Annotated in this window: 40 protein-coding genes, 4 tRNA genes, 2 rRNA genes and 1 pseudogene; 42 read left to right on the top strand and 5 right to left on the bottom strand. The window is 40.0% G+C overall.

Features of this window, described 5'->3' with window-relative positions:
* The 7 genes from K6V48_RS07640 to recG form a co-directional block, all read left to right on the top strand.
* Nucleotides 1-225: ribosomal RNA gene (locus K6V48_RS07640) — 23S ribosomal RNA — on the top strand; the annotation flags it as partial.
* Between the two features lie 208 nt (nt 226-433).
* A 5S ribosomal RNA gene (gene rrf, locus K6V48_RS07645) occupies nt 434-549 on the top strand.
* A gap of 129 nt (nt 550-678) precedes the next feature.
* Nucleotides 679-751: transfer RNA gene (locus K6V48_RS07650), tRNA-Val, on the top strand.
* A 5-nt stretch (nt 752-756) separates the two neighbouring features.
* Nucleotides 757-827 (top strand) — tRNA-Gly (locus tag K6V48_RS07655).
* A gap of 41 nt (nt 828-868) precedes the next feature.
* A tRNA-Ile gene (locus K6V48_RS07660) sits at nt 869-942 on the top strand.
* A gap of 8 nt (nt 943-950) precedes the next feature.
* Nucleotides 951-1,022: transfer RNA gene (locus K6V48_RS07665), tRNA-Glu, on the top strand.
* A 77-nt stretch (nt 1,023-1,099) separates the two neighbouring features.
* Nucleotides 1,100-3,112 (top strand): ATP-dependent DNA helicase RecG, encoded by a 2,013-nt coding sequence (gene recG / locus K6V48_RS07670; protein ID WP_404830143.1) that lies wholly within the window; start codon nt 1,100-1,102, stop codon nt 3,110-3,112.
* A gap of 226 nt (nt 3,113-3,338) precedes the next feature.
* Here the strand turns inward: recG and K6V48_RS07675 are convergent, their stop codons facing one another.
* Nucleotides 3,339-4,298 carry an asparaginase gene (locus K6V48_RS07675; RefSeq protein WP_222368870.1) on the bottom strand — a complete coding sequence of 320 codons (960 nt, stop codon included), beginning with the start codon at nt 4,296-4,298 and terminating at the stop codon, nt 3,339-3,341.
* 72 nt (nt 4,299-4,370) lie between these two features.
* On the opposite strand from K6V48_RS07675, the pseudogene K6V48_RS11855 reads away from it, so the two are divergent.
* A pseudogene (locus K6V48_RS11855) lies at nt 4,371-5,736 on the top strand (HAD-IIB family hydrolase).
* Between the two features lie 19 nt (nt 5,737-5,755).
* Here the strand turns inward: K6V48_RS11855 and K6V48_RS07690 are convergent.
* On the bottom strand, nt 5,756-6,208 hold the full coding sequence (locus K6V48_RS07690; protein ID WP_222368873.1) for a universal stress protein: 453 nt from the start codon (nt 6,206-6,208) through the stop codon (nt 5,756-5,758).
* 150 nt (nt 6,209-6,358) lie between these two features.
* Here K6V48_RS07690 and K6V48_RS07695 point away from each other — a divergent pair, with 150 nt between their 5' ends.
* From K6V48_RS07695 to gatB, 6 genes are all read left to right on the top strand, one after another.
* Nucleotides 6,359-7,573: a pyridoxal phosphate-dependent aminotransferase gene (locus K6V48_RS07695; RefSeq protein WP_024391780.1), complete on the top strand. Its 1,215-nt coding sequence runs from the start codon at nt 6,359-6,361 to the stop codon at nt 7,571-7,573.
* A 152-nt stretch (nt 7,574-7,725) separates the two neighbouring features.
* Nucleotides 7,726-8,514 carry a GTP-sensing pleiotropic transcriptional regulator CodY gene (gene codY / locus K6V48_RS07700; RefSeq protein WP_024397619.1) on the top strand — a complete coding sequence of 263 codons (789 nt, stop codon included), beginning with the start codon at nt 7,726-7,728 and terminating at the stop codon, nt 8,512-8,514.
* A 1-nt stretch (nt 8,515) separates the two neighbouring features.
* Nucleotides 8,516-9,067, top strand: a complete 552-nt coding sequence (locus K6V48_RS07705) for a cysteine hydrolase family protein (protein WP_024391782.1) — start codon at nt 8,516-8,518, stop codon at nt 9,065-9,067.
* Between the two features lie 128 nt (nt 9,068-9,195).
* Nucleotides 9,196-9,498 carry an Asp-tRNA(Asn)/Glu-tRNA(Gln) amidotransferase subunit GatC gene (gene gatC / locus K6V48_RS07710; protein ID WP_222368874.1) on the top strand — a complete coding sequence of 101 codons (303 nt, stop codon included), beginning with the start codon at nt 9,196-9,198 and terminating at the stop codon, nt 9,496-9,498.
* On the top strand, nt 9,498-10,964 hold the full coding sequence (gene gatA, locus K6V48_RS07715; protein WP_222368876.1) for an Asp-tRNA(Asn)/Glu-tRNA(Gln) amidotransferase subunit GatA: 1,467 nt from the start codon (nt 9,498-9,500) through the stop codon (nt 10,962-10,964). The genes gatC and gatA overlap by 1 nt, the downstream gene beginning before the upstream one ends.
* On the top strand, nt 10,964-12,403 hold the full coding sequence (gene gatB / locus K6V48_RS07720) for an Asp-tRNA(Asn)/Glu-tRNA(Gln) amidotransferase subunit GatB (RefSeq protein ID WP_222368878.1): 1,440 nt from the start codon (nt 10,964-10,966) through the stop codon (nt 12,401-12,403). Before gatA ends, gatB begins: the two co-directional genes overlap by 1 nt.
* Before the next feature lie 88 nt (nt 12,404-12,491).
* Here gatB and K6V48_RS07725 read toward each other — a convergent pair whose 3' ends face one another.
* Entirely contained in the window at nt 12,492-13,397 is a 906-nt protein-coding gene (locus tag K6V48_RS07725; protein ID WP_105126793.1) for a helix-turn-helix domain-containing protein, read from the bottom strand.
* A gap of 273 nt (nt 13,398-13,670) precedes the next feature.
* On the opposite strand from K6V48_RS07725, the gene K6V48_RS07730 reads away from it, so the two are divergent.
* The 4 genes from K6V48_RS07730 to K6V48_RS07745 all read left to right on the top strand — a co-directional run bounded on the left by K6V48_RS07730 (nt 13,671) and on the right by K6V48_RS07745 (nt 20,803).
* Nucleotides 13,671-16,559: an SEC10/PgrA surface exclusion domain-containing protein gene (locus tag K6V48_RS07730; protein ID WP_222368916.1), complete on the top strand. Its 2,889-nt coding sequence runs from the start codon at nt 13,671-13,673 to the stop codon at nt 16,557-16,559.
* A 14-nt stretch (nt 16,560-16,573) separates the two neighbouring features.
* On the top strand, nt 16,574-17,776 hold the full coding sequence (locus tag K6V48_RS07735) for a hypothetical protein (RefSeq protein ID WP_105126795.1): 1,203 nt from the start codon (nt 16,574-16,576) through the stop codon (nt 17,774-17,776).
* An 86-nt stretch (nt 17,777-17,862) separates the two neighbouring features.
* On the top strand, nt 17,863-20,376 hold the full coding sequence (locus K6V48_RS07740) for an AAA family ATPase (protein ID WP_222368880.1): 2,514 nt from the start codon (nt 17,863-17,865) through the stop codon (nt 20,374-20,376).
* 16 nt (nt 20,377-20,392) lie between these two features.
* Nucleotides 20,393-20,803 carry a hypothetical protein gene (locus tag K6V48_RS07745; RefSeq protein ID WP_105126797.1) on the top strand — a complete coding sequence of 137 codons (411 nt, stop codon included), beginning with the start codon at nt 20,393-20,395 and terminating at the stop codon, nt 20,801-20,803.
* A 121-nt stretch (nt 20,804-20,924) separates the two neighbouring features.
* On the opposite strand, the gene K6V48_RS07750 is transcribed toward K6V48_RS07745, so the two are convergent.
* Nucleotides 20,925-21,923 carry a LacI family DNA-binding transcriptional regulator gene (locus K6V48_RS07750; RefSeq protein ID WP_222368882.1) on the bottom strand — a complete coding sequence of 333 codons (999 nt, stop codon included), beginning with the start codon at nt 21,921-21,923 and terminating at the stop codon, nt 20,925-20,927.
* Between the two features lie 132 nt (nt 21,924-22,055).
* On the opposite strand from K6V48_RS07750, the gene K6V48_RS07755 reads away from it, so the two are divergent.
* From K6V48_RS07755 to glgP, 21 genes are all read left to right on the top strand, one after another.
* Nucleotides 22,056-23,228 (top strand): galactokinase, encoded by a 1,173-nt coding sequence (locus tag K6V48_RS07755; protein WP_222368884.1) that lies wholly within the window; start codon nt 22,056-22,058, stop codon nt 23,226-23,228.
* A gap of 9 nt (nt 23,229-23,237) precedes the next feature.
* Nucleotides 23,238-24,719, top strand: coding sequence for a UDP-glucose--hexose-1-phosphate uridylyltransferase (gene galT, locus K6V48_RS07760; protein WP_222368887.1), 1,482 nt, complete (start codon nt 23,238-23,240; stop codon nt 24,717-24,719).
* 74 nt (nt 24,720-24,793) lie between these two features.
* Complete coding sequence (locus K6V48_RS07765; protein ID WP_172017974.1) at nt 24,794-25,702, top strand: DMT family transporter; 909 nt, start codon at nt 24,794-24,796, stop codon at nt 25,700-25,702.
* A 49-nt stretch (nt 25,703-25,751) separates the two neighbouring features.
* Nucleotides 25,752-26,381, top strand: coding sequence for a copper homeostasis protein CutC (locus tag K6V48_RS07770; protein ID WP_024391790.1), 630 nt, complete (start codon nt 25,752-25,754; stop codon nt 26,379-26,381).
* A gap of 368 nt (nt 26,382-26,749) precedes the next feature.
* Nucleotides 26,750-27,433, top strand: a complete 684-nt coding sequence (locus K6V48_RS07775) for an SEC10/PgrA surface exclusion domain-containing protein (protein ID WP_172039436.1) — start codon at nt 26,750-26,752, stop codon at nt 27,431-27,433.
* A gap of 122 nt (nt 27,434-27,555) precedes the next feature.
* Nucleotides 27,556-28,083 (top strand): YqeG family HAD IIIA-type phosphatase, encoded by a 528-nt coding sequence (locus K6V48_RS07780; RefSeq protein WP_172017983.1) that lies wholly within the window; start codon nt 27,556-27,558, stop codon nt 28,081-28,083.
* Nucleotides 28,084-29,190, top strand: coding sequence for a ribosome biogenesis GTPase YqeH (yqeH, locus tag K6V48_RS07785; RefSeq protein ID WP_172017986.1), 1,107 nt, complete (start codon nt 28,084-28,086; stop codon nt 29,188-29,190).
* 23 nt (nt 29,191-29,213) lie between these two features.
* A complete protein-coding gene (locus K6V48_RS07790; protein WP_172017990.1) occupies nt 29,214-29,603 on the top strand; it encodes a DUF5301 domain-containing protein in 390 nt (129 codons plus the stop codon).
* 32 nt (nt 29,604-29,635) lie between these two features.
* Nucleotides 29,636-29,947, top strand: a complete 312-nt coding sequence (gene yhbY, locus K6V48_RS07795; protein WP_105126805.1) for a ribosome assembly RNA-binding protein YhbY — start codon at nt 29,636-29,638, stop codon at nt 29,945-29,947.
* Nucleotides 29,948-29,959: 12 nt separating this feature from the next.
* On the top strand, nt 29,960-30,592 hold the full coding sequence (locus tag K6V48_RS07800) for a nicotinate-nucleotide adenylyltransferase (protein ID WP_024391794.1): 633 nt from the start codon (nt 29,960-29,962) through the stop codon (nt 30,590-30,592).
* The gene (gene yqeK, locus K6V48_RS07805) at nt 30,589-31,176 is read left to right on the top strand and encodes a bis(5'-nucleosyl)-tetraphosphatase (symmetrical) YqeK (protein WP_172017994.1); all 588 of its coding nucleotides are present in this window, start codon (nt 30,589-30,591) and stop codon (nt 31,174-31,176) included. The genes K6V48_RS07800 and yqeK overlap by 4 nt, the downstream gene beginning before the upstream one ends.
* Before the next feature lies 1 nt (nt 31,177).
* Nucleotides 31,178-31,687, top strand: coding sequence for a cysteine hydrolase family protein (locus K6V48_RS07810; protein WP_172017996.1), 510 nt, complete (start codon nt 31,178-31,180; stop codon nt 31,685-31,687).
* 1 nt (nt 31,688) lies between these two features.
* The gene (gene rsfS / locus K6V48_RS07815) at nt 31,689-32,048 is read left to right on the top strand and encodes a ribosome silencing factor (RefSeq protein ID WP_172017998.1); all 360 of its coding nucleotides are present in this window, start codon (nt 31,689-31,691) and stop codon (nt 32,046-32,048) included.
* A 204-nt stretch (nt 32,049-32,252) separates the two neighbouring features.
* The gene (locus K6V48_RS07820; protein WP_222368890.1) at nt 32,253-32,999 is read left to right on the top strand and encodes a class I SAM-dependent DNA methyltransferase; all 747 of its coding nucleotides are present in this window, start codon (nt 32,253-32,255) and stop codon (nt 32,997-32,999) included.
* Nucleotides 32,996-34,084, top strand: coding sequence for a nucleotidyltransferase (locus K6V48_RS07825; protein WP_222368893.1), 1,089 nt, complete (start codon nt 32,996-32,998; stop codon nt 34,082-34,084). The genes K6V48_RS07820 and K6V48_RS07825 overlap by 4 nt, the downstream gene beginning before the upstream one ends.
* Before the next feature lies 1 nt (nt 34,085).
* Nucleotides 34,086-34,784 (top strand): ion transporter, encoded by a 699-nt coding sequence (locus K6V48_RS07830; RefSeq protein ID WP_172063763.1) that lies wholly within the window; start codon nt 34,086-34,088, stop codon nt 34,782-34,784.
* A gap of 68 nt (nt 34,785-34,852) precedes the next feature.
* On the top strand, nt 34,853-35,581 hold the full coding sequence (locus K6V48_RS07835) for a MerR family transcriptional regulator (RefSeq protein ID WP_222368896.1): 729 nt from the start codon (nt 34,853-34,855) through the stop codon (nt 35,579-35,581).
* A gap of 71 nt (nt 35,582-35,652) precedes the next feature.
* Nucleotides 35,653-36,063 (top strand): peptide deformylase, encoded by a 411-nt coding sequence (locus K6V48_RS07840; protein ID WP_222368899.1) that lies wholly within the window; start codon nt 35,653-35,655, stop codon nt 36,061-36,063.
* A 549-nt stretch (nt 36,064-36,612) separates the two neighbouring features.
* Complete coding sequence (locus K6V48_RS07845; protein ID WP_222368902.1) at nt 36,613-38,712, top strand: AAA family ATPase; 2,100 nt, start codon at nt 36,613-36,615, stop codon at nt 38,710-38,712.
* A gap of 184 nt (nt 38,713-38,896) precedes the next feature.
* Nucleotides 38,897-40,405 (top strand): 4-alpha-glucanotransferase, encoded by a 1,509-nt coding sequence (gene malQ, locus K6V48_RS07850; RefSeq protein ID WP_172039520.1) that lies wholly within the window; start codon nt 38,897-38,899, stop codon nt 40,403-40,405.
* On the top strand, nt 40,398-42,662 hold the full coding sequence (gene glgP, locus K6V48_RS07855; protein ID WP_024391808.1) for a glycogen/starch/alpha-glucan family phosphorylase: 2,265 nt from the start codon (nt 40,398-40,400) through the stop codon (nt 42,660-42,662). The genes malQ and glgP overlap by 8 nt, the downstream gene beginning before the upstream one ends.
* A gap of 250 nt (nt 42,663-42,912) precedes the next feature.
* Here the strand turns inward: glgP and K6V48_RS07860 are convergent, their stop codons facing one another.
* The gene (locus K6V48_RS07860; protein ID WP_222368906.1) at nt 42,913-43,620 is read right to left on the bottom strand and encodes a UTRA domain-containing protein; all 708 of its coding nucleotides are present in this window, start codon (nt 43,618-43,620) and stop codon (nt 42,913-42,915) included.
* Nucleotides 43,621-43,816: 196 nt separating this feature from the next.
* On the opposite strand from K6V48_RS07860, the gene K6V48_RS07865 reads away from it, so the two are divergent.
* The 3 genes from K6V48_RS07865 (at nt 43,817) to K6V48_RS07875 (ending at nt 47,636) form a co-directional block, all read left to right on the top strand.
* Entirely contained in the window at nt 43,817-44,608 is a 792-nt protein-coding gene (locus K6V48_RS07865) for an endonuclease/exonuclease/phosphatase family protein (RefSeq protein WP_222368907.1), read from the top strand.
* A gap of 32 nt (nt 44,609-44,640) precedes the next feature.
* Entirely contained in the window at nt 44,641-46,809 is a 2,169-nt protein-coding gene (locus K6V48_RS07870; RefSeq protein WP_222368910.1) for a PTS transporter subunit IIBC, read from the top strand.
* Nucleotides 46,810-46,919: 110 nt separating this feature from the next.
* A complete protein-coding gene (locus K6V48_RS07875; protein WP_222368913.1) occupies nt 46,920-47,636 on the top strand; it encodes a YebC/PmpR family DNA-binding transcriptional regulator in 717 nt (238 codons plus the stop codon).
* Nucleotides 47,637-47,807: the final 171 nt, after the last annotated feature.

Raw genomic sequence — 47,807 nt, forward strand, 5'->3', positions numbered from 1 at the left:
CTTACCGCTGGTGTACCAGTTGTCTCGCCAGAGGCATCGCTGGGTAGCTATGTAGGGAAGGGATAAACGCTGAAAGCATCTAAGTGTGAAACCCACCTCAAGATGAGATTTCCCATAACATTAAGTTAGTAAGAGCCCTGAGAGAAGATCAGGTAGATAGGTTGGAAGTGGAAGTGTGGCGACACATGTAGCGGACCAATACTAATCGCTCGAGGACTTATCCTAGATAAGAAAAATTCAACGAAGTCAATATTGACAGCGTGGTTGTTTCTTGTTAGAATATAGATATTCAATTTTGAGTGGATAAAGTGAAGTAACGAGGGCGTTACAAAATCCGTAAGAAAATAGGACACTGACGCAGAGTCTGTAGACTCTAGGAAGTTTATCTTTTTCACTAGGATTTTAGTCCGAGTACAATTCCATTCAACAGTAGTTAAGTGACGATAGCCTAGGAGATACACCTGTACCCATGCCGAACACAGCAGTTAAGCCCTAGAACGCCTGAAGTAGTTGGGGGTTGCCCCCTGTTAGATACGGTAGTCGCTTAGCAAGATTTGGAGAGAAATCTCCATATGGGAGTTTAGCTTAGTTGAAAGTGAGAGGAATTCGAGCTTTCAAGTTGGAGATGAGGAAAACGCAGTTTTCTCCATTGCCCAGCTGAGCTAAGTCCCACCCATTGGGAGTTTAGCTCAGCTGGGAGAGCATCTGCCTTACAAGCAGAGGGTCAGCGGTTCGATCCCGTTAACTCCCATTTAAGCGGGTGTAGTTTAGTGGTAAAACTACAGCCTTCCAAGCTGTTGTCGCGAGTTCGATTCTCGTCACCCGCTTTGAACATTTCGTTCTTTTTACCAAACTTTTATAATAGTTTGGGCGCGTAGCTCAGATGGTTAGAGCGCACGCCTGATAAGCGTGAGGTCGGTGGTTCGATTCCACTCGTGCCCATTTTATATGGTCCGTTGGTCAAGGGGTTAAGACACCGCCTTTTCACGGCGGTAACACGGGTTCGAATCCCGTACGGACTATATTTTGTGAGGAGCTAATGCTCCTTTTTTTGTTTTTAAACTCGTATTTTCTTTTCTTTTGATATAATAGTTCTATGATGAAATTATCGAATAACTTATCTGTATTACCTGGCATAGGTCCAAAATCAGCTGAAAAGTTTAGTAAGCTTGGGATTGATTCAATTGAGGATGCCTTACTTTATTTCCCTTTTCGTTATGAAGATTTTGAAGTTAAATCTGTATTTGATTTGCAGGATGGGGAAAAAGCTGTTCTAAAGGGTCAGGTTGTAACTCCGGCGACGGTCCAATATTATGGGAAGCGAAATCGGTTAAGATTTTCTATTAAGCAGGGCGAAATTGTTGTTTCTGTCTCTTTTTTTAATCAATCATATTTGGCAGATAAGGTTGTTCCTGGACAAGAACTGGTCGTTTGGGGAAAATGGGATAAGGCGAAGGCTAGTTTGACTGGGCTTAAGATTTTATCACATCAAAGCGAGGACTTACAGCCAGTTTATCATGTTTCACAAGGTATTACTCAGGCCAGTATTGCGAAATTAATTCGTTCTGCTGTAGATACGGGCTATTTGGATTTGGTTTCTGAAAATATTCCAGAGATTCTATTAAGCCATTATCAATTAATGGATAGAAAACGAGCTATTTATGCTATGCATTTTCCGAATGATTTGGAAGAATATCGCCAAGCCCTCAGAAGAGTTAAATTCGAGGAATTATTATATTTCCAATTGCAGCTACAATTGTTAAAACATGAAAATCGGAATATTTCAAATGGATTAGAAATTCAGTATGTTGAGGACTCTCTTCAAAGAAAATTAGAAACCTTGCCTTTTTCACTGACAGATGCGCAAGAGAATGCTTTAAATGAAATTTTACAAGATATGAAGCATCCAGGTCATATGAATCGTTTATTACAAGGTGATGTTGGTTCTGGTAAGACGGTTGTTGCTGGTTTAGCCATGTACGCTACGGTGACTGCCGGTATGCAGGCTGCAATAATGGTTCCGACAGAAATTTTGGCAGAGCAGCATTATGAAACTCTTAGTTCTTTATTTCCTGAATGTAAAATTTCATTATTAACTGGTAGTATGAAAGCTGGAGAGAAAAGAGAGGCGTTAGAGCATATTGCTAGTGGAGATGTCCATATGATTGTTGGGACACACGCTTTAATTCAAGAAGGTGTTATTTATCACAAATTGGGATTAGTCATTACGGATGAACAACATCGTTTTGGGGTCAAACAACGGAAGTTGTTTCGTGAAAAGGGTGAAAACCCTGATGTGCTAATGATGACGGCTACTCCAATTCCTCGAACATTGGCAATCACTGCTTTTGGAGATATGGATGTTTCCATTATTGATCAATTACCAGCAGGAAGGAAACCAATTGTAACAAGATGGGTGAAGCATGCTCAATTGCCAGTTGTATTGTCGTGGCTTGAGAAGGAATTGAAAAAAGGGGCTCAGATTTACTTTATTTCACCTTTGATTGAAGAATCCGAGACGCTTGATTTAAAAAATGCCATTGATTTAAAAGTGGAGTTGGAACACCATTTTGGTTCAAAAGCATCGATTGAATTATTGCATGGAAAAATGAAAAATGATGAAAAAGAAGTAATCATGCAGGAGTTTAAGCATGGGCATGTAGACATATTAGTTTCAACTACAGTTATAGAAGTTGGTGTCAATGTACCGAATGCTACGGTAATGATCATTATGGATGCGGATCGTTTCGGGCTGAGTCAATTACACCAGTTGCGGGGTCGTGTAGGTCGTGGAGTGAAGCAATCTTACGCCATCTTGGTCGCGGATCCAAAAACAGAATCTGGTAAAGAGCGTATGGCCACAATGACCGAGACAACGGATGGTTTTGTTCTGGCAGAAGTTGATTTAAAAATGCGGGGTTCAGGTGAAATTTTCGGAACACGACAATCGGGCTTACCGGAATTTCAAGTTGCCAATATTATTGAAGATTATCCTATTTTAGAAGAGGCTAGGCGTGTGGCTCAGCGAATTGTCACGGAAGAAAATTGGCAGAACAATCCAATGTGGTTCTGTTTACTGGAAAATTTAGAACATCAATCGATATTGGATTAAATGTTTGAGGAACCTTTGGGATTATAAGTAGTGCAAATATGTTCTCTTTCTTAATCTGAAGATAATACCTTATTAATCTTTAATTACACAGCAATTGACTGAAAGTGATTTGTTGGAGCCTTACCGTTTTCATGAAGCTTACCATGGGAAATGGTTGATTATTAAGAATATCTATTTTTAGCAAAAAAACACAATAGGTGCATGAAAAAATCGTGCACCTATTGTTTTATCCTTGAATATAATCAGCTAAATCCTGCCCGTTCAAGCCAGCATTTAGGGCAATCAGTAATTTGATACGTGCTTTTTGGGAATTCAGTTCTTTTACAAATAAGACACCTAATTCTTCCAATTGTATTCCGCCACCATCGTAGGCATATACTGGTTCTGCAATACCATTGAAGCAACGTGAGACGAGCACGATAGGAAGTTGCTTATTGATAAGTTTTTTAATGGCTGAAATACTTGCTGGTGGTAGGTTTCCAGCTCCTAAGGCTTCAATTACTAAGCCAGAAATGGGGGCCTCTACAAGTGCATCCAGTAAGATAGTATCCATATCTGCGTATGATTTGATGATTGGGACAACACCGTTGATGGCCTGTAAATCAAAGCGGACACGTTTGTCGGCTGCCTTGAAAAAGAGTATTTCCCGTTTTGTCACAAGGCCCAAAGGTCCATGAGTTGGTGTTTGAAAGGTTGAAATATTTGTTGTATGTGTTTTTGTTACATACTTCGCAGCATGAATTTCATCGTTCATGACCACAAGAACACCTTTGTCAGCAGATTTTTTATCAGCAGCAACACGAAGTGCAGTTCTATAATTATAGATTCCATCGCTTCCTAATTCGTTAGAAGAGCGCATAGCACCTGTCACCACTATTGGTTTTTGTGGAATAGACATTGTGTCCAAAAAATATGCTGTTTCCTCTAGGGTATCAGTTCCATGTGTGATGACAAACCCGTCAAAATGGGAGGCTTCTTCTCTAATTTTTTTATAAATCATCATCATGTGCTCAATTTGAATATGAGGACTAGGAAGATTCAAAAAATCAACGGACACTACTTCAATGTTCTCTATTGGTGAAGTGACTTGGGTCATTGGATTAATGGGACTTGATTCGACAGCGCCGTTTTGATCTGCTTGCATGGAAATTGTTCCCCCAGTATGGAGAACGAGAATTTTTTTCATAAATTTTCCTGATTCTTTCAAAATATGCTATACTTAATTGTAACACAATTCTAATGAAAGTAGGTGGGATGGTTGACAGTGAAGGCAGTTTTTTTTGATATCGACGGAACCTTATTGACGGACCACCGAACTGTGAGTAAGTCAACTATTCTTGCCATTAACCAGTTGAAAGCAAGAGGAATCTTGGTTGGTTTGGCAACTGGTCGAGATCCGCGCTTTATCTTACAATATATGGCTAGTCTGGGACTTGATATGGCAGTTGCTTACAATGGACAATATGTTTTTACAAGAGATGAAGTGGTTTTTAGCCAGCCAATTGAAAAAGAAGACATCAATAAAATGATTGCGTATGCCGAAAAATTCCAACGTGATCTTTCATTTGGTACTGCATTAGGGGTAGTTGGTAGTGGCATTATGAGTATGGGGACTGGGAATTTTGCTTACCGAATTTCACGTATGGTCCCTGAAGTTTGTGCGGGCTTTGTAAACTTTATTTTTAACCATATTATCCGTATTGTGAGACCGCAAAATAAGGGAAGCTTCAATCATTTGATTACTCAACCCATTTATCAAATGATGCTATTAACGATGGAAAAAGAGGCGCAGCGATTAGCGGAGCATTTTCCACAATTAACTTTTACTCGTTCAAGTCCTTATGCGACGGATATTATTTGCAAGGGGAATTCAAAACTGATTGGTATCAAACGGTTAGGAGATTTTTATCATTTTTCGACCGATGAAGTGATGGTTTTTGGAGACTCAAATAATGATATTGAGATGTTGGGAGAGGTTCGGTATTCTGTTGCCATGAAAAATGGGACAAAGCAAGCAAAACAAGTGGCTTCTTATATAACTGATACGAACAATAAGGATGGTATCTATAAAGGCTTACGTCATTTTAATCTAGTAGAGGAACAAAATGTTTAAAAGTAAGGATCAATATTTTAATCGTGTAAAAGAGTTTCATCACCTGATGGATGGTCAAACTCAAGAGTTTCCAAAGGAGTATGATTTTGAGACAGCCGTTTTCAGGGCAGGGTTTAAAATTGAAGAAATTGTTGAATTTGTTCATGCTTCCTCACAGAATGAGAGTGGTTTTAGAGAAGGGATTGAGTGGCTACACTCTGAATTAGATAAGGCTGCTGCTAAGATAGAAGGAAAAAAAGAGGCAAAGGTTTCTTTGCATGATCAAGTGGATGCTTTATTGGACCTTTTGTATTTTACCTATGGTTCTTTTGTATTAATGGGAGTGGATCCAGAGCCGATTTTTCAGCTAGTCCATGAAGCTAATATGGGCAAAAGATTTCCGGATGGACGTGCTCATTTTGACCCAGTCACTCATAAAATTTTAAAGCCAAATGATTGGGAGGAGCGTTTGGCTCCCGAAAGAAAAATTGAAGAAGAGCTAAAGAGACAGATGAAAGGACTTGATCACTAAAATCAAGTCCTTTATGATTTTATAAAACTTTCTCGCCTTCTCGTACAATCAATAAGTCAATCGTTGCATGACGCATGATATACTCTGAAGAGGAACCAATGAGCAATCTTTCAAAAGCATTTAACCCAGTTGCACCAAGTAGCATTAGGTCAGCACCGGTTTCCTTTGGAATATCTACCGCCAAGAGTGTTTTTGGGTTACCAAATTCTATACGGATTTGAACATCTTCTATACCGGCATTCAGTGCTTCCTGTTTATAATCTTCTAGTAATAGTTCAGCTTCACGTTCTAAAGACTCATAGACTGTTGCATCAAAAGCAACAACGTTATGTAATGCTCGTGTATCAATGACATGGGCAATTATCAGTCGTGCTTGATTTCGTTTTGCGACGTGGATAGCCTTGTGTAGTGCTAGTTCAGCACCGGCTGAACCATCAACAGCGACTAGAATTGTTTTATAAGATTGAGACATACCAATCACTCCTTTCAAGTGGAGAACACAAATAAGCAGTGTATTCGCTTACATTTTTATTATAAGTCTTTTTTGAAAAAATGTAAAGTATTCTTGTGATTTTTTTACTTTTACAGTACAATATAAACCATAAGAAAGTCGAGGTGACTTATGAGAAAATTTGAGAAGTCAATGAAATTAGATGACGTTGCGTACGATATTCGTGGTCCAGTCTTGGAAGAGGCTATGCGGATGCGTGCTAATGGTGAGCAGATTTTACGGTTGAATACCGGAAATCCTGCTGAATTTGGTTTTACTGCGCCAGACGAGGTCATTCGTGATTTAATCCATAACGCTCGTAAATCAGAAGGTTATTCGGACAGTCGGGGTATTTTCTCAGCTCGTAAGGCGATTATGCAATACTGTCAACTCAAGAAATTTCCAAATGTTGATATTGATGATATTTATCTTGGTAATGGTGTTAGTGAGTTAATTGTCATGTCTATGCAGGGCTTGTTGGACAATGGTGATGAGGTGTTGGTACCGATGCCTGACTATCCCTTGTGGACAGCAGCGGTAAGCTTAGCTGGTGGACATGCAGTTCACTATGTTTGTGATGAGTCTGCAGACTGGTATCCTGACTTAGCGGATATGGAATCCAAGGTGACATCACGGACTAAGGCTATTGTTCTTATCAATCCTAATAATCCAACGGGTGCTTTATATCCAAAAGAAGTGTTGGAAGGAATCGTTGAGATTGCTCGGAAACATGAGCTCATTATTTTTTCTGATGAAATTTATGACCGTATGGTATTTGATGGAGCGGTTCATATTCCAATTGCGACCTTGGCACCGGATTTATTTGTTGTAACGATGAATGGTCTATCAAAATCACATCGTATCTGTGGTTTCCGTGTTGGCTGGATGGTGTTATCAGGCCCTAAACATCATGTGAAAGGGTATATCGAAGGCTTAAACATGCTGTCCAATATGCGTCTATGTTCCAACGTATTAGCCCAGCAGGTGGTGCAGACATCATTAGGTGGTGTACAATCTGTTGATAAATTGTTGACTCCAGGTGGGCGACTTTATGAACAACGTGAGTTCATTACAAGGGCGATTCAAGATATACCTGGACTGTCTGCTGTTAAACCCAAAGCAGGTCTGTATATTTTCCCTAAAATTGATCGAGAAATGTATCGAATTGATGATGACGAGCAGTTTGTTCTTGATTTTTTGAAGCAAGAAAAAGTATTGTTGGTTCATGGACGAGGTTTCAACTGGAAAGAGCCAGATCATTTCCGTATTGTTTATTTACCACGTGTTGACGAACTAGCAGAAATTCAAGAAAAAATGACACGATTCTTAGCGCAATATCGACGTTAGGAGTGAAGGAAAGTCGGGGGTTCTCCGACTTTTTTGATGTCAGAGTGAGAAATTGTCAATATTTTACCAACAATAGTAAATTTTCTGATAATTATTGAAATTTCACTCAATTTTTGCTATACTGAAAGCAATTACAGTGTAAAGAGGAATTTATGACAACATTATTAGAAAAAACACGGAACATTACATCGATTTTGAAACGTTCCGAAGAAAAACTGGCAGAAGAATTGCCTTACAATGCGATAGCGGAGCACTTGTCTGATATTATTGACTGCAATGCCTGTATTATCAATAGCGAGGGTGAAATTTTAGGTTATCACATGAACTATAAGACCAATAATGACAGGGTTGAAGAGTTCTATATCAATAAACAGTATCCCGAGGAGTACGTAAAAGCTGTCGCCCAGATCTATGATACTCAAGTCAATTTGCCAGTAGAAAGTGAATTGACGGCTATCCCTGTTGAGTCACGTTCGACGTATCCAAATGGTCTGACTACGATTGCCCCTATTCATGTGACAGGGATTCGTTTTGGCTCACTTATTATTTGGCGGAATGATCGTCAGTTTCTTGATGATGATTTGATCTTGGTTGAGATTGCTGCGACTGTGGTGGGAATTCAATTGTTGAACTTCCAAAGAGAAGAAGATGAAAAAAATATTCGTCGACGCGCTGCTGTGAATATGGCGGTTAATACACTTTCATATTCAGAGATGAAAGCTGTCGCGGCTATCTTGGGTGAGTTAAATGGCAATGAAGGTCAGTTGACGGCATCTGTTATTGCAGATCGTATCGGTATTACACGCTCTGTTATTGTGAATGCGCTACGTAAATTAGAGAGTGCAGGGATTATTGAAAGTCGTTCCTTAGGAATGAAAGGTACTTATTTGAAAGTACTGATTCCAGCAATTTTTGATGAAATAAAGAAACGTGATTACTAAGATGACAAAAGCACTGATTTCAATAGATTATACGATAGATTTTGTTGCAGATGAGGGAAAGTTAACTGCAGGTAAGCCTGCACAAGCCATCTCAGAACGGATTGCTCAGGTTACATCTGAAGCATTTGAAAATGGAGATTATATTTTCTTTGCGATTGATGGGCATGAAACAGGGGATGAGTTTCACCCTGAAAGTAAGCTCTTTCCGCCTCATAATATTATCGGTACGTCAGGTCGGGATTTGTATGGTCCTTTAGCAGACTTTTATCTGGAAAATAAGGATCATGAGCGTGTCCGTTGGATGGACAAACGGCATTATTCGGCCTTTTCTGGAACAGATTTGGATATTCGTTTGCGGGAACGTGGTGTGGATACGGTTGTTTTAACAGGTGTATTGTCTGATATCTGTGTCCTCCATACGGCTATTGATGCCTATAATAAGGGGTATCGGATTGAAGTAGTTGCATCAGCAATTGCTGCATTGACGGAGGAGAGTCATCAGTTTGCACTGAATCACCTACGTCATGTACTCGGTGCGACGGTTATTGAATAATGTTTAGGAACCAGTCTGTGGACTGGTTTTTTGCTGAATAATCTTACATACTCAGTTATTTCAACCTTTGTGGTGGGTTAGAAATATGATATAATGAGAAGATAGATTCCATTAGGAGGAAAGTTAGAATGAAGATTTCTGAAGCTGAAGTCCGTCATGTTGCCAAGCTGTCTAAGCTAGAGTTTTCGGATCAAGAAACTGCGGAATTCGCGACTACTTTGAGTAAAATTGTTGATATGGTTGAATTGCTCAATGAAGTAGATACAACAGGTGTTGCAGTAACAACAACTATGGCTGATCGTAAGAATGTGTTGCGAGCAGATGTTGCTCAACAGGGTGAGAGTCGTGAGGAACTCTTTAAAAATGTACCTGAATCTAAAGATCATTATATTAAGGTACCAGCAATTTTAGATGGGGGAGGAGATGCCTAATGACTTTTAACAATAAAACCATTGATGAATTGCATGACCTCCTTGTCAAAAAGGAGATTTCTGCAACGGAGTTAACCAAGGCAACCTTGGAAGACATTAAAAGCCGTGAGGGGGCAGTGGATGCTTTCTTGACGATTACTGAGGAAAAGGCCTTGGCGCAAGCTGTCGCCTTAGACGAAAAGGGGATTGATGCGGACAATGTTATGGCAGGGATTCCTTTGGCAGTCAAGGATAATATCTCTACTAAGGGGATTTTAACCACGGCAGCTTCAAAAATGCTCTATAACTACGAGCCGATTTTCGATGCGACATCGGTTGCTCTGGCCTATGCCAAGGATATGATTGTTGTTGGTAAGACCAACATGGATGAGTTTGCCATGGGTGGTTCTAATGAGAACTCTGCCTTCAAGCCAACGAAAAATGCTTGGGATCAAACAAAAGTTCCTGGTGGTTCTTCAGGTGGTTCAGCCGCTGCAGTTGCGTCCGGTCAAGTCCGTTTGTCATTGGGTTCCGACACTGGTGGTTCGATTCGTCAGCCAGCAGCCTTTAATGGGATTGTCGGTATGAAGCCAACTTATGGTACAGTGTCACGTTTTGGCTTGATTGCCTTTGGCTCATCACTTGATCAAATAGGCCCATTTGCACAGACTGTTAAGGAAAATGCTCAATTATTGAATGTTATTGCTGGTCATGATGTTAAGGATGCTACTTCTACTATTAATGAGATTGCAGACTTTACTAGCAAGATTGGTCAAGATATTAAAGGCATGAAAATTGCTTTGCCAAAAGAATACATGGGCGAAGGGATTGATCCACAGGTCAAGGAAACCATTCTCAAGGCTGCTAAGCACTTGGAAAGCCTGGGGGCCATTATCGAGGAAGTCAGCCTGCCACATTCTAAGTATGGGGTTGCTGTTTACTACATTATTGCATCATCAGAGGCCTCTTCTAACTTGCAACGTTTTGACGGGATCCGTTATGGTTTCCGTGCAGAAGATGCGACAAACTTGGATGAGATTTACGTGAAAACTCGTAGCCAAGGTTTCGGTGAGGAAGTCAAACGTCGTATTATGTTAGGTACATTTAGCTTGTCATCTGGTTACTACGATGCCTACTTCAAGAAGGCTGGCCAGGTGCGGACTTTGATTATCCAGGATTTTGAAAAAGTCTTTGCGGACTATGACTTGATTTTGGGTCCGACAGCTCCGACGGTTGCCTTTGGTTTGGACACGCTCAACCATGACCCTGTGGCCATGTACTTGGCGGATCTTTTGACCATTCCTGTCAACTTGGCAGGTCTTCCAGGGATTTCGATTCCTGCTGGTTTTGTAGAAGGATTGCCAGTTGGCTTGCAGTTGATTGGTCCAAAATATTCAGAAGAGACCATTTACCAAGTAGCTGCTGCCTTTGAAGCGACAACAGACTATCACAAGCAACAACCAGTGATTTTTGGAGGTGCTAATTAATGAACTTTGAAACGATTATTGGTCTAGAAGTCCATGTGGAGTTGAATACCAACTCGAAAATTTTCTCACCTTCATCTGCTCATTTTGGTGAGGATCCAAATGCTAATACCAACGTGATTGACTGGTCTTTCCCAGGTGTCCTTCCTGTCCTCAACAAGGGCGTTGTGGATGCGGGGATCAAGGCTGCCTTGGCTTTGAACATGGACATTCACAAGGAAATGCACTTTGACCGTAAGAACTATTTCTATCCTGATAATCCTAAAGCCTATCAGATTTCCCAGTTTGACGAGCCGATTGGCTACAATGGCTGGATTGAGATTGAGCTAGAAGACGGATCAACCAAGAAAATTCGTATCGAGCGTGCGCATTTAGAAGAAGATGCAGGTAAAAATACCCACGGTACAGATGGTTACTCTTATGTGGACCTCAACCGTCAAGGAGTGCCGTTGATTGAGATTGTGTCAGAAGCAGATATGCGTTCCCCTGAGGAGGCCTATGCTTACTTGACCGCCCTTAAAGAAATCATTCAGTACACTGGTATTTCAGATGTGAAGATGGAAGAGGGCTCTATGCGCGTGGATGCTAACATTTCCCTTCGCCCCTATGGTCAAGAAAAATTTGGTACCAAGACTGAGTTGAAAAACCTCAACTCCTTCAACTATGTTCGCAAGGGCTTGCAACACGAAGTAGAACGTCAGGCGAAAATCTTGCGTTCAGGTGGTCAAATCCAGCAGGAAACTCGCCGTTACGATGAATCTACTGGGGAAACTATTCTCATGCGTGTCAAGGAAGGGTCAGCTGACTACCGTTACTTCCCTGAGCCAGACCTGCCACTCTATGAGATTGATGATAGCTGGATTGAGGAAGTTCGTGCAGAATTGCCAGTCTTTCCAAAGGCTCGCCGTGCCAACTATGTGGAAAACTTGGGCTTGACTACCTACGATGCTGGTCAGTTGACGTCTACCAAGGCTCTGTCTGATTTCTTTGAAGCAGCAGTGGTAGCAGGTGGCGATGCTAAACAAGTTTCTAACTGGTTGCAGGGTGAAGTGGCTCAGTTCCTCAATGCTGAAGGTAAGACTATTGAGCAAATCGCCTTAACACCTGAAAACTTGGTCGAGATGATTGCCTTGATTGCGGATGGTACTATTTCATCTAAGATTGCCAAGAAAGTCTTTGTTCACTTGGCGAAAGAAGGTGGCTCTGCTAAGGCTTACGTTGAGAAAGCTGGCCTGGTACAGATTTCAGACCCAGCGGTCCTCATTCCGATTATCCACCAAGTCTTTGCGGATAACGAAGCAGCCGTAGCTGACTTCAAGTCTGGCAAACGCAATGCTGATAAGGCCTTTACAGGCTTCTTGATGAAGGCAACCAAGGGACAAGCTAATCCCCAAGTTGCTCAACAACTCTTGGCTCAGGAATTGGCTAAGTTGTTGGATTAAATTAGATACAAATTTTTGGCTCGACAACAGATAATAGAAAATAGCTTAGAATGATGTATTCAAATACATCATTCTAAGCTATTTTGCTTTAAAATAATTCTTTACCTGTTTTATTCAATTTTTGGCAATGATAGGTAAAAGCTTTGATGAAATTAGAGTAGTAGTTTTGGTCGATAAATTTGGCGCTTTCTAAATAATTTAATAGATTTCTAGCAAGCTCAATTGCCTCCAATCGATTCCAGCGAAATTGATTATAAACATGTTCTACCTCAAGGAACATGAGAGGTATTGCTAAATAGCCACGTTCAAATGTCTGTAAACTCTTCACTTCTTGTATAATATCATCTGCCTTTTTATAATATCCTTGTTCAGAGTAGTGCTTAGCTGTGAAAGTTAATCCATTTAAAATACGAATATGAGTATCGGTATCGGCAGCCTGTCTATACATAAACATAAGTTGTTTGGACATATGCTCAACTAATTCAAAGGAGCAGTGATTGATTATACGACAGTATAATTCTAACTCTGTACTGCTATATGTTTCAAGTCGCATAAGATAATTAATGATGTGTTGAATTTTTGAAACGGTATCTTCAGATTTAGTAATAGTTGGATAATGTCCAAGTTTGACAACTTTTAATAATATATCTGCTTGGAGAGGATTATCTTTTAGATAAACTTCAAATAATTTTTCATACTCGGGCATGTAACGAATAATGTCTTCTTCATTTTTGATGTGCTTAGCAAATTCAATAGATGGAAACTCTATGCAATCTCCACCATTATTTGCATATGCAGTCGCAAAGTCTCTCCACTCCAAGCCAAGTACAATTAATAATCGACCAAAGTTTTCTAATGAAATTCCTTTTTCTCCCTTTTCAAATCGACTCAGAAATTGCGGTGATACAATCGTAGAAGCAGCCTCTTTTAAGCTGAGCCCTCTTTTCTCTCGTAATTGTTTAAAGGTTGGTCCAAACGGGTATAGATTCGACATAATATTCCTTTCAATCTTTTTTAGATTAGTATACTTAAAACTAGGATAAAAATCTACAAAAAGATGACCTATGGATTCAAAAAAAAAAAAAAATACATTGCTTTTCGATGCTATTTTGCAATATTGAACCTATAGGTTTCTATGGAAATAATTGTAAGGAAGTTTATGGTATACTTAAAAAAATATAGAGCACAAATCGCTTGTTATACTACATATAACAAGGTTTGACTTTACAGTCAAACCTATCCTAACAGCAACTCAGGAGAAAAAATAATGAACAAGAAAACACTCAAAACTATCGCAACAGGTGCTGCTATCACCCTTGCAACCGTTGGTGCGTCTACCGTATCAGCAGATACACAATATGGTATTGTTTTAAACCGTGTAACTGGTGAGTGGCAAACTGTCAATCATGCTACAGGCGAAATTGTAAAATCTGAACCAAATGAAACTTATTCTTCTTATGAAGAAGCTCAAGCATCATTGGTAACATCAACTGTTGAAACACCAGTTACAACCGAAACACCCGTTGCTGAAACTACTGCTGTCGAAGCACCTAAAACTTCAGCTGATGTTAAACCAGCTCTTGATGCACAACAAGCTGTTGTTGATGCTACTGCTCAAGATGCAACTAACGCTCAATCTGATGCAGACGCAGCTAACCAAGCTGTTACCACTGCTCAAGCAGACGTTGACGCAGCAACACAAGCTGTCAAAGACGCTGAAGCTAACGCCACCAATGCAACACCAGAAAACATTGCAGCTAACCAAGCTGAACAAGCAGCCAACCTCGCAGACCAAGAAGCAAACGCAACTGAAACTGATGAAGTTAACGCTGAAATCGCATCACAAACTCAAACAGTTACTGACGCACAAACTGCTGTTGATACTACCCAAGCAGAAAAAGACGCAGCTGATGCTAACGTAACTGCTAAAGAAGCAGACGTCAAATCAGCTGAAGACGCAATTTCTGGTACTGGTCTTGCTGAAGCTCAAGCTACTCTTGACCAAGCTAAAACAGACGTTAAAACTGCTGAAACTAATGTTACAACAGCAACTGATGCAGTCGCAACTGCAAAACAAGCTGACGCAGACCGTGACGCAAAAATCAAAGCTGCTGAAACTGATGTTGCAGTAAAAACAGATGCTGTTGATACAGCAAAAACAAAATTGACTGTGGCACAAGATGCTGTAACACGTACTGATGGAACACTCAAATCAGCTCAAGATCGTGTAACCACGCTAACAAATAACCAAGATAAGCCTGTTGGTCACGATCAATCAGCAATTATCTCATTCACACTTCAACCTCAAGAAATGAATACCATTCGGTCAGGCTTATATAAAAGAGTAGATTGGAACCAATCTGCTTCAGAAACAGAGTTAGCTAATCTTGACAAAGAAATTGCGTATGCGGATCAATTAATCAAGCGAGCTAAAACAGTTTTTGGTGAACAACGCATTAATTTAGAAAACAACACTATTCAAATTTATGCTGATTCTGAAAAGGAAGAGTGGATTGACATTCGAAATATCTCGTTGGAAGATGCTATTGAAATCAACGAAGTAGCAGTTCGTTTTTTGAACGATCTCCGTCGTCAATATGCGACTCATACTGGTGCAACGTTTACTCCAACAAAATTAAACACAAAAATTATTGAGAATGCTTTAAAAGTTGCTAAAGAATACATGGATAAAGGAGATGACAATCCCGACCTTCAGGGGGGTCACGATCGTACAATTTTGACTAAATACGGTTTCGACACTGAAAATGTTTGGAACTCAGAAATGTCATTTAGCACAGATACTGATGCTCTAAGTGGATCCAGTTTAACTAATTTCAAGAAGCGTCAAACCAGATACCATTACACAATGGCTGAGTTAAAGCAAAAAGTTATTAGTGAAATTGTTGATTCAGTAACAAATGACGCTCATGCTGGTTGGGGGCATGCCCGTCATAATGTTGGTCCGTATGAATACACAGCAGTATCATTTGCAGTTACACCTAAGACTACAATGCATATGCACACCTTATCTAATTTTACAGGTGGTGAATATTATAAACCTTATGATATTGAGAATGCGTTGATCACAAATGATGCCTATATCACTCATCTCGAGAGTCTAGTACCAAATGGCACAGCTATCACTCAAGCTCAAGCTAGTCTTACGGCAGCACAAACTGCATCAGATGCTGCTAAAGCTGAATTGACTAAAGCTAGTGCTGATTACGCTAAGGCTCTTGAATTGAAGACTCAAGCAGAAAAAGTCCTTGCTGATGCTACTGCAACACCACTTCAAACACAAGTTGCTGAAAACAATCTACGTCTTGCGAAGATTGCTCTTCAAAACGCACAATCTCGTGAAGTTGAAGCACAAAAAGCTGTTGATAACTTTACAGCAAATCTTGCTGATAAGAAAGCAGTACTTGATACAGCTAAAGCTGACTTGGCTACGGCACAAGCTACTGCTACTGCAAAAGCAGAAGCTCTTGACACAGCAAAAGCTGAACTCACAAAACAAGAAGCGACTCTTGCAAGCCTAAACGCTGAAAAAGAAGCTCTTCTTGCAGAAAAAGACCGCTTAGTTGAAGAAGCTAAAGCACTTGCTACTGAATTGAAAGATTATCTTGAATCTGGTACTAAGCTAGAAGAAGCAAAAGCTGAGTTGTCTGATAAAGAAGCTGCTCTTAAAGAAGCAATTGCTAAAGCTGAAGCTGCTAACAATGCACTTGAAGTTGTAAATACTAAGCTAAATGATGCAAAAGCTAAGTTGACAGAACTTCAAGCAGAATACAAAGTCATCAAAGACCTTGAAGACAAAGCGAAAGACAATGTAATTGCCACACTTCCAGACGGAACAGTGATTGCAGTACCAAAAGATGCTCCAACTGCTGCTGAAAAACCAGTTATTGATGTTGACGCGGTCAAACAAGCTCTTGATAAAGGTCAAGATGTAACAGTTGTTGACGGTAAGGTTGTGGTGACGAACCCACAAGCAGGTGTCACCGTGACACAAACAGCTACTGGAGAAAAAGTGACATACTTACGTGTAGAACGTGCTAAGACCTTGCCAAACACCGGGGAGCAAACAAGTCTAGCTTTGGCTCTGTTAGGATTGACAAATCTATTGGGAGTGGCTGTTTTACGCAGAAATAAGTAGACAAAGTAGGGATTATGAAGAATTATTTTAAAGGCTCTATTTTATCACTGGCTGTTCTTGGACTGATTGGAACTCAATCAGTCCAAGCTGACAGCTTGGTTTACCAATCGACCTTGAGTACGGTTCCGAAGGAAAGTTACGCAATTAACTCTGTAGGCTCAAAAGAATTTCACTATGCTCTTTTTGATATAGACAAAAATGGTCAGGAGGAGTTGGTTATTGGTGAAAAAGTAGAAGATGGTTCCATCAATCCAGTTGCTCTTTACTATGCCAACCAGCAGACAGCGGCTCTTTTAGTTGGAAAAATCTTTGGTCCATCAGGTGGTAGTAATTTCGTAGTGTATGAAGATGGAAGTATTCAAGTATTTGAAGTTTCTCGAGGATCGGGAGATATAAATGCCAAATTGTATCAACTATCTAAAACCAATGGTGAGGCAGCTTTGCTACAGGAGGCAGACTATAAAGTAGGAAGTACAGAGGGTGCAATTGATGTTTCGGGTAAAACAGAAGTTGATTTGTCACTTTTAGACTATAAACCATTGTCAACACCTCTTACAGCAGATTCCTCAGCTCAATCCGTGTTACCTAAGGCTATGAGAGAGGCCACCATCGGACAAGAGATTTCCTTACCGAGCGAGCTTGTAGGTACATGGACCACGGTTGAAACATCAAATGGTACCAAACCGGGACGTCCTTCATCTGTTGAAATTGCAGGTGACGGTTCATATGCCTCTGTCTATTCAGATGGAAATTTGATAGGAAACATGATGACCTTGCGAAAGGTATCAGAGAATGGATTTGTCATCACTAGTGATGGCGCTCAGAATGGATGCTTTGGGATTGTTGGTATTGGAGGAAATCCTGGCCCTAATGCAAAAGTTGAATTTGGTTTCATTATCGAGGGACAACTATTGAAAAATGTTAGTTGGACAGTGACTATTGGTGCGGAAGACTATTCTAATCCCAGTGTACTAGCTACTTTTACAAACCCTAACTTTGTTGTAAAAGAGGAAGAAACAGTAACTTCGTCTTCAACAACTTCAAGTTCAAGTTCGGAAACAAAAACTTCGGAAGAACATGTCTCCGCAAAAAAAGAAGAACCCCAAAAACTATTTGGAATCTTGCCGATGACAGGGGAAACCATTTCGGTTTTGGGAGCAACAGGATTTGTAATTATAGGAATTGTATCTTATTTAAAAATCAGAAATAAGAAATAAATCTAGTAGAAAAGTTGGGTAGAACTACTCAACTTTTTGGTCATGTTAAATATACAATACAGATATTATTGTTAGGTAAGGTGAGTATGAGAAATACATATGAAGTAGGAGTTGGTTTTTTTAAACATAACTTTTTAGACGCGGTACAAAAGGCGAAATCGGGCGATACAATTATTGTATCAGAGGGTTTTTATGAATTACCAGAATTACTGGAAGTAACAGAGAGCATATCGATTGTAGCCAAAGATTTAGACATTGGAAAAGTTTTTATTACAATGCCAATCAAAATTTCATCTGGAGCTAAAGTATTTATCAGAAATATTAATTTTGTTGGAGATTTTTTGACCAATAATTTACAAGTCTATTATGGTTCGGAACTTCATTTAGAGAATTGTCGAATAGAACGTGGAAATCTAATTCAGGATTATGTGGATGTTCCGAATTGTACATATTATCCGTTACTATTTGTCAATAATGGTATACTTCAATTAAATAATTGCGAAGTATTGGACTTTACTTTTGATAATGTTATTCTATTAAAGGAACAATCTAAATTATTTGTGGAAAATTGCAGTTTAGATGGTGTTAAACTGTTTGGACAATCTTTTATAGAAGTATGTAATTCTGATTTCAAAACATATTTACAACTGTATGAAGGGTCTAAATTAATCAGTAAAGGCAATTTCGGAATTTATGGAGGACACAATTGGTATCCTATTTATCTGAATAGCTCTAGTTCAGCACAGATCGAAACGCTATTCTCTCACAACTGGACATATCTTGAATTAAAGGTGGAAGATTCTCAACTTGAGGTAAAACAAGTAAATTTTGCTGAAGATTGTTCAGTGAAAATAGTTTATGATAATAGTTCTACCGTTCAAGCGGTATCACCGATTCTTCTTGAGGCAACAAGTGATGAGTTAGAGCAGAGTATTACTGAAGAAGATATTGAGAGCCCTGAATTGATTGAGGGACTGGAGCCAAAGAATAATGCAATGAATGAACTACAAAACATGATTGGGCTGAATTCTGTTAAAGAAAAAGTCAATGAGTTCATTTCCATTGTAAAATTTAATCAGAAGAGAAAAGAACAGGGTTTACCTACTCAGAATATTGTTCTTCATTCGCTTTTTTTAGGTAATCCAGGTACGGGAAAAACGACCGTAGCTCGTTTATTGGGTGAATTGCTTTATGAAGCTGGTGTAATTAAAGAAAATAAGCTTGTGGAGGTGGATAGAGATAGGCTAGTAGGAAGTGTCATTGGTAAAACGGAGGAGATTACCTTAGCAAAGCTTGAGGAAGCAAGGGGAGGAATCTTTTTTGTAGATGAAGCATATACATTAAATAATGTTTCCGATAACGATTTTGGAAAGATTGCAGTAAATACAATAATGAAGTTTATGGAGGATAATCGGGATGACATTATGGTTATTTTTGCAGGCTATACTGACGAAATGCAAAATTTCTTGGGCTTAAATCCTGGTCTAGCTTCTCGTGTCAGCAATGAATTTAATTTTGAAGACTATTCTGCAGATGAAATATTTGAAATAGGAAAAGCTGGATTGCACAAAATGGGTTATCAGTTTGATGAAGAGTACTACAAAAGGGCAATTGTTAAAGCATATCAAAAAGAAGTAACCAAGAGCAATGCACGTTTTGTACGAAATTTTAATGAAAGTATTGCTAAAGTATTTGCCAGTCGTCTAATGAAAAATCTTAGTGATGATATAATAACCATTACGAATGAGGATATATCGCTAGCAGTTGGTGGGGAGTTAGTTGATAGCGAGCAGCGTATACAAGAACTGTTGGATGAGTTGAACTCTTTGGTTGGTTTGCAACCTGTAAAAGAATTTGTTACGAAACTCGTGAAAAAAGCCAAAGTTAATAAAAAATTAGAGGAAACAATCGGGACACACGCTAATCGTCCAACCTACCACATGATTTTTACTGGAAATCCAGGTACAGGGAAAACAACTGTAGCAAGGATTATTGGAGAGATTTTTTACCACTTAGGTTTTCTTGGACGAAAAACAGTCAAAGAAGTTAGTCGTCCGGATTTAGTAGCGGGCTATATTGGCCAGACAGCAATAAAGACAAAAGAGGTTATAACTGCTGCTATGGGTGGTGTCTTATTTGTTGATGAGGCTTATCAATTAAAACAGTCGGAACGAGATGAATTTGGTATTGAAGCGATTGAAGCCCTAATTACAGCATTGGAAAATCATCGTTCTGACTTTATTGCGATTTTTGCAGGTTATACTAAGGAAATGGAAGCATTTCTAGATGTTAACTCAGGGATGCGCTCTCGTATTCCAATTATGATTGAGTTTCCGGACTATAGTCCAGAGGAAATCGGAGAGATTGTGCGACTTGGCTTGATAAAGCGTTGGTCGATAGGAGACTATCCTGTTGTAGAGCAGGTGGCTGAGATTTATAGTCAGATTCCGAAAAACCAACAGGCTAATGCACGGTGGGCTAGAAATCTTATTGAAGAGATTGTTACCAATCACACAGAATGGCTTTACGATAATGAACCTGACAATCTGCTGGTTATTCATCCGGAAGTATTAAGAAGTACAATTTTAGGAAAGATTTAATAAATAGGAGAGTACAATGTTTGAATTAGTTGGACTTTTAATTCCAATTGGAATTATATATCTTATCGTTAAATATGATAAGAAAGGATATGTGAAGTCTTTTCTTATTACTTGTTTTCAAATGATAGGTAGAGGAATTTGGAGTGCATTAAAAGCATCTGTTAGTTCTAGAAATAAAGTAATTGACTCTATTGATGATGTTATTGTTGATGCAGCGAGAGATGCAACAGATTCTATGACTTCGGGCTTTTGGGGACGTTTTAGGAATAATGTAGATTGGGCGATGAAAGATAATCAAATGCGTCAACTTGAGAAAGATGTTGCTCACTTAAGACAAGTTTTTAAGCGAACAGGAAATCCTGATGATAAGGCACGATTGAAAGCAGCGGAAGCAAGTTTGAGAAAAGCTAAAGATAATAGAATTTGATATAATATTTTAACAAATCTAGTATGAGCAAAAGCTTCGCAGTGCTATTTGAGAAGTTGTGGTATTTAATAATGTATAAGAAAAATCTTCTTACAAGTAGGAAGATTTTTCTTATGCACTCTCAATAAGAACTCTCCCGTATAACCAACTGGGTACCTAGTTTAATCTTACGGGGATGGTGGGGTTGCGGGCTTGCAATGACACGGTCTAGCAGTTGCATGGCTTCCTGCCCCATTTCTTCAGTGTAAACACTAATGGATGATAGGGCTGGATAGACTTGGCGTGTGATGGCTGTATCATTAAAGGTGATGAGCTGGACCCGTTCTGGCACAGGGATTTGACGCTCTTGAAGTGCTCGAAGGGCGCCGACAGCCAGGGTATCGTTTGCCATGAAGAAGGCTGGGGGCAATTGATCGCCCAGGTCTTCGATGGCTTGACTCATCAGCTCATAGCCAGACTGGGTGGAGAATGTTCCTTGGTAGATGAAATCTTCTCGAAGTATTCCTAAGGTGTCTAGATAGGATCGAAAGGCGGTTAGGCGCGGGTCTGTTGGTAGTTGGTGACCATCTGTGGTTCTTTCCTGTCCAACTAACAGGCCGATGTCTGTCAGGCCTTGAAAACGGAAGTGGTCGATGACTGTCTGTACAGAATGAACGAAATCGGTTGTGACACAGGAGAAGCCCTCGGTTAGAGTATCAGAATCCACAAAGATTAGCTGGGAGGATAAGGCTGCCAGCTCTGCTATTTGCCCCGAAGAAAACTTACCGACTGCTATGATGCCATCAACTTCTTGAAGGAGGGGATTGGTCAAGTCGTTGAAGGAGCGGATGATTTGATAGCCGAGAAGACTGGCTGTTTGCTCGATGCTGGCACGGATGGAATAGTAGTAGAGGTCAGCCAGCTCCTCACTTTCAGTGTACCACTGTACAATTCCGATGGTGCCTTTTTGTTGAGGTGCTTGCTTTTTAATATGCTTGGTGTAGCCCAATTCCTGAGCCGTATGGAAAATGCGGTCGCGTGTTTCTTGGCTGACGGATAGGGTCAGGTCGCCCTTGAGTACGCGGGAAATGGTGGATGAGGAAAGGTGGGCTTGTTTTGCTATGTCTTTGATTGTAACCATATTCTTCTCCTGTTTATTTGTCTCTAGTTTAGCATAAAAAATAAAATTAGTAAATATTTAGTAAATATATTGACTTTTTATTTAGAGAGTTGTACAATAAAAGAAAACGATTACAGAAAATGGGAGGTTCTCATGAATTCAGAACAACTTAACCAAGCCTTTCTCGATGTTTTTGGACAAGAGGCTGAAGCAACTTTTTTCTCACCAGGGCGTATTAATTTGATTGGTGAGCACACGGATTATAATGGTGGACATGTTTTTCCTGCGGCCATTACCTTGGGGACCTACGGGGCTGCTCGCAAACGGGATGACCAAGTTTTGCGCTTTTATTCCGCAAACTTTGAAGAACTTGGGATTATCGAAGTGGATTTGAACAATCTGGTCTTTGATAAGGCGGATAACTGGACCAATTATGCCAAAGGTGTTCTTAAGTTCTTGCAAGAAGCAGGGCACAGCATTGACACAGGTATGGAAGTCTTTGTCTATGGTAACATTCCAAATGGTTCAGGCTTGTCATCATCAGCTTCTCTAGAACTCTTGATTGGAATCATCGCAGAAGAGTTGTATGGACTTGAATTGACTCGCCTTGATTTGGTGAAAATTGGGAAACAAACGGAAAATCACTTTATCGGTGTCAATTCTGGTATCATGGACCAGTTTGCGATCGGTATGGGAGCAGACCAACGTGCCATTTATCTGGATACCAATAACTTGGAGTATGAATTGGTACCGCTGGATTTGGGTGACCATGTGATCGTCATCATGAACACCAATAAACGTCGTGAATTGGCAGATTCTAAGTACAATGAACGCCGCGCAGAATGTGAAAAAGCAGTCGAGGAATTGAATGCGGTCTTGAATATTCAAACGCTGGGAGAATTGGATGAGTGGACCTTTGATCAATATAGTTATTTGATTAAGGATGAAAATCGTATCAAGCGTGCCCGCCATGCTGTCTTAGAAAATCAACGGACCTTGCAGGCTCGTAAGGCCTTGGAAGAAGGAGATTTGGCAACCTTTGGTCGTTTGGTCAATGCTTCTCATGTTTCCTTGGAACATGATTATGAAGTGACAGGTTTGGAATTGGATACCTTGGCTCACACAGCTTGGGAGCAAGAAGGCGTTCTTGGTGCTCGGATGACAGGTGCGGGTTTCGGCGGTTGTGGTATTGCTATTGTTCATAAAGATAAGGTTGATGTCTTTACTGAAAATGTTGGTAAGACCTATACTGAGGTTGTTGGCTATGAACCAAGCTTCTATGTAGCGGAGATTGCTGGAGGCTCTCGCGTTTTATCTCGAAAATAGATTGGAGAAATGATGACAGGATTGGTGGATCGTTTTGTTGAGCAGGTCATTGCCAATAGTGGCTTTGAGGAAATAGATGCTCTTTACCTGCGCAATCGGGTTCTAGCCTTAGTTGGGGATCAGGTGTTGGAGGTTGAGACAGAGCTAGAAGACTTGATTGAATTAAAAGATGAACTTTTGGTTCATGGAGTTCAATCTGGTTTTGTTGGAGAATTGCTGGAAGAACAGGATATGGTTGGGGCTTGTTTGATGGATTTGATAACACCAATTCCAAGTCAGGTCAATCGTAATTTTTGGCAGACCTATCAGCACAGTCCAGATCAAGCGATTAATGACTTTTATGAATTGAGCAAACGTAATGACTATATCAAGATGGCTGCGATTGCAAAAAATATCTATTATCAGGTTCAAACGGAGTATGGAGATTTAGAAATCACAATCAATCTGTCAAAACCCGAGAAAGATCCAAAATCTATTGCAGCTGCGACGAAAGTAGAAGCTAGCAATTATCCGAAATGTCTGCTTTGTATGGAAAATGAAGGCTATCAGGGACGGATTAATCACCCTGCACGCGCCAATCACCGCATTATTCGCTTGGATCTTGGCAAGGAACAGTGGGGCTTCCAATATTCGCCTTATGCTTACTACAATGAACATGCCATCTTCTTGAACCAAGAGCATGTGCCCATGGTCATTAGTCCGCAAACATTTGAACAGCTATTGGACTTGCTTGACATCTTTCCAAATTATTTTGTCGGCTCTAACTCAGACCTTCCCATCTCGGGTGGCTCGATCTTGACCCACAATCACTATCAGGGTGGGCGGCACAGTTTTGCCATGGATCAGGCGCCGATAGAACACCAGCTGGTCTTCGACGGCTTTGAGTCCGTTTCAGCAGGGATTGTCAAATGGCCCATGTCGGTGATTCGCTTGAGTTCAGCAGACAAACCGTCGCTTCTTGGTTTAGCGGCTAAGATTTTGGAAAAATGGCGGAGCTACTCAGATGATAGCGTTCAGATTAAGGCTGAGACAGATGGAACACCCCATCATACGATTACCCCAATTGCTCGGAAACGAGGAGATGTGTACGAGCTGGATTTGGTTCTCCGCGATAATCAAACTTCAGAAGAGTTTCCAGATGGCATCTATCATCCACATCCAGATGTGCAACATATCAAGAAAGAAAATATCGGCTTGATTGAGGTAATGGGCTTGGCGATTTTACCCCCACGCTTGAAGGCAGAATTGGCTGAAGTAGAAAAATTCTTACTGGGTCAAGATAGTCAGGTGGCTGACTATCATCAGCCTTGGGCTGAAAGCCTGAAAACAGCTCACCCAGATGTGACAGAGGAAACTGTCGAACAAGTTGTACGTGAGTCAGTGGGACAAATTTTTGCGCGTGTATTGGAAGATGCAGGGGTCTACAAACGAACACCGGAAGGTCAGGCAGCCTTTCTACGATTCGTAGAATTTGTAGGTTTGGCAATATAAATGTAAGAAAGAGTGGGACGGTGTCCTGCTCTTTTGGTATAATGGAAGTATTCACAGTGTGAGAAGGAGATATGATGGCGGAAAAGAGATTGGGAACACTGATTACAGTAATAGCAGGTATAGCCTGGGGCTTGTCTGGAGTGAGTGGACAGTACTTGATGTCTCGTGGTGTTTCAGTGGATATGATTACCTCCTTGCGTTTGTTAGTATCGGGATTCTTTCTCGTTGGCCTGGCTTATGCTACAGCGAAAGAACAGCTGTTGGCAGTTTTGAACGATAAAAATGCTTTGCTAGGAATTTTTATCTTTGCCATGCTTGGCTTAGTTCTTAATCAGACAGCCTATTTACAAGCCATCTATCATACCAATGCGGGAACGGCTACGGTTTTACAATACCTTTGCCCTATCTTAGTCTTAGCTTATACCTGTTTGAAAAATAGGGAAAAACCATCAGGGATTGAGTTGATTTCAATTATCTTAGCTGTAGCAGGAACATTTTTGATTGCGACTCATGGCAAATTAGATGAATTGTCAGTGGCTCCAATCGGTTTGTTCTGGGGAATCTTCTCAGCCTTTACTTATGCGCTATATATTATTTTGCCAGGTAAATTGATTCGTCAATACGGCAGTATAACGGTTATTGGCCTAGGGTTGTTGATGGGTGGTATAGTAGTAACACTTGGAGTACAAACGTGGAAACAGAGTCTACCTTTGGATATTGGAACTGCATTTGGTTTGCTAGGGATTGTTGGTGTGGGAACTATTTTCGCCTATACAGCCTTTTTGAAGGGGGTCAGTTTAGTTGGTCCGGTAAACGGGAGTCTATTGGCTTCGATTGAGCCGATTGCATCAGTTTTTTTTGCGGTATGGTTGGTCAATGAACAATTTTATACTATTGACTTTGTTGGGATGTTGTTGATTTTACTCGCAGTTCTTTTGATTTCCTTGAAAGATTTAATGATAAGTAGAAAGAGTATTGGTTAATATACTCTTTTTTGTTATACTAAAGGAAAAAGACTTGAAAGGAATAAAGATGATTAAAGAATTTTGTTCCGAAAATCATGTAGCTGTGGTGAAAGCTCTTTCTCTGGGTGCTCAAAGAGTTGAACTGTGTGATAATTTAGCGGTTGGAGGAACGACCCCTAGTTATGCAGTGATCAAACATGTTTGTCAACTAGCTCATGAACAGAACGCCACAGTCATGACCATGATTCGTCCACGTGGAGGGAATTTTTGTTATGACCAAACTGAAATTGAGATGATGGTTGAGGATTGCAGAATCGCCATAGAGCTTGGGTCAGATGGTTTGGTATATGGTGTTTTAACTGAGGAAAATTGGTTGGATGAGGTAGCTTTAGAACAATTGCTGGCTGTTTCAACAGGTCACCAAGTTGTCTTTCATATGGCATTTGATCAGATTCCTCGTAGTCGTCAATTTGAAGCAATTGACTGGTTGGCAAGTCACGGAGTAACACGGATTTTGACGCGTGGAAGTCTGACAGGTTCAGCATTGCAGAATATCGAGTGGTTACGAGACATTCAAGCCTATGCGGATGGAAAAATTGAAGTTCTTGTTGGCGGTGGATTAACCATAGAGAATGTTCCAACTTTATTAGAAGCATTACCAATCAATCAAATACATGGAACGAGATTATTTTGGTAAGGTGCATTGAACCTAATAAAAATTACAGGATAATAATCGTGAGTCTTTTAGAAGTATTTTTAAGTTAAGGTTTGTTTAAGCATTGGGAGATACAATATATTTATTCTTTTTCATATAATCTCCACGAAAGCAGTCGACACAGTCGGCTGTTTTCATTTTTGGTTGTTAAAGTTCTTTACACAGCCTAGAAACTGCTACGGGAGAACTTCGATAACTTTTTTACGAGATTCAAGTTAACATATCTGATATCGATAGCGCTTGACAATAGTTTTTTTATGTGAAATAAGCAGGTAGATTTCCGAGTTGAAAATGTTTACAAAAAAAAGCAAACTTGCTAGAATAGCAATATAAAGTAGCAGGAGGATATCATGGGAACAGCTAGACTTCATGAAATATTGGACAAGATAGTATTGCCAGAAGGGTATTATGAAAAACTTTTAGAATATGCCAAAGAGGGAAAATCCGGTTTCGATGCTGAATTGGAAAGACTTGGTGAACAAGGATTACTGCTTAATATTTATCAAGGAAATGAAGAAGATCGAAATATTATCTTGCCAAATATTGAAAATGTAGAAAAGGAAATTAGAGAAGAATTGGCTCAATATGCTGCGTCTCTCTTGAATCCCCTACGTAAAGAATTAGGAACTGTGGCTGTTGAGGTGAGTGATTTAGCATTGGATTATGCCGTTCGCTTAGCTCAATCATTGAATAGTACCCTGCGCTATCATAATTATGACAGTCTAATTGCAATTGCAAAAACGACAGGTGTGGAGCCGAAAGGGAAAGATTGTCAGTCATTTTCGGAATACCGAGAACAATACAGTCTCTATGATGCAAAAAAATTAATCTATCGTGCTCTGATATGGCGATTGTTTGATGATAGTCATGCGGATTACGGACATGCATTGACCATTTTAGGGTTAGATGAGGATGAGTCAGGGATAGAGCAGATTGGTTTTGCTTTTTCAAAATTTACTCTTGACATTGACTGGTTACTGACCCATATGATTTTTATTCCGAAGGATTGGATTTTGGAAAAAGGTCAGATTTAATTGAGATACCAAGATGATTCCATTCAGAGAGCACTCGGTTTATCCGAGTGTTTTCTATTATCGGTTCGCATTTTTCTTAAAAAAATGGTATAATTATCTGATAAAAACCTTTGGAGACGATAGTGAGTTTAGAGAATTATATGCCAGATTTTGCCTTGGAAAAGGCTTATGATGTGACAGTTGATAGCTTGAAAAAACATGGGATTAAGGTTGTGTTTGTTGACTTGGATAATACTTTAATTGCCTGGAATAATCCTGATGGAACGCCAGAAATGCGTCAATGGTTACATGACTTACGTGATGCGGGAGTTCCTGTAGTAGTTGTTTCCAACAATAAATATGAGCGTGTCAAACGGGCAGTTGAAAAATTTGGGATTGAATTTGAAGCCTTCGCTCTCAAACCGTTCACATTTGGGATTAACCGTGCACTGAAACGCTTTAATGTCCAGCCACATGAAGTGGTCATGATTGGCGATCAGCTGATGACAGACATTCGTGCGGCTAAGCGAGCTGGACTTAAGTCGGTCTTAGTCAAGCCCTTGATTCGGACAGATTCTATTAATACACAGATCAACCGTTGGCGCGAACGACGGACAATGAAAAAAATCATCGCTACTTACGGAGCGATAGACTATAAGAGGGAGATGTAAGTGGAAGAATTATTTTGTATTGGTTGTGGTGCTCAAATTCAGACGACAGATAAAGATGTTGCAGGATTTACTCCTCAATCAGCCCTAGAAAAAGGTTTAGAAACTGGTCAATTATACTGCCAACGTTGTTTCCGTTTGCGTCATTACAATGAAATCTCTGATGTCAATATTTCCGATGATGATTTCTTGAAACTTCTCCATAGTGTGGGAGAAAGTGATGCCTTGGTGGTCAATGTCATTGATATTTTTGATTTTAATGGTTCAATCATTCCTGGTTTGCCTCGCTTTATTTCAGGAAATGATGTGCTTTTGGTCGGCAACAAGCAGGATATTTTACCCAAGTCTGTAAAGACAGGCAAGGTCACCCAGTGGTTGACCGAACGGGCGCATGAAATCGGCATGCGACCAGTCGATGTGGTTCTGACTTCTGCCCAAAACAAGCAGGCTATCAAGGATTTGATTGAAAAGATAGAACAATACCGCAAAGGTCGGGATGTCTATGTAGTCGGCGTGACCAATGTCGGCAAATCAACCTTGATCAATGCTATTATCCAAGAAATCACAGGGGACAAGGATGTTATCACAACTTCACGATTCCCAGGGACAACTTTAGATAAGATTGAGATTCCTCTGGATGATGGTTCTTTCATTTACGATACGCCAGGGATTATTCACCGTCATCAGATGGCACATTACCTGACGGCTAAAAATCTCAAATATATCAGCCCTCGGAAGGAAATCAAGCCAAAGACCTACCAGCTCAATCCAGAACAAACCTTGTTCTTGGCAGGTCTTGGACGATTTGACTTTGTGTCTGGCGAACGCCAAGGTTTCACAGCGTTTTTTGACAATGAACTTCAACTCCATCGGACCAAGTTACAAGGTGCTAGTGATTTTTACCAGAAACATGCGGGGACTTTGTTAGTTCCGCCAACCAGTAAGGAACTAAAAGAGTTTCCAGAGTTGGTCCGCCATGAATTTACCATTAATGAAAAGATGGATGTGGTCTTCTCAGGTCTTGGCTGGATTCGCGTCAATGAAAAAGCCCAGATTGCTGCTTGGGCTCCTAAGGGTGTTGATGTTGTCATCCGCAAGGCCATTATTTAATGAAGTCTAAAATGGAGTCACTTATGAAAAAAGTAGTTGGTATGCTGGCCATTGTCGGTTTGTGTGTTCTAGCCTATTGGTTTTGGCCAGGGGAAGAACCAAATCTTCCAAAACCTAGTGAGGTCCGGGAAATTCGTTTGGTCCAAGGTCAAGAAGTAGTCCAAATCGACCAGTCAGAAGAGATAGCGGTCTTTTTGGCAGAACTAGGAAATGCAAAAAAGACCCATCAAGATAGTGTTCACGACGCACCGTTGGTTTCACCCCATGTGCGGATTGCTTTTGTCATGGCAGAAGGTGAAACCACAGCATTTGCCTATGAGGGAATACTTAACAGCTATCTGGAGTTTCCCTACACTGGTATCTACAAGCTGGAAGAGTCTCCTCAAGTGATTCAGAAAATGCTAGCAGACTAGGTCTGCTTAGTTTAGTAAAGAAAAGAGAAATTATGTCATTAACTTCAAAACAACGTGCCTATTTGAACAGTCAGGCACACAGTCTCAAACCAATTATTCAGATTGGGAAAAATGGTCTCAATGACCAGATTAAAACCAGTGTTCGTCAAGCGCTTGATGCACGTGAGTTGATAAAGGTTACCTTATTACAAAATACAGACGAAAATATTCACGAGGTCGCAGAGATACTGGAAGATGAAATTGGGGTCGATACAGTTCAAAAAATTGGTCGTATCTTGATTTTATTTAAACAATCTAGCAAGAAAGAGAACAGAAAAATTTCTAAAAAGGTTAAAGAAATCTAAGAAGGAGAGCCTATGGCTATTGAACTCTTAACACCCTTTACCAAGGTTGAATTAGAGGTTGAAAAGAAAGAAACCAATCGCAAACAAGTTGGAATTCTAGGCGGGAATTTCAACCCTGTCCACAATGCTCATTTGATTGTAGCTGATCAGGTGCGCCAGCAATTGCAACTGGATGAAGTGTTGCTGATGCCTGAATTTATTCCACCACATGTAGATAAAAAAGAAACAATTGATGAGTATCATCGCTATTCCATGCTCAAGATGGCTATTGCAGGCATTGAGGGGTTGGGTATAGAAACTATTGAATTGGAGCGCCGGGGTGTCAGCTATACTTATGACACTATGAAATTGTTGAAGGAAAAAAATCCAGACACAGATTATTATTTTATCATTGGTGCGGATATGGTGGATTATCTTCCAAAATGGCATAAGATTGATGAACTCGTTACTATGGTTCAGTTTGTTGGCGTACAACGTCCACGTTATAAAGCTGGGACTTCCTACCCGGTTATCTGGGTAGATGTGCCGCTCATGGATATTTCTTCTAGCATGGTGCGTGATTTTATTAAACAAGGTCGAGTACCAAACTTTATGGTCCCACACGAGGTGTTAGATTATATTGAGGAGAAGGGGCTTTATCAATGATCAATTCAGATTTAGACTTCAATCGTGAAGCCTTGTTAGAAAAAATAAGTGCCGCTATGAAACCGAAACGATTTCAACATGTTTTGGGTGTGGAAGAGGCGGCTCTTGAATTGGCTGACCAATATGGCTGTAACCTGAAAAAAGCCAGTCTGGCAGCACTTTTGCATGACTATGCTAAGGAAGTGGAAGACCAAGTTTTTCATGAGCTGATTGCTAAGTATGAATTGGATAAGGACTTGCTCAACTGGGATAATAATATCTGGCACGGTGTAGTAGGGGCCTATAAAATCGCAGAAGATTTTGGTTTGGAAGATGAGGAGATTTTTCAAGCCATTCAACGGCATACAGTTGGTGCGCGAGAAATGACCTTGCTGGATAAGGTGCTCTATGTAGCGGACTACATCGAACCCAATCGGAATTTTCCTGGGGTGGACGAGGCACGACGGATTGCAAAAGAGTCTTTGGATAAGGCAGTAGCCTTTGAAACTGCCCAAACTATTTCTTACTTGGCGAAGAGGGGTATTCCCATTTATCCACAGACCTTGGAAACGTATAATGCTTATGTCGGAGAGTTAAGAAGGTAAGATGAAGTCAGCACTATTAGTCATTGATATTCAGAATTTGGTAGTGGAGGGTAAGCCATTTGCTATTGAAGAAAGGCTCCAGCTTTGGCAAGATAGTCTTGCACTGGTTCGACAATCAGGGATTGAGGTTATCTATATTCGCCATCACGATCAAGAATTGGTCAAAGATACGCCTGATTGGGAAATTCATCCTTTGGTTGCACCCTTAGAAAATGAAATGATTTTCGATAAAACTTTCAATAGTGCTTTCAAAGAGACGGGGCTTCATTCTTACTTGCAAAAACAAAAGATAAACAAGCTCATCATTATGGGGATGGCAACCAATTTTTGTGTTGATACGACGGTCAAGGTTGCCTTTGAGTACGGCTATCAACTCGCAATTATAAAGGATGGAACAACGACAGGTTATACAGGAAAAATGGATGCCAAAGACTTGATTGACCACTACCAAAACATCTGGTCATGGAATTTTGCCCAGGTAGATACATTAGAAAATATTTTAAGAGGATAAAATGAAAGAACTAGATTTAGTAAAAGTTGTAGTCCAGGCTGCTGATGACAAGCGAGCTGAAGACCTTGTTGTGGTTGATGTTCAGGGTGTGACTAGCTTGACAGATTATTTTGTAATTGTCAGTTCAATGAATAGTCGCCAGTTGGATGCTATTGCGGAAAATATCCGTGAAAAGGTTGCAGAAGCCGGTATTAAAGGTGGCCGTGTCGAAGGTGATAGCACTGGTGGCTGGGTCCTTTTGGATCTCGGTAGTGTTGTGGTGCATATTTTTTCTGAAGAAATGCGAGACCTCTACAATCTTGAAAAATTATGGCACGAAGGTAGCTTCTTGGAAGTCGCAGACTTTTTAGACGAGGAATAAGGAAACAGTTTGGTGGATACGAAAAGTCCTGTGGGCTATTCGTACCTGACCTAAAATAAAGTAAGGAAGCGTTTCAGCTGGTCACCCTGAAACTCGAAAGTGACCATAGAGAGTTTAAGTTTGTTTGAGTAGAAGTAATGGACTTCTTGAAAACTGAGTAAGTTAATGAAGCAGTCGATTGGCTGCTTTTTATGAAAGGAAAATATGGCAACTTATGAAACATTTGCGGCGGTCTATGATGAAATCATGGATAACAGCTTGTATGATGAATGGACAGATTTTAGCTTGCGGAACTTGCCACAAGATACCAAGACAATTTTAGAATTGGCCTGTGGGACAGGGATTCAGGCTGTACATTTTGCTCAAAAGGGTTATGAAGTGACTGGTCTGGACTTGTCCTATGAAATGTTGGAATTGGCCAAGAAGAAGGCAGAAGCAGCTGGGGTTATGCTGGAACTGGCTCAGGCAGATATGATGGCTCTGGAAGGTGTTGGAGATTTCGATGCGGTGACCTGTTATTCGGATAGTCTGTGCTATATGGCAGACCAAGAAGCCGTTTTGCGGGTCTTTGAAGGAGTTCACTCTGTGCTCAATCAAGGTGGTACTTTCCTTTTTGACGTTCACTCCATCTATCAAATGGAGGAAGTCTTTGCAGGCTATAGCTACCATGAAAACTACGAGGATTTTGCCTTTGTCTGGGATACCTATGAAGGTGAGCATGAGCATTCCATTGTTCATGAATTGACTTTCTTTGTCAAAGATGAGGACAGTCAAGAGGAGCGGTTTATTCGTCGGGATGAAGTTCATGACGAGCGGACCTATCCGATTGAAACCTATATGGAATTATTGAAAGAAGCTGGCTTTGCCTCTGTGGAAGTCTTTGCGGACTTTGAAAATCAAGCTCCGACAGAAACTAGCCAGCGGTGGTTTTTCAAGGCGGTCAAAGCATGATTTCAGGGATTATTGCAGAATACAATCCATTTCACACGGGACATAAATACCTGTTGGAACAGGCGGAAGGCTTAAAAATTGTGGTTATGTCTGGCAATTTTATGCAACGGGGTGAGCCAGCTATTGTGGATAAGTGGACACGGGCTCAGATGGCTTTGGAACATGGGGCAGATCTTGTTGTTGAGATGCCCTTTTTGGTGTCGGTCCAGTCGGCTGACCATTTTGCTAAAGGAGCAATCAGCATTTTACACAGGCTAGGTGTGGAAAAACTGGTTTTCGGTACGGAAGAAATGCTGGATTACCAGAAAATTGCGGATATCTATGTGGATAAGTCGGAAGAGATGGAAAATTTTGTGAAAAACTTGCCTGACCCTCTCTCTTATCCACAGAAGACCCAGGCCATGTGGCAGGAGTTTGCTGGTCTTACCTTCACAGGTAATACGCCCAACCATATTCTGGGTTTGGCTTACGCTAAAGCAGTGGCGGGAACAGGTATTCAGCTTGGTCCTGTTCAGCGGCAGGGAGCTGGTTTTCATTCGGAAGAGGTGGAAACGTCCTACGCCTCGGCGACAGCTATCCGAAAGGGTGCTGACCAGTTGGACTTGGTGCGTGACTTTTTACCGTCTGCCAGTCTCTTTGAAGAGGCGACCAAGGTAAGCTGGAGAAACTATTTTCCTCTGCTCCGCTACCAGATTACGACCCATCCAAATCTCAGTCAGGTCTTTCAGGTGAATGAAGAACTAGCCAGTCGTATCCGCTCTGCTATTGGGAGCGTAGCGACCGTGGAGGAGTTGGTGGATGCTGTTGCGACCAAGCGCTACACCAAGGCGCGGGTGCGGCGGGTGCTGACCTACATCCTGATCAATGCGGTGGAAACTCCCTTGCCAGATGCGGTCCATGTCCTAGGCTTCTCGGCTCGAGGCCAGGCCTATCTCAAGACCGTCAAGGAGCAGGTAGAACTGGTGACGCGGATCGGCAAAGAGCCCTGGGACAGCCTGACCCAGCAGGCGGATGCGGTCTATCAACTTGGCGCTGACGCAATAGCAGAGCAAACCTACGGGCGCGTGCCGGTGAGGGTGGAGTGAGATGAGGGAAAAATTATTTTGTATTCTAGAAAATGATAACGATAGTTTATTGTCACGTTGCTATAACTTAATAATGTTATTTGCAATAGTGGTTAGTTTGATTCCTTTGATGTTTAAGCATACGAATTCTTTTCATTTGTTAATGGATTATATTTCGACTGCTATTTTTTGCTTGGATTATCTTTTTAGAATACTAACAGCTGATTTCAAATTGCAAAAAGGAAAACTATCATTTCTGTTCTACCCATTTAGCCTATTAGCTATAGTGGACTTATTGTCCATTTTACCGACTTTTTTATACTTTAATAACAGTCTTCGATTATTGAAAATTGTACGGATGGGGCGTGTACTTCGAGTTTTCAAAGTTATCCGCTATTCAAAAAACATTCAGATTTTGATGAACGTTTTGCAAAATCAAAAAGAGTCATTATTGCTAGTAGCAAGCCTGGCTGTTGGTTATATTTTCTTTACTGCTTTATTGATTTTTTCGGTTGAGCCTGATACTTTTGAAACATTTTTTGATGCAATTTATTGGGCGACAATTTCATTAACTACTGTTGGTTATGGTGACATATTTGCAACAACAATGCTAGGAAAAATCATTACAATGTTGTCTTCAATAATTGGAATTGCGATTGTTGCTCTACCTGCAGGGATTATTACCGCTGGTTATATGAATGAAATTATAAAGAAGGGATAAAAAATTAAATTTTCCCTTGACTCTCACCTTACGTTATCCCTTATACTGGGTATAGAGAGGAGATTTCTATGAACGAAAATTGGACAGTTAAGCAGGTCAGTCAGTTGACAGGATTGACGGTGAGGACCTTGCACCACTATGACCAGATTGGTTTGCTCAAACCAGCATTTGTGGCAGAAAATGGTTATCGCTACTATAATCAAGAAAATTTGGCTCATCTGCAAGAAATTTTATTATTTCGTGAGTTGGAATTTCCTCTCAAAGACATTCAGCAGCTTCTGGATGTGACGGAACTCAATCGTCAGCAGGTCTTGCGGGACCATATCACCCTTTTAGAGCTCAAAAGGGAACGTCTGGACCGCATCATCAATCACGCCAGATTGCTCACAGAAAAAGGAGGAGAAGTCATGGACTTTCATGCATTTGACAGCAGTCAACTAAAAGCTTATAAGGTGGAGGCCAAGGAACGGTGGGGACAGACAGCGGCCTATGCCGAGTTTGAAGAAGGCTATGATGCCAGCAAGGACAAAGTATTTGCCCAAGAGATGGAGGCTATTTTTGAAGCATTTGGAAAAATGCAGAGCTTGGAAGTTAGTCATCCTGATGTGCAGGCTCAGGTAGCGAACTTGCAGTCTTATATCACAGAAAACTTCTACACCTGCACCAAGGAAATCTTGCAGGGGCTAGGTCTTATGTATGTTGAAGATGAGCGATTTACAGTTAACATCGACCGAGCAGGTGGACCAGGTACAGCAGCATTAGTCAGTCAAGCCATTGCAGTCTACTGCCAAGAATAAACGAAAGAAGTCTAGTGAGAACTAGGCTTTTTTGGTATACTAGATGTAGCTAGAGTGTAAGGAGACACCCCATGATTCAACCTATTATGAAAGATGTTTTCTTCCTGCAGCAGAAGTCTGAACCGGCGACTCAGCTAGATGTGCAGGTAGGTCAAGACTTACAGGATACTTTGTCAGCCAACGCTCAAGCCTGCGTGGGTATGGCGGCCAACATGATTGGCGTCAAAAAGCGAATTATCATCGTCAACATGGGCTTCACCAATCTGGTCATGTACAATCCCGTCCTCATCAGCAAGTCCAAGCCCTATCAGACAGAGGAAGGCTGCCTGTCGCTAGTAGGTACTCGCCCGACCACTCGCTATCAGGAGATTGAAGTGGAGTTTTTTGATGCTTCATGGAAAAAACAGAGTCTAAAGCTGACAGACTTCCAAGCCCAGATTGTTCAGCATGAACTAGATCATTTGGAAGGGATTGTTATCTAACTTTTTAAAAAGTTTGAAAAATGTTAACAAATCTATTGACCTTTACTGACTAATTGTGTATAATAAGATTCGTAAGGTAAATGCCTTGCGAAATTTTTAATCAAAAGGTCAGTAAAGATCAAAACGTAATGATTTTTATTTTGAATCATTGGTCAGTAAAAGACAAACTTCTAGGAGGTTGTTATGAAAGACAGGATTATACCCTATTAGCGTCATTTAGCTTATCTTTTATTACTTTGACGTACGAGGAAACTCCATTTCCCTATTTCCAGCTTCAAACACTCCACTGGATCGTTTGAACTCGCTTTGCCGTACCTTACGAATGTCACTTACTATCGTAGGTGCGAATTCCAACCTTCGATAGTCCACTGGACTATTAAAGGTGCCTGCAGCTTTTGATGCGAGCTTTGTTCGCTCTATTTCCCACCTCCAAAGGTCCCCAAACCTTTAGAGCTAGTACTAAAAGCAAACTAAAAGACTAAATCAATTTTTTTAAAAAAAAGGTCAGCAAAAGTCAAAAATAAATGAAACTTAAACGAGGTAACTACTATGAACAACAATTTCAATAATTTTAACAATATGGACGATATTTTTAATCAACTTATGGGGAACATGGGTGGATACAGTACAGAACGACGTCGCTATTCTATTAATGGTCGTGAAGTGACACCAGAGGAATTTGCCATGTATCGTCAAACTGGTAAATTGCCACAATCAGAAGAAGTGGCACAAGCACCATCTAAAGGTCAGATAAAGTCAGATGGGATACTAGCAAAATTAGGTCGCAATTTGACTCAAGAGGCTCGCGAAGGGAAATTGGATCCTGTTATTGGGCGAAATAAAGAAATCCAAGAAACATCTGAAATTTTGGCACGTCGTACTAAGAACAACCCCGTCCTAGTTGGTGATGCAGGTGTTGGTAAGACTGCAGTAGTTGAAGGTTTGGCACAAGCTATAGTTAATGGTGATGTGCCAGCAGCCATTAAGAACAAGGAAATCATCTCCATCGACATTTCAGGCTTGGAAGCTGGGACCCAGTACCGTGGAGCTTTTGAGGAAAATGTACAAAACCTGGTTGATGAGGTTAAAAATGCTGGAAATATCATTCTTTTCTTTGATGAAATTCACCAAATTTTAGGGGCTGGTAGCACTGGTGGAGATTCAGGTTCTAAAGGTCTGGCAGACATACTGAAACCTGCTCTGTCACGTGGTGAACTGACTGTGATTGGAGCTACAACACAGGATGAATACCGCAATACAATTCATAAAAATGCTGCCTTGGCACGTCGCTTTAATGAAGTGAAGGTTAATGCTCCATCTGCAGAAGATACCTATCTTATTTTGAAAGGCATTAAACCACTTTATGAAGCCCATCATAATATTGACTTGCCAGACGAAGTCTTGCATGCAGCGGTTGATTATTCTGTCCAGTATATTCCACAACGTAGCTTGCCGGATAAGGCTATTGACTTGATTGATGTGACCGCGGCTCACTTGGCTGCTCAACATCCAGTGACTGACATAAAGACCTTAGAAGCAGAGATGATAGAAGCTAAAAAATTACAGCTTGAAGCGGCAGAAAAAGAAGACTATGAGAGAGCCTTGAATGAAAAGGTAAGGATTGACCATTTGCAAGAACAAATTAACAATCATACAGAACGTCAAAAAGTTGTTGCGAATGTGAATGACATTGCTCAAGCAGTAGAGAGAATGACAGGTATTCCAGTCTCACAAATGGGGGCTTCAGATATTGAGCGTCTTAAAGGACTCAAAAATCGTTTAGCTACAAACGTTATTGGTCAAGAAGATGCCGTTGAAGCTGTATCTCGTGCGATTCGTCGTAATCGTGCTGGCTTTGACGATGGCAATCGCCCAATTGGTTCCTTCCTCTTTGTTGGACCAACGGGAGTCGGTAAAACTGAGTTGGCTAAGCAATTGGCGCTTGATTTATTCGGTAATAAAGAGGCAATCATCCGCTTGGATATGTCTGAATATAGTGATCGGACAGCTGTTTCAAAATTGATTGGTACAACAGCGGGTTATATAGGCTATGACGATAATTCACATACACTTACTGAGCGAGTGCGTCGTAATCCCTATTCAATTGTCTTGTTGGATGAAATTGAGAAAGCTGATGCACAAGTCATCACTCTACTTTTACAAGTTCTTGATGATGGTCATTTGACTGATGGACAAGGTAATCAGGTCAATTTTAAAAATACCATCATTATTGCAACATCCAATGCTGGGTTTGGCTACGATATTCCAGAAGATGAGGAAAAACGTGATATCATGGACCGGATTGCGCCATATTTCCGTCCTGAATTTCTCAACCGTTTTAATGCGGTAATTGAATTCAAACACTTGGACAAAGAAGATCTTAAGGCGATTGTCGAATTGCTATTAAAACAAGTCAATAACACCTTAGCGAAAAAAGGTATTCATTTGGTGGTAACGGAAGCGGCTAAGGAATTACTGATGGAAGAAGGCTATGATAAGGCCATGGGTGCCCGCCCACTTCGTCGTGTAATCGAAAGCCAAATTCGGGATAAGGTTACAGACTTCTATTTGGATCATATTGAAGCTAAAAACTTAGAAGCTGATGTGGTAAATGGAATTATCCAAATCCAAGAGCAAAGCTTTGCTTAAAAAATATAAAAAATAGAGAAAATTGGCATAAAAAATTCCAATTTTCTTTTTTTGTTACTCGCTAACAAATGCGATAAAACAGGCACTTTTTCGATGATTAGAAACTTTTTTTATAAAACACTTGACAGGTGCAAACGTTTGCGTTAAACTAATATACGTAACCGACAGAAAGGAAAACGTTTTTATGACAAATCGTACCAGCGGAATATTAATGCATATTACCTCACTTCCAGGTAAGTTTGGTATTGGTACTTTTGGACAATCAGCCTATGATTTTGTTGATTTCTTGGTAGAAACAAAGCAAACTTATTGGCAGATTTTACCACTAACAACCACGAGCTACGGAGATTCTCCGTACCAATCTTTCTCTGCAATTGCAGGAAATACACACTTGATAGATTTCGATCTTTTGGTAGAAGAGGGGTTGTTGGCACCAGAAGATTTCCAAGATGTCAATTTCGGGGACAATCCTGAAAAAGTAGATTATGCACTAATTTATCAAGCACGTCGTCCAATTTTGGAAAAAGCTGTTCAAGCATTTTTACAAGATGATAAGAAAAAAGCTGCTTTTCTAGAGTTTGAAAAAGCTAACTCATCTTGGTTAACAGATTATGCTGAATTTATGGCTATCAAAGAATACTTTGGCAATAAAGCGCTCCAAGAATGGGAAGATAAAAAGGTGGTCGCTCGAAATGAAGAAGCACTTGATAAATATCGCTTAGAATTAGCCAATCAAATTGACTACTACAAAGTCACACAGTATTTCTTCTTCAGCCAATGGAAACAGTTGAAAGAATATGCGAACAAACACCACATCAAAATCATCGGAGATATGCCTATCTATGTTTCCGCTGATAGCGTTGAAGTGTGGACAAAACCTCAACTATTCAAATTGGATAGTGAACGCAAGCCACTTTATGTAGCTGGTGTACCTGCTGATAACTTCTCAGCGGATGGTCAATTATGGGGAAATCCTATTTACGATTGGCCAGAACATGAAAAAACTGGCTATAACTGGTGGATTTATCGAATTCATGAAAGCTTTAAGCTGTATGATGTCCTTCGGATTGACCACTTCAAAGGGTTCTCAGACTTCTGGCAAGTTGATGGTAAAGCTGAGGTGGCAAAAGTAGGTACTTGGGAACCAGGTCCTGGCTACAGTTTATTCAAAGCTGTTAAAGAGACACTTGGAGACCTTCCGATTATCGCGGAAGACCTTGGAAATATTGACGCCAAAGCTCGTAAATTGCTTGCAGATTGTGGCTATCCTGGGATGAAAATCTTAGAATTTGGTTTCTTTGACGTAACAGGTAAGAGTATTGATGCACCGCATCGTTGCATTCCTAATTCGGTTGCCTACACTGGAACTCATGATAATGAGGTTGTCAATGGTTGGTACAATAATCTTGAACCGGAGCAACAAGAATATGTAGATGCTTACAGCAACCGTAAACCGATTGAGAAAGTTAGCCAAGCAATGCTCCGCATGTTATTTGCAACAGTAAGTGATACTGCTATTGCAACCATGCAAGACATCCTAGATTTGGGTGAAGAAAGTCGAATGAATATGCCATCTACTATCGGTGGAAACTGGGAATGGCGTATGAGAGCTGAAGATTTAACGCAAGAACGTAAAGACTTCTTGACAAAAATGACATTACTATATCAAAGAGGAAATGAACAACATGACTAAATTTACAACATTTGCAGAAACAAATACTTCGAAAAAATTAGCTGATTTAACAAACGAAGAAATCTATCTTCAATTGTTAAACTACGTAAAAGAAGCTGCAGCTACAAAACCAAAAAATACAGGAAAACGTAAGGTTTACTATATCTCAGCTGAGTTCCTTATCGGTAAACTCTTGTCAAACAACTTGATTAACTTGGGTGTTTACAAAGACATTCAAGCAGAATTGGCAGCGGCTGGTAAGTCATTGGCTCAAGTTGAAGACGTTGAACCAGAACCATCACTAGGTAACGGTGGACTTGGTCGTTTGGCTTCATGTTTTATTGACTCTATGTCAACACTTGCTATCAACGGTGAAGGTGTGGGTCTTAACTATCACTGTGGTCTTTTCCGTCAAGTATTTAAGAAAAATGAGCAAGAAGCAGAACCAAACTTCTGGATTGAAAATGATTCTTGGTTGATTCCAACAACTATCAGCTATGATGTTCCATTCAAAAACTTTACTTTGAAATCAAAATTGGACCGTCTTGACATTCTTGGCTACAAAAAAGAAACTAAGAATTACCTTAACTTATTTGATATTGAGTCAGTGAATTACAACTTGATTACAGATGGTATTTCATTTGACAAGACTGATATTAAAGAAAACTTGACACTCTTCTTGTATCCAGATGATTCTGATAAGAATGGTGAATTACTTCGTATCTACCAACAATACTTTATGGTATCGAATGCGGCTCAGCTTTTGATTGATGAAGCTATTGAACGTGGTTCAAACTTGCATGACTTGGCTGACTACGCTTATGTGCAAATCAACGATACTCACCCATCAATGGTAATTCCTGAGTTGATCCGTCTTTTGACTGAAAAACATGGTATTGAATTTGCGGAAGCAGTTGCCATCGTTAAGAATATGACTGGTTACACAAACCACACTATCTTGGCGGAAGCACTTGAAAAATGGCCACTTGAGTTCCTTGAAGAAGTGGTGCCACACTTGGTTGATATTATCAAAGAATTGGATGCCCTTATTCGTGCAGAAATTAAAGACCCAGCAGTCCAAATCATTGATGAATCAGGTCGTGTACACATGGCTCACATGGATATCCACTTCTCTAACTCAGTGAACGGTGTAGCTGCGCTCCATACAGAAATTCTTAAAAACTCTGAATTGAAAGCTTTCTACGAGCTTTACCCAGAAAAATTCAACAATAAAACAAACGGTATCACTTTCCGTCGTTGGTTGGAATTTGCCAACCAAGACCTTGCTGATTACATCAAAGAATTGATTGGTGATGAGTACTTAACAGATGCTACTAAACTTGAAAAATTGCTTGCATTTGCTGATGACAAGGAAGTTCATGCTAAGTTGGCTGAAATCAAATTCAATAATAAATTGGCTTTGAAACGTTACCTTAAAGACAACAAAGGTATCGAACTGGATGAAAATTCTATTATTGATACACAAATCAAACGTTTCCACGAGTACAAACGCCAACAAATGAATGCCTTGTATGTTATCCATAAATACCTTGAAATCAAGAATGGTAACCTTCCAAAACGTAAAATCACTGTTATCTTCGGTGGTAAAGCAGCTCCAGCTTATATTATCGCTCAAGACATCATTCATTTGATTCTTTGCTTGTCAGAGTTGATCAATAATGATCCAGAAGTAAATAAATACCTCAATGTTCATTTGGTTGAAAACTACAATGTAACTGTAGCTGAAAAATTGATCCCTGCAACTGATATTTCAGAACAAATCTCATTGGCTTCTAAAGAAGCGTCAGGTACTGGTAACATGAAATTCATGTTGAATGGTGCATTGACACTTGGTACTATGGACGGTGCAAACGTTGAAATCGCAGAACTTGCAGGTAGTGAAAATATTTACACATTTGGTAAAGACTCTGATACAATTATTGATCTTTATGACAAAGCAGGCTATGTTTCGGCTGACTACTATAATGGCGATGAAAATATTAAACGTGCAGTTGACTTTATCGTTAGCGATGAAGTGAAGGCGCTTGGTAACGAGGAACGTCTTGCACGCTTGCACCATGAATTGATTTCGAAAGACTGGTTCATGACCTTGATTGACTTGGCTGAATACATTGAAGTAAAAGAACAAGTCTTTGCAGATTATGAAGATCAAGATTCATGGAATAAGAAAGTTGTTCATAACATTGCTAAAGCTGGATTCTTCTCTTCAGACCGTACGATTGAACAGTACAACGAAGATATTTGGCACAGCAACTAATTTAAAGTGGCAAAAAGGAAAGTTGATTGAACCACTCCAACAATTTATCAGATCAACCTATTCCTTGATATGAAAATCAAACTGGTTTGGACCTGACAGCTTTGATTTTCAAAAATACTTTTGAGCCCTCCTTATATTATATTAATGAAAAAAAGAATGTCTCGAAAAAAGAGACATTCTTTTTTTCGAGAAAGTACTGACTAGTTTTTTAATAATCGCACAAAAAAAGGAGCTAGAATGCTAGTTCCTTTTACCGTTTTGCCATTGAGACAAAGCTGACTTTGTCTGGACGGTAGCTAATTGTTCCATATTGAAAGGCTTGACCGTTTGAGAGATAGGTAACGCTGGTAACCACGACCACCATCTCATAGTCGGCTAGGTCCATTAATTGCTTTTCTTCTTCATTCGCAAAGCGGAAAGAAATTTCCCGTCGAGAATGAGAGATTGTTAACTTTAATTCTTTCTCTAAATAGCTATAGATAGAGCTTTCAGCAATTTCTTTACTGAGATAAGGGACGACTCTACGGTCAAAATAGGAAATTTCATATTCCAAACGCTCACCATCTATCGTTCTTACCCGACTCACTCTATAAAAATCTACTTTATCATCAACTTCAAAGGTAGACATTAAATCATCTTGCCCCTGAACGATATATAGTGAGGTAAGTTCTGTTTGAATCTGGTGTTTAGAACGTTTGTTCAATTCTCCAGCGGTCTTAATTTCAGAAAGATATTGTTCCTTCATTAACCCGTGTTCGATTACAATTGAAGATTTCCCTTGTTTTTTTTGAATGTAGCCATCCATTTCAAGAAGGGACAGAGCCTTTCGAATGGTGTCTTTAGAGTAAGAGTAGATCTCCATCAATTCATTCTCAGTTGGTAATGCTTGTCCTGTTGACCAGACTTGATCCTCTATCTTTTTCTTGATATCTTGATAAACTTTCTTATATTTACTCATTGTATTTCCATCTTTCTATTCATTAGTGTACCATAAAAGGCTTAGAAAAGGGAAATACAGCTGTATTTTCACTACCTCTACTAAGTTTTACGTAAAAGTTTAAAATATTACGGAAAAGCTATTGACTAATGCAAACGTTTACGCTATACTATGGATATAAAGAAAACGGTTACGTATTATTTAGGAAAGGAGAGTCATGAAATTACTGACAGTAAATGTCCATGCTTGGTTAGAAGAAAACCAGGATGAAAAACTAGATATTCTAGCTCAAACAATTGCCGAAAAGGCTTATGATGTCATTGCTCTTCAGGAGGTTAATCAGCTTATAGCTTCTAAATTCGTCACAAGAGAATTGAAGATGGGTAATTATGGCTTGATTTTATTAGAAAAATTAAGAGATCTTGGGCAGTTTGATTATTCCTATCATTGGAGTCATTCTCACATTGGCTATGATCGTTATGAGGAAGGGATTGCTTTTTTGACGAAGCTCCCTGTCTATGAGGCTGATTCATTTTATTGTAGTCAAAATAATAGTATTCATTCTATCTTGTCTCGAAAAATTATGGGGTTGACAGTTTTCTATCAAGACCAGTTAATTGATATCTATTCGTGTCATATTAATTTACCAGGTAGTGAAGAAGAGGACCAGCTGGACAATATTCGAACAATTGTCGAACGTACGGGTCATCAGCGGTTTAAAATTCTGATGGGGGATTTTAATACTGATGCAATCTCAGACCGGGATGCCTACGATGCAATCAAGAATCTTGGGCTCCATGATACCTACGAGTTAGCGCTAGAAAAAGATAAAGGAATAACTGCTGAAAAAGCAATTGATGGTTGGGCAGGTCATAGCCAAGAGAAACGGTTAGACTATGTTTTTTTCAACCAAGAAAAAACAGTTTTTACAAGTAAGGTTATCTTTAATGGACATAACCGTCCTATCATTTCAGACCATTTTGGTGTGGAAGTTGAATTTAGTGTATAAATGGCGTAAGGCCGAAAAATAAAGGAGAAAAAATGAAAAAATTTCTTAGTTTCGAATTTTGGCAAAAATTCGGTAAGTGTTTGATGGTCGTGATTGCAGTTATGCCTGCAGCAGGTCTCATGGTTTCTATTGGGAACTCTATCCCATTGATCAGTCCTGAGTCAGAATTATTGATTCGTATTGGGAATATTATTGCCCAAATTGGTTGGGGTATTATTGGGAATTTACACTTGCTTTTTGCTTTAGCAATCGGTGGTAGCTGGGCTAAAGAAAAAGCTGGCGGTGCATTCTCGGCAGGTCTAGCCTTCATATTGATTAACTTGATTACAGGTCACTTTTTCGGTGTGACAACGGATATGCTCGCTGATGCTGCTGCAACAGTAACAACTGTTTTTGGTACTGAAATTCCTGTTTCAGGTTACTTTGTAAATATCTTAGGACAACCAGCTCTTAATATGGGTGTTTTCGTTGGTATTATTGCTGGTTTTGTGGGTGCTACAGCATATAATAAATACTACAACTATCGTAAATTACCAGATGTATTAACATTCTTTAACGGAAAACGTTTTGTACCATTTGTTGTTATTTATCGTTCAATTTTGGTGGCACTCTGTTTAGCCATTTTCTGGCCAGTTGTTCAAACAGGAATCAACAGCTTCGGTAAATGGATTGCAAGTTCACAGGATACAGCACCAATCTTAGCACCATTCGTTTATGGTACCTTGGAGCGTTTGCTTCTTCCATTTGGTCTTCATCATATGTTGACTATTCCGATGAACTATACATCACTAGGTGGTACTTATGACATCTTGACAGGTGCACAAGCGGGTACACAAGTATTTGGACAAGATCCACTTTGGTTGGCTTGGGTTACAGACTTGATTAATCTGAAAGATGCTGGCGATATGACTCAATACAATGATCTTCTTGCTAACATCACACCAGCACGTTTCAAAGTTGGTCAAATGATTGGTTCTTCAGGGATTTTGATGGGCTTAACTTACGCAATGTATCGTAATGTTGACGAAGACAAGAAACATAAGTATAAAGGGATGTTTATTTCATCTGCTTTAGCGGTATTCTTGACAGGTGTAACAGAACCAATTGAATTCATGTTCATGTTTGCGGCTATGCCTCTTTATCTAGTCTATGCATTCGTACAAGGTGCTGCTTTTGCGATGGCCGATGTCGTTAATTTACGTGTGCATTCATTTGGTAATATTGAATTCCTTACTCGTACACCAATGGCGATTAAAGCCGGCATCGGTATGGACCTTGTAAACTTTATCTGGGTATCAGTACTCTTTGCTGTTCTTATGTACTTCATTGCTAACTTTATGATTAAGAAATTTAATCTAGCAACAGCAGGACGTAATGGTAACTATGATACTGAGACAACAGATGTAGTTTCTAACTCAAATGTAGATACTGCGGATGCAAATTCACAAGTGGTGCAAATTATTAACCTACTTGGTGGTCGTGATAATATTGAAGATGTTGATGCTTGTATGACTCGTCTACGTGTTAGTGTGAAGGAAGTTGCACAAGTCGGGGATGAGAATGCCTGGAAACAGGCTGGTGCTATGGGCTTGATTATCAAAGATTCAGGTGTTCAAGCAGTCTACGGACCAAAAGCAGATGTTCTCAAATCAGACATTCAAGACTTGCTAGAATCTGGCGTAGCTATTCCTCGTTCAGAAGTGGTTTCTACTAATACAGTGACAGTTGAAACTAAGTTCAAAGGAATCACTGAAGCTGTTTACTCAGTAGCAGATGGACAAGCTGTATCTATTACTGAAGTGAATGACCCTGTTTTTGCACAAAAAATGATGGGTGATGGGTATGCAGTTGAGCCTGTAAATGGCAATGTCTACGCACCAGTTTCTGGTATTGTAACCAGTGTTTTCCCTACAAAACATGCTGTCGGTATTTTGTCAGACCAGGGTGTAGAAGTTTTGGTACACGTTGGATTAGACACTGTTGCTCTTAATGGGGCACCATTCTCAACAAAGGTGGCAGATGGACAACATGTTCAAGCTGGTGACTTACTCCTTGTAGCAGATTTGGATGCTATCCGTTCAGCTGACCGTGAAACAACAATTGTAGTAGCCTTTACAAATTCTGCAGAAATTAAATCTGTCAGTCTTGTAAACCTTGGTCAAGTAAGTAAAGATAGTCAAGTTGCAACTGTAGAATTATAAGAATTGAGAGACAAGTTCATTTTGAGCTTGTTTTTCAATTTTAAAAATCTTCTCAATCCTTGTTATTTGTGGTATAATAAAGCGATTTTATAAAATGTAGGAGGTTCCCCATGGGACGTAAATGGGCCAATATTGTAGCCAAGAAAACCGCAAAAGACGGTGCTAACTCAAAAGTTTACGCCAAATTTGGTGTTGAAATCTATGTAGCAGCGAAAAAGGGTGACCCAGATCCAGAAACAAACTCAGCGCTGAAATTCGTTATCGACCGTGCTAAGCAAGCGCAGGTTCCAAAACATATCATTGATAAAGCCATCGACAAGGCAAAAGGGAATACTGACGAAACCTTTGTGGAAGGTCGTTATGAAGGTTTTGGACCAAATGGTTCAATGATAATTGTTGATACACTTACTTCAAATGTAAACCGTACAGCTGCTAATGTTCGCTCTGCCTTTGGTAAAAACGGTGGGAACATGGGTGCATCTGGTTCGGTATCATTCATGTTTGATAAAAAAGGTGTGATTGTCTTTGCAGGTGATGATGCAGATGCCATCTTCGAATTGCTACTTGAAGCAGATGTTGAAGTCGATGATGTAGAAGCAGAAGACGGAGCAATCACTGTCTATACAGCATCAACTGATTTGCACAAGGCCATCGTTGCACTTAAAGAATCTGGAATCCAAGAGTTCAACGTCACTGAACTTGAAATGATCCCACAATCAGAGGTATCACTTGAAGGTGATGACCTCGCAACATTTGAAAAACTCTACGACGCCCTCGAAGACGACGAAGATGTACAAAAAATCTACACAAATGTAGATGGCTTTTAATAAAAATGACTGTCCGGGGGACAGTCATTTTTATTAAAAGGTTGGAAATGAGAGAGGCTGGGCAAAAACTAGCCAGTAAATAAAAAACACAGATAGATTCAAGCTGATTTTGATGAAATTCAGCCGAACTGTCTGTGTTTTTCTTTTATCTCTATTATCTTGGACTATTTT

The sequence above is a fragment of the Streptococcus suis genome, from assembly GCF_019794555.1.
GTDB classification, from domain to species: Bacteria; Bacillota; Bacilli; order Lactobacillales; family Streptococcaceae; genus Streptococcus; species Streptococcus suis_AB.

Bases quoted from the DNA above. Each gene is read 5' to 3' on its own strand.
- yhbY (WP_105126805.1), top strand. From the start codon at position 29,636: ATGTCATTAACTTCAAAACAACGTGCCTATTTGAACAGTCAGGCACAC.
- K6V48_RS07750 (WP_222368882.1), bottom strand. From the start codon at position 21,923: ATGGTTACAATCAAAGACATAGCAAAACAAGCCCACCTTTCCTCATCC.
- glgP (WP_024391808.1), top strand. From the start codon at position 40,398: ATGACTAAATTTACAACATTTGCAGAAACAAATACTTCGAAAAAATTA.
- K6V48_RS07695 (WP_024391780.1), top strand. From the start codon at position 6,359: ATGAGAAAATTTGAGAAGTCAATGAAATTAGATGACGTTGCGTACGAT.
- rsfS (WP_172017998.1), top strand. From the start codon at position 31,689: ATGAAAGAACTAGATTTAGTAAAAGTTGTAGTCCAGGCTGCTGATGAC.
- K6V48_RS07845 (WP_222368902.1), top strand. From the start codon at position 36,613: ATGAACAACAATTTCAATAATTTTAACAATATGGACGATATTTTTAAT.
- K6V48_RS07740 (WP_222368880.1), top strand. From the start codon at position 17,863: ATGAGAAATACATATGAAGTAGGAGTTGGTTTTTTTAAACATAACTTT.
- K6V48_RS07825 (WP_222368893.1), top strand. From the start codon at position 32,996: ATGATTTCAGGGATTATTGCAGAATACAATCCATTTCACACGGGACAT.
- K6V48_RS07820 (WP_222368890.1), top strand. From the start codon at position 32,253: ATGGCAACTTATGAAACATTTGCGGCGGTCTATGATGAAATCATGGAT.
- gatB (WP_222368878.1), top strand. From the start codon at position 10,964: ATGAACTTTGAAACGATTATTGGTCTAGAAGTCCATGTGGAGTTGAAT.
- K6V48_RS07690 (WP_222368873.1), bottom strand. From the start codon at position 6,208: ATGTCTCAATCTTATAAAACAATTCTAGTCGCTGTTGATGGTTCAGCC.
- K6V48_RS07770 (WP_024391790.1), top strand. From the start codon at position 25,752: ATGATTAAAGAATTTTGTTCCGAAAATCATGTAGCTGTGGTGAAAGCT.
- gatA (WP_222368876.1), top strand. From the start codon at position 9,498: ATGACTTTTAACAATAAAACCATTGATGAATTGCATGACCTCCTTGTC.
- codY (WP_024397619.1), top strand. From the start codon at position 7,726: ATGACAACATTATTAGAAAAAACACGGAACATTACATCGATTTTGAAA.
- yqeK (WP_172017994.1), top strand. From the start codon at position 30,589: ATGATCAATTCAGATTTAGACTTCAATCGTGAAGCCTTGTTAGAAAAA.
- gatC (WP_222368874.1), top strand. From the start codon at position 9,196: ATGAAGATTTCTGAAGCTGAAGTCCGTCATGTTGCCAAGCTGTCTAAG.
- K6V48_RS07675 (WP_222368870.1), bottom strand. From the start codon at position 4,298: ATGAAAAAAATTCTCGTTCTCCATACTGGGGGAACAATTTCCATGCAA.
- K6V48_RS07745 (WP_105126797.1), top strand. From the start codon at position 20,393: ATGTTTGAATTAGTTGGACTTTTAATTCCAATTGGAATTATATATCTT.
- K6V48_RS07765 (WP_172017974.1), top strand. From the start codon at position 24,794: ATGGCGGAAAAGAGATTGGGAACACTGATTACAGTAATAGCAGGTATA.
- K6V48_RS07790 (WP_172017990.1), top strand. From the start codon at position 29,214: ATGAAAAAAGTAGTTGGTATGCTGGCCATTGTCGGTTTGTGTGTTCTA.
- K6V48_RS07725 (WP_105126793.1), bottom strand. From the start codon at position 13,397: ATGTCGAATCTATACCCGTTTGGACCAACCTTTAAACAATTACGAGAG.
- K6V48_RS07730 (WP_222368916.1), top strand. From the start codon at position 13,671: ATGAACAAGAAAACACTCAAAACTATCGCAACAGGTGCTGCTATCACC.
- K6V48_RS07865 (WP_222368907.1), top strand. From the start codon at position 43,817: ATGAAATTACTGACAGTAAATGTCCATGCTTGGTTAGAAGAAAACCAG.
- K6V48_RS07755 (WP_222368884.1), top strand. From the start codon at position 22,056: ATGAATTCAGAACAACTTAACCAAGCCTTTCTCGATGTTTTTGGACAA.
- malQ (WP_172039520.1), top strand. From the start codon at position 38,897: ATGACAAATCGTACCAGCGGAATATTAATGCATATTACCTCACTTCCA.
- K6V48_RS07735 (WP_105126795.1), top strand. From the start codon at position 16,574: ATGAAGAATTATTTTAAAGGCTCTATTTTATCACTGGCTGTTCTTGGA.
- K6V48_RS07875 (WP_222368913.1), top strand. From the start codon at position 46,920: ATGGGACGTAAATGGGCCAATATTGTAGCCAAGAAAACCGCAAAAGAC.
- K6V48_RS07705 (WP_024391782.1), top strand. From the start codon at position 8,516: ATGACAAAAGCACTGATTTCAATAGATTATACGATAGATTTTGTTGCA.
- K6V48_RS07810 (WP_172017996.1), top strand. From the start codon at position 31,178: ATGAAGTCAGCACTATTAGTCATTGATATTCAGAATTTGGTAGTGGAG.
- K6V48_RS07835 (WP_222368896.1), top strand. From the start codon at position 34,853: ATGAACGAAAATTGGACAGTTAAGCAGGTCAGTCAGTTGACAGGATTG.
- K6V48_RS07870 (WP_222368910.1), top strand. From the start codon at position 44,641: ATGAAAAAATTTCTTAGTTTCGAATTTTGGCAAAAATTCGGTAAGTGT.
- recG (WP_404830143.1), top strand. From the start codon at position 1,100: ATGAAATTATCGAATAACTTATCTGTATTACCTGGCATAGGTCCAAAA.
- K6V48_RS07840 (WP_222368899.1), top strand. From the start codon at position 35,653: ATGATTCAACCTATTATGAAAGATGTTTTCTTCCTGCAGCAGAAGTCT.
- K6V48_RS07860 (WP_222368906.1), bottom strand. From the start codon at position 43,620: ATGAGTAAATATAAGAAAGTTTATCAAGATATCAAGAAAAAGATAGAG.
- K6V48_RS07775 (WP_172039436.1), top strand. From the start codon at position 26,750: ATGGGAACAGCTAGACTTCATGAAATATTGGACAAGATAGTATTGCCA.
- K6V48_RS07830 (WP_172063763.1), top strand. From the start codon at position 34,086: ATGAGGGAAAAATTATTTTGTATTCTAGAAAATGATAACGATAGTTTA.
- K6V48_RS07800 (WP_024391794.1), top strand. From the start codon at position 29,960: ATGGCTATTGAACTCTTAACACCCTTTACCAAGGTTGAATTAGAGGTT.
- galT (WP_222368887.1), top strand. From the start codon at position 23,238: ATGATGACAGGATTGGTGGATCGTTTTGTTGAGCAGGTCATTGCCAAT.